Below are 57,671 nucleotides of genomic sequence, written 5' to 3'. Positions count from 1 at the left end.
CCGGATACCCGTTTCACTCCCAAGGTGCTCGATGCGCTGAAAGCAAGCCAAGTGAAAGCGACATTTTTTGTTCTGGGGTCCCAAGCCAACACTCATCCGGATGTCGTGAGACGCATAGCCCGGGAAGGCCATGTCATTGGCAATCACTCCTACAGCCATGCCAATTTGCCGACACTCTCCGTGGACAAGTTTCAAGGCCAAATTATGAATACCGAGAATGTACTGCAGGGCCTCATCGGCTATGCCCCCAAATTAATTCGTCCGCCCTACGGCGCTATCAATGAGGAGCAAGTCAGATGGGTGGCTGATCATCATTATTTGATCGTGAATTGGAATGTCGATTCACTCGATTGGAAGTCGCTGAATGCCGATCAGGTGCTGCAGAACATCATGCAGCAAACGAAGCCGGGTTCGATTATCCTGCAGCACTCCGGAGGAGCGGAGAGTCAGGATTTGTCGGGTACCGTGCAGGCCATCGCCCCAATGATCGCCAAGCTCAAAGCAGCCGGCTACACGTTCGTCACCGTGCCTGAGCTGCTGCATGTAGCCAAAAGCAAATAAGCCGGAAGCGTACCCTTGGTACGCCCCGGCTTATTTGCTTATTCTTGCAGCTCCGCGAGCTTGGACTTGATCACTCGGATTTGCTGCAATTGAGCGGCTGCCTGCTCAGCGCTCCATTCGCCCTCACTTATTAGCTGAGCGAGCGTCAGTTCCAGCTGCCGCCTTTCGTTCGCCCGCGCAAGCTGCTCCGGCGTGCGTTCACTTCGCTGACTCGCTTCCGCATACTCATCGTAAGTGCCGTCGAAGAACGTCGGGCTGCGCTCCGCATCTAGCCACAGGAGCTTCGCCGCCACCTTGCGAATGAAGTAGCGGTCGTGCGAGACAATGACCATGGCGCCGGTGTAGTTCAGCAGCGCCTGTTCAATTCGTTCCCGCGAATCGATATCCAAATAATTCGTCGGCTCATCCAGCACCAGCAAGTTGGCGCCGCTGAAGAGCAGCTTGAGGAAGGCGAGCCGGCAGCGCTCGCCCATGCTCAGATCGCCGATGCGCTTGCGTACCTCCTCACCGGAGAAGAGGAAGCAGCCCAGAATCGTGCGGGCCTCGGTTTGCGTCATGCCTGGCAGCGCCAACATGCTGTCCAGCAAGGTTACTCCGTCATCGAGATGCTCGAGCTCTTGCGAGAAGTAACCGATTGACGCTTGCGGATGCTGCCGCACCTGACCGGCAGCGGGCTGCAGCTCGCCGACGAGCAGCTTCAGCAGCGTCGTTTTGCCGGTACCGTTCGGGCCGAGCACGGCCAAACGGTCACCACGATCAACGCTGAGGTTCAGCTCAGCGAACAGCTCGCGGTCGCCGTAACCGAAAGCGACCCGCTCCAGGCGCACTAGGGAGTGCGCCGCGAATTCACTTGCCCCCAGCTTCACTTTCAGCTGGGCCGCTTCCCGCGGCTTCTCCACGCGGTCCGCTTCCAAGCGCTCGAGCTCCTTCATTTTCGCGTTCATTCGCGAAACATGCGTGCCCGCCCGGGCTTGGAAATAAACGCGCTGTATCGGCACTTCCGCCTTGCTGGCACTTTTCTCGCCTTTGTGAAACCACTGCCGATACGTGCGTATGCTCTCCTCCAGCTGCTCGCGCATGCGCTGCTGCTTCCTGTAAAGCTGCTCCTGCGTTCGCAGCTCCAGCTCTTTCTGGCGGGTATAATCCGTGTACCCGCCCCGGAACTTACGACTGCCGGTTGACGTCAGCTCAACAAGAGAGGTCGCCACGCGGTCCATGAAGTGGCGGTCATGCGAAACGAAGACGACCGTACCTGGATAGGCGCGCAGCCAGGCCTCGAGCCATTCCAGCGAGGCCGCGTCGAGATGATTCGTCGGCTCGTCGAGCAGTAGCAGCTGCGGCTCCAGCACCATCAGACGAGCCAGTTGAGCTCGCGTCTTCTGTCCGCCGCTCAACTGGCCAAGCGGCTGTTCCCACAGCTCACGGCCGAGTCCGAGCTCCAGCAGCTTGCGTTCCACCTGAACTTCCCAGCGGTAGCCGTCCAGCTGCATATACCGCTCTGCCGCCTCTTCATAGGCAGCGAACACGTCTTCCATTTCCGCAGCCGATACATCCTGCATGCATGTCTCCAGCTCCTTTAATCTGCGTTTCGCCGCGCTATGCTCCGGACTGCCCTCCTCCACATAAACAAGGGTGATCTTCTCCTCATCCTCCTCCGACAGTTGGCCCATCCATCCCCACTGCTCCAGTGGCAGCCTCCGTTCCACGTTTCCTTTCTCGGGTTCCAGCTTGCCGGCCAGTACGCGAAGCAGAGTCGTTTTGCCCACACCGTTGCGCCCATAAATCGTTATTCGTTCGCCGGCACTCACTTCAAAGCCCACATCTTCAAATAAGAGCCTCCCGGCAAACTCCTTCTTCACATTCATTGCTTTTATAAGTAAAGTCATAGACTCATCTCTCCTTTTTTTAAACAAATCAAAAAAACCGTAAGCCAGAGCCTACGGTCAGGAAGAACAAGTCATGAATAAAGTATGCGCAAAGAAGCCTCCGGATGGAGTCTTATCCTTTAGACATACGTATCCCACTCGCTCTACCCAAATGCACGTAGAGTCTGCTTGTAAACGAATATTTTCGTTAGAGCAGAAGAGTTAGGCTACATGATCCACATCGTCTAAGGATACCTCCGAATTCTTCAAGATGATGGTTCCATTATAACACCTCGGATCTTTATCGCAATGGAACGAATGATTATATTCATTTTATCGTTTTGCCAATTAAAAAAGCCGCGGAACCTAAAGTTCCACGACTTCTTAATGTTGTAGCGGCTCAGTTGACGCGGACTTCTTGCAGTCAGCACAATAGCCGAATATTTCGAAACGGTGGCTCTGAATCTCAAAGCTCTCCGGCAAATCCTTGACCATCTTCATCGGGCAAAATTCGAAAGTCACCGTCTTCTCGCAGCTCACACAGATCATATGATGATGATGATGGTTTAAACAGCTGGCTTTGAACTTCAAACCATCTGCCAAATGAAACTGTTCAAGAACGCCCATTTCACTCAACAAACGAAGGTTCCGATAAACCGTATCAAAACTCACACCCGGATATTTGACTTTCATGTATTCATAAACGTCTTTCGGCGATAAATAACTTCCGGATTCCGCGAATAATGTCGCCAAACTTCTGCGCTGCTCGGTAATTCTCCAGCCTTGCTGGGCCATGGCCTTTAGCATCTCGTCAATCGTGTGCGTATGAGTGCCCACTTGCATTACCCCTCTGTCATAAAATGTTCTACTCTCATAGTGCAGCAAATCGACCACCTGCGTCAAGTGGCGAGCCACGCTTCTCACTTGAATTTGAACTATTTATTATCTTTTTTTTACATAAATTGGTTCAGTCTAGCGGGAGCATAATCTCTTTCAGGCCCCCTTCTTAGCACTATCCCTTTAGCTCAGTCACTATCTACAGACTCCGCCATGCATCTTCCAAGCCTTCTCCACTCCACTCTGTCACAAAAAAACAGTTGCACAAGGAACACATGTTCGATATACTATAAACAAGAACAAACGTTCCTTCCAGGAGGTGTCTTCTTGGACAATCTATTCCAACTTTCTTCCATTTGTACCCTTGAGCAGCTTCAGCAGCAATTCCCCACCGAAGAATCTTGCATCGATTTCTTCTACCATATGAAATGGCCTTCAGGGTTCGTTTGTCCTCATTGCTCTCATACACAAGAGTATTTGATTCGTACGCGTCGGCTTCCTCTTTTCGAGTGTCTTCGTTGCCGCCATCAAACCTCTCTAACCGCCGGCACCATCATGGCAGGAAGTCGCACTTCTTTACATAAATGGCTAACGGCTATTTTCTTGGTATCTCGAACAGAACAAGGCATTAACGCCGTCGCACTCTCCCGGATCATTCGTGTGACGTACAAAACGGCCTGGCTCATCCTGCACAAAATTCGTCAAGCCATTCATATAGCGGACCAAAGCATTTTACTTTCCGGTACCACCCAAGTAAATACGGCAGTCTACGGAAGACCCTATAATCCTTATTTTCGCAACCATCCCAGCCAACACTTCCTCTTGGCAGGCTCCTCACTTAACGATCAAGGCGAAACCTCCTATCTCAAAATCAAACTCGTATCCACTTTGCATGTTCGTAACAAAATGCTTCAACGAGCCGCAGCCACAGCTTTCTCCAAACAACATATCGAGTCAACTGCAGCTAACGTAGAGTTTGTTACCGGGCGTTTTCACCCCAAGCGTTTCAGACATCTCCTTGCATATGCTGCTCAGGCAGGTAAGTTCATTAATGACACTTTTCATGGTATCGGCAGGAAACATCTCCAACTGTATTTGGATGAATTCTGCTTCAAAATCAATCTCTCCTTGCAGCATCTTCCCATCTTTCAGCACTTGACCCGCTTATGCGCGAATCCTGGACGCGTTGTAGCGCAAAACATGGTGGCGCTCAAACCCGCCCTCTCCAGCGGACTGCCCCAGCCTTTCCAGCCGTCACCGCCGCTTTCATGAGAAGTACGTCTCTTTGCCTCTTTGCCATTACCAGACTAAGTCTCCAACCTGTTTTGTGTACTTTACTTTGACCTGAAACATACCTTCCATGTCGGTATAGCATGCTACTTCGTAGCGACCAAGGCAGCTCGCAATTCACACAATATTTTTGTGCTAAGAAGATTCGGTCTGCATTTCACTTCTACGCCTCTAGTGCGTCAGCTCTCTGCTTCTGGTACGTCTGCTCTCAGCCTCTGGTGCGTCTGCTCTCATTCTGAGTCATCGGGATAGTGCCCAGAAGGCCGAAGAACCGGAGGTTACACGAGTCGTCAAGCAGAGACCTCCTTTGCAAACCAAAAAGAATCCACGGCTTCAAGCCGGGATTCATTTGAATATTTATTGGGCAGCCGTTTCTGTCATAGCTTCCAATTGAAGCAATGCTGAGCGTACGGCGTCCTTGGAGAAATTTTCTCCAATGAATACGGCGACGTCAGGTACCTCGCCCTTAGGTGTAATTTTAACGAAATCCATTTCCCTGTACGCATATTGGAATAGGAAGCGGCTTGACGTATCGGAAAAGCTGAGAATACCTTTTGCGCGGTATACTTCTTGAGGAAGCTTGCTGACAAACTCCTCGAAGGCATTGCTATCTACAGCCCGTTCAAAAAAGTGCGTATACGCCATTACATGACTGTGGGACTGGTGGTGGTGATGGTGATGATTATGGTCGTGGTCGTTATTATGGTTATGGTCATGGTCATGGTCATGACTATGGTCATCGTGGGTATGGTCGTGACCGTGGCCGTGATCGTGCGCATGCTCTGCATCGACTGTTGACTGTCGATCAGAAGGAGCAGGGATCGTCTCGTTCTCCAGTTCTTCAAGCAGGCTCATTTCGATTTGACTAAAGACTGTAAAGTTAACGGTCGCATACGGATTCCACTCACGCACAAGGGCATCCACTTCCTGAAGTGCTTGGCTGTCCAGCAAATCCGTTTTGTTCAGGAGCAGCAGGTTGGCTGTACGGATTTGGTCTTGCATGAGGCGGTAAGTCTTGCCTCGGCTAGTCCGGCTTAGCTCCAGCAGGTGAGGGGCATCGACTACGGTGATAAGCGCTCTGAGCTCTACAGGTATGATCAGGGAAGCGTCTGTCACTTCATCGATAATTTCCATCGGGTTCGCGATGCCCGTAGACTCGATGAAAATTATGTCGGGCCGCTCTTCGGTTACTAGCTCATTGAGAGCTGTCGCCAAATCGCCCCGGCTCGAGCAGCAAATGCAGCCACCCAGCAGCTCAGACATCGGTACTTCACCGGCCAGCAGCTGACCGTCCAAATTCACCTCGCCGATTTCATTCATGATGACGGCGGGCTTGCGTCCCGCTTCGGTGAAGTGGTCGATCGCTCTTGTTAATAAGGTCGTTTTACCGCTGCCGAGGAAGCCGGATAAAATATACACGGTAACTCTTTTAGTTGCAACCAAATGTCTCTACCTCCGCTCTGTCGTAACTTCGAAATTGGTGGATAGAATCGGCCATTTCCCGACGTGCTGAACGAGAAAAGGAAATAGCTTCACCCACAGCAAGCTGTTCGTCGGTTCCGCCGGTTTGAGCGGAAGCTCTAATCGGTCATACAAAATACTTGCCGCTTCTTGGGCCAGGGCTAAAGCGAGATCGGCAGGAGACGATAAGCTTACGGTTTCCAAGCGCGGAAGATAGTGTTGACTGACGGATTCCGATAAGCGATGCTCGGACAAGTTGCTTGAAGCCATAACCTCCCCCATCCCCAGGCTTACGAGGCGAGCGATGCCTTCGTCGAATGCATACGGGATGCAGTAAATTTCCAAGGCTAAAGCCGCTATGTAAATCTCTTTGATAAGCTCATCTTCTTTTTCCTGCGTAAGTACAGGGTCTTCCAAATAGGCGGCAGCGGCCGGCTTCATTGTATCCCAGCTATTTTCAATGCTTTTCATCGTAAACTGCAGCATGGCGGCTGCCAGTTCTGTTGGGGTAATTGTTTTTTTGTCTGCTTCTTGCATGTCGACTACTCCTCTTCTTTCTCGTTGCTTTTGAAATGAATGACTAACTCAATAATTTCCGAACGGCTGCCTAGCCGGATCGGTGGCCCCCACGTACCGAAGCCGGAGGAGACGATCGCATGCAGCCTCCCCTTGCGCATGTAACCCCAATCAAGCTCAAAAAGCCTTCCTGTTATAAAATGGTTCGGCGCGATTTGCCCTCGATGGGTGTGCCCTGACAGCATGACATCCGCTCCGGCTTGTTCCGCCTTATCCAAATGATAAGGTTGATGGTCCAGCACAATAATAGGCTGATCCGGGTCTGTTCCCGTCAGCAGTTCCTTCAGTTCTTTACGTCCTCCGGCCATTCGCTCGGACGCCTTGTCTTTTCGGCCGGCGATGTACATCCGATCCTGAATATGGACGACTTCGTCCATGAGCACGCGTATGCCGATTCGGTTCATTTGTTCCACAAAAGCAGGAATGTGGCCGCCTATGTATTCATGATTGCCGAGTACGGCATAAATGCCAAGCGGAGCTTGAAGCTCCCGCATGGTCGTACCCATATCATAACGGATAAACGGCCTAATATCATCATCAATGACATCCCCAGGCAGAAGAATTAAATCGGGCTTTAAGCTGTTCACATGCTTTACTAATTTGCGCAGATGGCGGTTGCCGACTATGGAACCCAAGTGGATGTCCGATGCGACGGCGACACGCAGTTGGTTCCAGTCTCCCGCTTGTTTGGGAACGGTAAGCTCATACTTCCTCAGGATAGGACTCCGTGCATTGTAAGAACCTCGCAGCATGAGAAGTACCATAATTGCTATGGCCAACCATCCCAGGAACGGAATGTAGGTCTGAGAAGACACGCCTGCCAGATGGAGCACTCCTGCCGCCAGGTCAGTCAATGGCAGCAGCAAAAAACCGAACTGCATAATGGCGAACCAATAGGAACCGATTATTTTCAATACTCTGGATGCGGCCGCCGGCAGCGCTTTGGAGCCTGCCCATGCCAGCAAATACGATAAGGCAACGACCCAGAAAACAGGCCAATACCATCCGGCATGAAAGAAATGACCGAGTTGATTCGACAGAAAAACTTGACCGTGCCAGCCAATGTAACCGTTGAGGCCGAGTACAATGGCCAGTATAAGTGTGATGCTAAGAAGCGCGCGTATGCTCATGTCAATCTCCTATTCTTTGTTACGATTCCGCCTACAGCAGCAGACTTAGCGGCTCGATGCACAATTCATCGTCGTTGCGCACATTGCCTACCCGGCTCGAAACGGGGTAGGCGAACATTTCATCGGAAGAATACGGCTTCAGCAGCGGAAGCAGCGTCTCCGGATTCGTTATGCTGCGGTCGAGCCAAACCGATTCCGCTTCCCTCGGCAAAATAACCGGCATCCGCTCATGAATATCCGCCATCATTTCATTGGCTGCCGTCGTAATCACCGTACATGTCGATATGCGCTTGCCCTCCGGAGAGGTCCATGTATCGTACAACCCCGCCATGCTAAAAACTTCCTTGCTGCGCAGCATGATGCGCATCGGCTGCTTATGCTTGCCTGTTCCTTTCCAATCGTAGAAGGAGTCTGCCGGAATGAGACAGCGCTTGCGCTCAAACGGCTTGCGGAAAGCCGGCTTGTCCGCAATTGTTTCGGCCCGCGCATTCAGCATCTGGTAGCCCAGCTTCTCGTCATTCGCCCATTCTGGAACAAGCCCCCAGCGCAGCTCGCCCAGCTTGTTCTTCTCTCCGTCATGGACGATAGCCATGACCTGCTGCCCAGGCGCCACGTTGTATTTGGGACTGTATCTCGCTGGATATTTGTAATAAGTATCATACCGCAGCATTAGCTCCTCTAACGTTACGGTTATGGTATAACGTCCGCACATGGCCGCACATCCTCTGCCTGATAGTTCTTTAAGTCCACTTGTAACTCTCTCCTCCATTATGAGAAAAAGTAATACTCCCGTCAATTCGCACAGCCCGATGGAGGTCTCCATCGGGCTGCCGGCTGCAACATCTGTTTGTTCCTGATCCTATTGCGGTCTACGTGACGGGATTGTCTGCCTTTTTGTACACGCTAGCGACTAGTTGATCGATATAGCGGGCCGTTCGCACGCTCATTTCGGCGCGCATGTAATCTTTGGCGATGATCAGCGCGTCTTCGTGTCCGCGACAAATGTACCGGTAGTGAATGGCGCGGTCATTCTTCTCCTCTTCGAATAATTGAATGCTTCTGTGCATCATTTTCGTTTTCGTTTCGCTGAAATCGGCTTGAATTTGGGCAGCGAGCAGGTAAGTGACACGCGAGTACAGCTGTCTGAGCGTTTCGGCGGATCGCCCGATCTCATCGGCTTTTCTTTTGATCATCCCGTGCATGAAGGGCAGCAGTACATAATCGCGCATAATGCCAATATCCTCCGCCGTAGGACGATTCGCCGGAGCATGACGGTCGCTGCGCTGGTTTTGCAGCGCTTCGCGGTGCTGGGGCAGCATCATCCTGCTTGATTCCCACAAGCCGTTCTTTTCCAGTTTCTTGCTCATTTATAGTGCCCCCCGATTTTGAGCGCTCTGTTCTGTGCCTGACCGGCTGCTGTGAGCGAGGAGGCGCGGACAATCGCCGAATTCCCGAATCGGTCCTTGATGCTGTCCGTTACCTTCTCAAGCGCCCGCGCCTTAATCTGATCCTCAAAAAGCGTAAGCTGATACGTATCGTCGTTGACGAACTGACTTAGCATCACACCGGCGCGGCGGACAGGCATCGTGTCCCAGAATTTGTAGAAAAGCTTCTTGACGGCTTGAAATACGGTGCCGGTATGATTCGTCGGATCCGGCATCTTCATCTGCCGCGAGAAGCCTGTCGGGGCGTCAAACGGGCTGCACATGCAGCTGACGGTAACGATCGACGCCATGTATCCCTTGCGCCGGCAGTCCCGGCAAACTTCCTCGGTTAGCTCGAGAAGGATCGTATCTACCTCGGAAGACTCCGCGTAGTCCCTCGGCAGCGTCATCATATGACCGATGGACTTCGGAGGCGTATCGAACGTGCCGGGCGTGACCGGACTATCGTCCAAGCCGTTCGCCGTACGCCACATCACCTCGGCATGTATATCCGACTGTTTGCCGAAGCGCGCGCGGAACTTATCCTTGAGCACCGGAAGCGGCGTTCTTGCCACATCGCCGATCGTGTACATGCCCAGTCTGGCGAAATGTGCGGTCATTCGCGAACCGACGCCGAACATTTTGCTTACCGGCTGCTCCCATAGGTTCGCTTCTACAGCCGGAGGGCGCAGCGTATATATGCCGGTAGCGTTTTTCTTGGCCCAGATGTCGGTGGCGATTTTGGCCAGTATTTTATTGGAGCTGATGCCGATGCGTACCTTCACGCCCGTTTGCTGCAGCACCTTGCGCTGAATGGTTTGGGCTATCGTATCCGGATCTCCGAATATAGGCAGGCTAGCCGTAACGTCAAGAAATTGCTCATCGATACTGAAAACTTCGACGAGATCGGTAAATTCTTCGTATATTTTGGTAATCATAAGTGAAACGTCAATATAATGCTGCATCCGCGGACGCATCACAACCAGATCCGGGCACTTCTTCAGCGCCTCACCCAGCCGTTCGGCCGTGGAAACTCCATACGACTTGGCAATGGGACAAGCAGCTAGAATGATGCCAGATCTCATGGCAGGGTCGCCTGCGACCGCCACCGGCTTATCCCTACAACCCGGATGATCGGCCTTCTCTACGCTTGCGTAGAAGCTCTGACAGTCCGCCAGGAGTATCGTTCGCTCCTTTCCTTTGCTCACCGTAATCCCCCCCGCATATTCATCAGCATAGTCATCAGTTCGGCCTTGACCAAGCTGCGCAGCATCGTGAAATGATGGATATAGCCTCGGACTTTATACTCAACGTTAATACCTAATGCATTCGTTTCGGTATGAATCACTTTAATATCCCTTTTCTTCATCATGCTCTTGATGTGTTGTAATTGAGGGTAAATGGCGTTCTCCACCTCTCTGAGGTAAAAAAGAATATGATTATACACAATTTTGTCCTTATAAACCTTGAGCTCCTCCATATCTCTTGCTAGCATATCGAGCAAAATGGGCAGCAGCGTGTATTCCTTGATGATTTGAACATCCTCTTCTGTCTCGACTCTTGCATGAGCACTCATATTTGTCACCACCATATGCGAACATATATTCGTGTTATTTATTATATACCGAACATGTATTCGTTATGCAAGCAATTTTTTCTGGAAATAAAAAACACCGCCTAACCGGGTTGTTCAACCCTGCTAGCGGTGCTTTGGGAGACTGGCTTATCGAAACATGGACCATAGTTTGATCAAATGAAAGGTATTGGAAGGATCGATTTTTTGGGATAGAATGAATTCCAAAATTTGATTCGTTTGACTTCCGGTCAGCTTCTCGCCGAAAATTCCGGCGGCCAGCCCGATAAGGCGCGTTACTTTGGCGCGATTTTGCAAATCAGCCTTCGTCACGCCCTGCAGCAGCATTTTGATGCGCTCCTTGACCTGCGGATTTTTCAATTTGAACTTAACTCGCTCAACGAGCGCAGGATCGATGCCATAGTACTGATAGTGCTGATAGCTCATGTTCGTACCTCCGATATCCCGTCATGCTTCTATCCTATGAGGGAACGAACACAATCTTGACTACATATAAATGGCGATGAGAATGACGCAAATGCAATTCAGCGCGACAAGCAGCGGCATGCCGATCACAAAGGACGTGTGCTTCGTCTTATGCCGCCATACCCGCATGCCGAGCCATCCGCCGATTCCGCCGCCCAGTGCGGCAAACAGAAACAAACGCTTCTCAGGCACTCTGCGGCCGCCTTTCTTGGCTTGCCCCTTGTCGTGCCCCATTTCGATGAAGGTGACGATGTTCATCAGCAATAAATAAATTAAAAAATATGTCAAATGAGACCACCTCGTTTCCAAGGATACACGCTGCTAATCCAACACTTCGCTATCAAAAATATGGGCGCTCTGCAAAAAGGTCCGCAGCGGCATGAAAGAAGCGCCGGTCCAGAACGAAGAGTCGCCCACGAGCTCGGCGGCATCGTCGCGGGCCTCCTCCATGACCTCGAAGTCCGCCATCATATCGGCGATGCGAAACTCCGGGAGCCCGCTCTGCTTCGTGCCGAAGAAGTCCCCCGGCCCGCGCAGCTCCAGATCGCGCCGGGCGATCTCGAAGCCGTCGACCGTGTCGGTCATCGCCTTCATGCGCTCCTTGCCGACCTCGGTCTTCGGGTCGGCGATCAGCACGCAGAAGGACTGATGCTCGCCGCGCCCGACGCGTCCGCGCAGCTGGTGCAGCTGCGACAGCCCGAAGCGGTCGGCGTCGTAGATGACCATCAGCGTGGCGTTCGGCACGTCCACGCCAACCTCGATGACCGTGGTCGATACGAGCGTATCCACGTTCCCTTCTTTGAAGGCGAGCATGACCGCTTCCTTCTCCTGCGCGCTCATCCTTCCGTGCAGCAGGCCGATCCGCATCTGCGGAAAATGCTGCTGCAGCTGAATGTGGACGTCGATGGCATTCTGCACGTCCAGCTTGTCCGACTCTTCGATGAGCGGACAGATGACGTACGCCTGCCGCCCTGCGGCAACCTCCCGCTGGATGAAGCCGAGCACACGCTCCAGCATGGCGTGCTGGACGGCGTACGTCTTGATCGGCTTCCGGCCTTTGGGCAGCTCGCGCAGCGTTGAAACATCCATGTCGCCGAAGGCTGTAATCGCCAGCGTTCGCGGGATCGGCGTCGCCGTCATCGTCAGCACATCGGGGTTCATGCCCTTGCGCCGCAATATGCTGCGCTGGTTCACCCCGAAGCGGTGCTGCTCATCCGTCACGACGAGCCCCAGCTGGCGGAAGAAGACGTCCTCCTGGATGAGGGCATGCGTGCCGACAAGCACGTCAATCAGCCCCATCTGCAAGGACGCGAGCAGGTCCCGCCGCTGGCGGTCCGTCGAGCTGCCGGTCAGCAGCGCAACCTGCAGCCCGTAGGGCTCAAAGAGCTTGTCGAGCGAGCGCTTGTGCTGCTCGGCCAAGATTTCCGTCGGCACCATCAGCGCGCCTTGGTAGCCGGCCTTGACCGTCGCATACAGGCCGATGGCCGCGACGACGGTCTTCCCTGCACCGACGTCTCCCTGCAGCAGCCGGTTCATGCTGTACGGCTCCTGCATATCGTGCAGGATCTCGCCTACGACCTTCTTCTGCGACTCCGTCAGCTGGAAGGGCAGAGCGCGCACGAAGGCGCGTACAGCAGGCAGGTCCACCTGCTGTTTCACCCCGTCCGCGCGGCTGCGCGTCACGGCGCGGTAAGCCTGCAGCTTGAGCTGGAACAAGAACAGCTCCTCGTAAACCATGCGCCTGCGCGCCTGCTTGCCTTCCTCCACGCCGCTCGGCGTGTGGATAATGGCTAGCGCCTTGCTGCGCGGCATAAACCCGTACTTGCCGGTCAGCGAAGCCGGCAGCACTTCACTGATCATGGCGCCGTACTGCGTCAGCGCCTGCTGGATAACCTTACGCATCCACTTCTGCGTAAGGGTGCCTGCAACCGAATAAACCGGCTGGATGGTGCCGGTATTGGAATCCCCTTGTCCGGGGAACTCCGAGTCGGACACGCTCATTTGCCTCCGCTTGGCGTCCCATTTGCCGGTCAATATGATCTCCTGCTGCGGCCGCAAGCGGTCCTTCAAAAAGTGGCGGTTAAACCACACCGCCGTCAGCAGAAAATCGTCGACCATCACCTTGCAGGATAGCCGCGATTTGCCGCTGTAGCGCTGCAGCACCGGCTCCCCGATGATGAAGCCCTTCACCGTAACGCGGTCGCCGTCCTTCACGCTGGCGATATCGCGAACGGTATAATCCTCATACCGGAACGGCACATATTCCAGCAAATCCATAACCGTAAAAATGCCCATGGCGTTAAGCTCAAGTGCCTTCTGAGCGCCAACTCCATGGACTTCGCGTACTAAAACTTGATTCAGATCCATCGCTTATACCGTACTGACGAACGCTGCGATGGTGCCAGGTCCGGCGTGTGCGCCGATAACGGGCCCCAGTATAATATAGTCCACCTGCTGCACATTAAATTGCTGCATAATGGCTTCTCGCAGCAGCTCCGCGCCTTCCAAATTGTTTGCATGTGCAATGTGTAGCTGCCGGATGGTCCGATCCGGCACATCCGCCGCCAGCAGCTCCAGAATGCGGGCGATCGCTTTCTTCTGCCCTCGAACCTTATCGACGGCGGCTACCTCCCCTTCTCCATCGATCGAGAGAATAGGCTTGATATTCAGCAGCGATCCGAAGAGTGCCGACGCTTTGCCGATTCTTCCGCCTTTTTGCAGAAATTCGAGTGTATCCACAAGGAAGTATATGTAAAAGTTCTCTCTCATCGTTCGTACGAGCTCGATGATCTCAGCTGCGCTGTGGCCGGCTTTGGCCGCTTTCGCAGCCGCAGCAACCAGCGCACCGATGCCGTAGGACGCCGATCGGGAGTCGTACACATGCACCTTGCCCGCATGCTCCTCCAGCATCGTGGAGGCCAGCAGGGCCGACTGATACGTTCCGCTGAGAGCGGAGGATAAATGAATCGAAATGATTTCGGTATCGGGCTCTTCGAGCAAGCCTTGATACAATTCCAGAAACTCAGCAGGAGACGGCTGCGAGGTTCGGGGGAAGTGCGGCGACGAGGTCAGCTTCCCATAGAAATCTTCGGACCGCATCGTCACCGCATCTAGAAATTGCTCATCGCCAAAATGAATCTTGAGCGGCACCATCTCAATATTCAATTCTTGGCGAAGTGCCGCCGGTATGTCGGCCGTGCTGTCCGTTACAATACGAATGTTTGTCAACAGGGCTCACTCCAATTCCCGTTTAGAATTCACTGCGGGATGATTTATTCGACGGAGAACAGGTACGCATATAATGGCTGTCCGCCCGGATGAAGCTCTACTTCAATCTGGGGATAGATCGCCTGGATGAATGCCTCCAGCTCCTCCGTTTCTTCCTCTTTGGCATCCTCGCCGGTCAGGATCGTGACGATTTCGCTGCTTTCGTCGATCATTTCTTCGAGCAGCTTCTTGCACGCATCCATCAGACTCGGCTGGGAAGACACGATCCGGCCATCCTGGATACCGATAAAATGCCCCTGCTTGATGTCGATGCCGTCCATGCTCGTATCCCGCACAGCGTAAGTCACTTGGCCGGATTTCACACGGCGGAGGGATTCGTTCATCGCTTCCGTGTTCGTCTTGGCATCCGCTTTCTCCTGGAAGGCCAGAATGGCGGCAAGCCCTTGCGGAATCGATTTCGACGGAATGACAATCAAGGTCTTGTCGACCAGATCAGCGGCCTGCTGCGCGGCCAAAATGATGTTAGAGTTATTCGGCAGCACATAGATCGTCTCAGCCTCGATACGATTCACCGCATTCACGATATCTTCCGTGCTCGGATTCATCGTCTGTCCGCCGGATAGGACGACATCAACGCCTACGCTCGACAAAATGTCTGTAATCCCGTCGCCCAGAGCGACCGCTACGAAGCCGTACGGCTTACTCGGAACCGGTGCAGCGGCAGCTGCATCGGGAGCAGCCGCTTCAAAACCTTCCACCGTCATATCTTCCAATATATGTGAATGCTGATCGCGCATATTTTCAATTTTGATCCGGCTCAGAGCGCCGTAATTCATCGCTTGGTTCATGACTTCCCCAGGGTATTCGGCATGAATATGCACTTTCACCAGTTCGTCATCGGCAACGACCAACAGGGAATCCCCCAACTTGCCGAGCTGCTCGCGGAACTTGCTCTCGTCGAACACCTGGCCCTTCACCTTGCCAGGCTGAATGGTCAGCATAAATTCCGTGCAATAGCCGAATTCGATATCTTCCGTCGCGATATGCGCCTGTGCCGGGAGATGGGCGTGCACTTCTTTGGCCAGATTCATGCCCGGAACGACGGAGACCGTATCCAGTCTTGTATCCATCGTGGCATAGTCGTCTTCCACTTGCACCAGACCTCCGCTTAGCGCCGCCACAAAGCCTTCGTACACACAGACAAGCCCTTGTCCGCCCGCATCGACCACGCCTACCTGCTTCAGCACAGCAAGCTGCTCAGGCGTTCTGGCGAGCGCTTCCTTCGCTTTACCCAGAACCTCCTGCATAAGATCAAGCAGGTCGCCTCCGCGTCTGTACTGCACCGCGTGTTTGGCCGCTTCTTTCGATACCGTCAGGATCGTGCCTTCGACCGGTTTCACGACAGCTTTGTACGCTGTCTCTACCCCTTGCTGCAGCGCAGCCGCGAATTGCTGCGCATTCACCTGCTCGAAATCGTGCACATGCTTCGCGAAACCGCGGAACAGCTGGGACAGAATAACCCCAGAGTTGCCCCTGGCGCCCATCAGTAGCCCTTTGGACAATGCATCAGCTGCTTTCCCAATATGAGAGGATGGCTTCTTTTTCAGTTCCTCACAACCTGCGGTGAGTGTTAAATTCATGTTGGTGCCAGTATCTCCGTCGGGTACAGGGAAAACGTTCAATCCATTAACCTTGTCTACATTTCTGCGAAGGTTATCCGCACCCGCCAAGACCATGGCAGTGAAGTCATTTCCATTTATTGAAATAAAGCGCTTACTCAAAGTGATTCCCCTTCCTGGATATCAGGCTCTTATTTGGCTACTCGAACGCCTTGAACAAAGATGTTCACATCGTCGACTTGAAGTCCTACGACTTCGTTTAACACATATTTGACTTTCGTTTGGACATTACCTGCAACCACGGATATTTTGGTTCCATAGCTGACAATAATATAAAGATCAATTTCGAGACGTCCGTTCTCGCGACGAACCTCGACACCGCGGCTCAAATTGTCCCGGCCCAACAGCTCGGCTATTCCGTCTTTCAATTGTTTTCTCGTTGCCATGCCAACAAGTCCATAACAATCTAATGCAGCGGATCCCGCCAGTGTTGAAATCACTTCATTCGTAATATACACTTTTCCATACTCGGTTGTGAGTTCAATTGGCATCATCTAACAACTCCTTCAAGTCGACTTCAGTCGTCACTTACTATGTATTTGGAATGTGGGCTAATCTTCATTGTACTATAACATAATAAATAAATAAACGGCAAAAAAGAAGGTAATTCGTTGACTCTGCTGCTTACGCTATGCTATTATATCTAAGTGTGTTTTTGCTGGTTAATACAAGAAACGCAAGAAGCAAAGTCTATATTATGTCAAGCTTAGGCTTGCCACCCAGGCTGCTTTGTATACTGCCGAAGGAGGTGTCAAACATGTCCCGCAAATGTTTCGTTACAGGTAAAAGTCCTAAATCAGGAAATCACGTGTCCCACGCTAACAATAAAAACAAGCGTACTTGGGGAGTTAACGTTCAAAAGGTTCGCATCCTCGTTGATGGCAAACCAAAACGGGTTTACGTAAGTGCTCGTGCGTTGAAATCCGGTAAAGTGGCTCGCGTTTAATTTCGGATACTTATTCTTTTCTATGTACACAGACAAAAAGCACCTTACCGGTGCTTTTTTTGCATTTCTGGGATATGGACTTCGTATGTTTGCTTTACTAGTTTTTACTGAACGTATTCAGTACAGCCTTCACGAATCCACCCAAAAATTTCGGTAGCTTGATTGTGTAGAACTTCATTCTCTACCCCTCCTTAGAGTTTGGTCAGTAGACGGACGTATCCCCGAAGACTGACTTCGACTTCGTGAGCACTAACATCATTACAACAGTATATGCCCCGCCCGTGAAAAAGTGCCTTCTATTTTACTTTCTCATCGATTGCTTCCAGAAAGCAAAAAAAGCTACAAGAGCGCAATGCTCTTGTAACTATATGTATGCACCTAGGGTGCGGTTATACCCATCTGTGTGTAGAGGGCGTAAATTAAGCTGAAAATGAAATATAAGACCACCGCAATCGCAATGAACCAAATGCGGAACCCGATTCCCTCAAACCTGCGGAAGAAACGCATCCCCAAGTACAGCGCCCCGAGTGAGAAAATATACTTCGTGAAATCATGAATATTGGAGAAAAACGTCAGCAGCAGGGCACACACGATACTGTACGTGAACAGCCAGAGAATTCTCATGTCCCGCTCCCCTTATCCGCGAATGCGGCGGATGGCGTCAGCGCGGTCGGCTTGCCCGAATACGGCATTGCCTGCAACCAGCACGTCGGCGCCGGCTTCCATCACTTGACGAGCCGTCACTTCGTTAATGCCGCCGTCCACTTCGATATGCAGCCCGGTTAATCCCTTCGCGTTCGCCTGCTCGCGCAAGGCGCGAATCTTGCTCAGCATGCCGGGAATGAAGGCTTGTCCCCCGAAGCCGGGATTGACGGTCATGATCAGTACCAAATCCAGATGCTCATCCAGCACATGCTCGATCAAAGAGATCGGAGTTGCCGGGTTAAGGACAACTCCTGCTTTGACGCCGCTCTGCTTGATGAGATCAAGAGTCCGATGCAGATGCGTGCAAGCCTCTACATGGACGGAGATCAGATCCGCCCCCGCTTTGGCGAATTCCGGGATATAGCGGTCAGGCTGTTCGATCATCAAATGAACGTCCAGCGGCAGTTTCGTCACCGGACGTATCGCTTCAACGACTAGCGGACCAATTGTGATATTCGGCACGAAATGGCCGTCCATGACATCGACATGGATCCAATCCGCTCCGCCCCGCTCGACATCTTTGATCTCTTCGCCGAGCTGTGCGAAGTTGGCTGATAAAATAGAAGGTGCTACGTATACCATTCGTTCCTAATACCTCCTCTTCCGATCCTTGATTTCCCCCAAAAATAACAAATAGTGATCATAACGCGACGCGGCGATGGTGCCTTCGGCAACCGCATCGCGCACCTTGCAATTCGGCTCATGCAGATGCAGACAGCCTCTGAACTTGCAGCCCTCGGCTACAGCGGCGAACTCCCTGAAGCAGGCGCTCAGCCCCTCCGCTTCAACTTCCATGAAGTCCAGCTGGCTGAAGCCCGGCGTATCGGCGACGAGACCGCCGTTATGGAGCGGCAGCAGCTCGACATGGCGCGTCGTATGCTTGCCGCGGCCCAGACGATGGGAAATCTCGTTCGTCTCCAGATTGCGGCCGCTGATCATTTCGTTGAGCAAGGAAGACTTGCCGACGCCGGACTGCCCGGCGAACACGCTGACCGTACCCTCAAGATGCTGCGCAATCACTTCCACGCCCTCCTGACGCCTAGAGCTCGTCTTCAGCACGGTATAGCCGATATTCTCGTACAGCGTCTGAATACGGTCCAGCTCCGAAACGGTCATCTCTTTGGCCCCCGGTGCATCACTGCTTTCCGTCAGCAGGTCGCTCTTGGTGAAGCACAGCAGCACGTCAATGCCTGTATGCTCGATATGAACAAGAAACTTATCCATGAGCTGCAAATTCAAGACGGGCTCTGTCACCGAGAATACGAGTACAACAACATTCACATTCGCAATAGGCGGACGAATCAGCTCCGAAGTACGGGGCATGATTTCGGTCACCGTCCCTTCGCCGTTCTCCGTCTCCTCATACATGACCCGGTCCCCGACGAGGGGAGTGATCTTCCTGTTCTTGAACACGCCCCTGCCGCGGCAAGTAACCATATTCGCCTCTTGAAGCTCCGCCCCTTCAGGCAGCACATAGTAATATCCGCTCAATGCTTTAACTATCGTTCCTTGCGGCATTAATTTGTGCCTCCACTTGGCGGCTTCGAGGCGGCCCCGCCGGCTTGCCCGTTGCCATTGCCTCCGACCGGAATCGCCGGTCCGGTGTTCTGTTGTTTAGGCGATGCAGAAGGCGATACGGAAGGACTTGGCGATACCTTCCCGTTCTTCTGATCCAAATAATCCTGATACGTGCGCGTAATGGAGTTAACCAAGTTATCCCCTTCTTTGATCAAGATAACTGCTTTCTTATCCGGAGAGACGATGACCTTCACATCCAGATTTTGCGGTTTCGTGACTTTCTCCGTTTTGTATTCGAAATTTTCGTACTGGGCATCGCTGACGATAATCTTGAACTCGGAATCCTTACCTTCTACCGTCGGCTTCACAGGAATGGTCACCGTCATTTGACCGGCATCTTCCGGCAAGCCGTCGCTGATGATCAAGGAAATCTCCGATCCGACGGATACATCGGTATTTTTGTCATAAGGAAACTGCTTGATGACCTTCCCTTTGGCCACCTTGTAGCTTCTCTCACGCGTAATCCCGTTCGCAGGAATCTTCAGATTCAGCTTCGTAATCTGCGTCTTCGCTTCCGCTTCCGTCAAGCCGACGAGATCCGGCATCTTGAACGTTTCTTTCGCCTTGCTCACGGTGAACGTAATCGCCGCCTTCTCGGCTTCGAATTCTTCGCCGACTAAAGGCGTCTGCTTCAGAATCGTATCCGGCGGATCATCCGTCGTCTCCTGCGTAATCGTAATCTGCGTTTCATTGATGCCGAGTGCCTGCAGCTTCAGCTTGGCGTCCTTCAGCTGTTGTCCGATATAGCTCTCCATCTTGATTTTGGGAGCGCCCTTGCTGACGTACAGCGTCACCTTCGTACCGACGTTCATTCGCATTCCGCTGGGATTCTGACGAATGACCTGATCCTTAGGCGCCTTGCTTTCGGCATCGATTTCTACCGTATAGCCCAGCTTGGCAGCCGTCAGCTTAGCCTGCGCATCCGTCAGCGTCATGTTCACGACATCGGGAACCTCCACCGTTTCGACGGCGAACATGCTTTTCACATAACCGACCAGGTACCACATGAAGCCCAGAACGATTAGCAAAATAACGATCCATACGACCGGCTTCACCCAGCCCTTCTTCTTGGGAGCAGGCTCCTCGCGCCACGCCGGCTTCTCGGGCTCATCCTCATCGTCGTCGAACTTCGCGCTCAATTGGTCCGCCCGAATGGCCGGCATCACCAAGGTGCGCTCTTCGTCCATCCCGTCGGCATCCCAGAAGGCTACCTTAGCCTCGTTCCTGCGGTCGGGATTCAGGCACGTATCGAGATCCGCCATCATTTGCTTCGCGGACTGGTAGCGTTCCTCGGGCTTTTTGCGCATTGCTTTCAGGATGATGTTCTCGACACTCTGCGGGATGAGCGGATTGACCTTGCGCGGCTCTTCCACGTCTTCCTGCAAATGCTTGAGCGCTACGGATATCGGGCTTTCGCCGAGGAAAGGCAAGCGGGCCGTCAGCATTTGGTACATGACGATGCCCAAGGAGTACAAGTCCGACTTCTCGCCCGTATTCGTTCCTTTGGCATGCTCCGGCGAGAAATAATGCACGGAACCGACAACGGAGCCCGTTTGCGTAATGGTCGAAGAGGTCGCGGCGCGGGCAATGCCGAAATCGGTCACTTTCACGCGCCCGTTTTTGCCGATCAGTATGTTGTGCGGCTTAATATCGCGGTGAATGATTTCATTGTGGTGCGCATGATCGAGCGCGTCCGCAATCTGACTGGCGTAATGAACCGCATCCTCCACCTGCAGAGGCGCCCTCTCCTTGATCAAATCATTCAACGTAGTGCCTTCTATGTATTCCATTACGATATAGTGCACGTCTTCTTCTTGTCCCACGTCATAAATACTGACGACATTAGGATGAGAAAGTGAAGCGGCTGATTGAGCTTCTCTGCGGAAACGACGAATGAACTCTTCGTCATGCACGTACTGCGAGCGCAGCACCTTCACAGCCACTTTACGATTCAATAAAAGATCATGCCCTTTATAAACTAAAGCCATGCCGCCTCCGCCTATGCGCTCCAAGATTTCATAGCGGCCTCCAAGCTTCCTACCGATCAATTCCCATCACCCCTTTTCTCGTCCGAATCCGAATCGTGCCCAAGTAAAACGACCGTAACGTTATCGTCTCCGCCCTTATCCAGCGCGCTTTGGATGAGCTTCTCCGCCGCGCTTTCCAGCTCATCATGCGATTTGATGATGCGAAGAATGTCGCCGGAGTCCACCAGTCCGCTTAAACCGTCGGTGCAAATAAGAATGGTGTCTCCGGGCCGCCAAGCATACTCATACAAGTCCACCTCGACGCCCGGTTCCGTTCCGAGTGCACGCGTAATCCAATTGCGCCGCGGGTGATGTTCGGCCTCTTCCAGCGTAATTTGCCCGGTCTTCACCAGCTCATAAACGAGCGAATGATCTTCCGTCAGCTGGGTGATCGACTCCCCGGCAATTTTATAAGCCCGGCTGTCGCCGATATGACCGATGATCAGAAGCTCTTGGGAGGCAATCACAGCAACAACGGTCGTTCCCATGCCGTGATAATTCTCCTTCTCGGAGGCAAACGCGTAAATTTGCTCGTTCGCCTTCTCGATCGCTTCCTTCAGCACCTGCTTGCAAGCCTCCACAGGCATTCCCCAATGGATGGATTGGAGCTCACTGCCGACGATATCGACAGCCATTTGGCTGGCAATATCGCCGGCTTGATGGCCTCCCATGCCGTCGGCCACAATAGCTAGAGAGAGGCCGTTCAGCTCGTGCCAAATGGCGGCGCGATCCTCGTTCACTTGGCGGACTTTACCGATATCGGTGCGGCTTACCATCTTCATCCTGATTCACCTCATGACTTGCTCTCCATATGCTTCGCGCGCAGTTGTCCGCAGGCGGCAGCAATGTCGCTGCCTTGTTCACGGCGTATGGTAGCATTGATTTTGGCCTTCTCAAGAATACGTTGGAAGGTGAAAATATCATCTCTTGGCGTACGTTTGAAATCCCGTTCGGCAACGAAATTCACAGGAATCAGGTTTACGTGGCTAAGAGGCATGTCTTTCAGCACTTTCGCCAACTCTTCCGCATGCTCGGCCTGATCGTTCACTTCCCCCATAAGGGCGTATTCGAACGTGATGCGTCTGCCGGTTTTGGCAATGTAATATTTGCAAGCTTCGATCAAATCGGCAAAAGGGAATCTGCGATTGACCGGCATCAGCTTCGAGCGCAGCGTATCGTTCGGCGCATGAATCGAAATAGCCAAATTCACCTGCAAATTCTCATCGGCAAACTTATAAATGTTCGGCACAATGCCGCTCGTCGATACGGTAATATGACGCTGGCCGATGTTAAGCCCCTTCGGATGAATCATGACGCGCAAGAAATTCATCGTCGCTTCATAATTCTCGAACGGCTCGCCGATGCCCATGATGACGATCGAAGAAATGCGCTCCTCCGTCTCATCCAGCAGCTTCTGGGCTTTGACGACCTGAGCGACAATTTCCCCGGGACGCAGATCCCGCTTCAACCCGCCGAGTGTGGAGGCGCAAAATGTGCAGCCCACACGGCAGCCGACCTGTGTTGTGACACAGATACTGTTGCCGTAGTTATGCTTCATGACAACCGTTTCGATCGCATTCTTGTCCTCGAGTTCGAACAGAAACTTGACCGTTCCGTCCTGCGACTGGTACTTGGCAATCTCGGACAGCGTGACGAACTCGAACTGGCTTTTGAGCTTGTCGCGAAGCGCCTTCGGCAGATTGGTCATCTCATCGAAGCTGAATACGCGCTTGATGTACAGCCAGTCAAAAATTTGGCCGGCCCGGAACGAGGACTCGCCGTTCTCTTTGACCCAAGTCTGCCACTCGTCCCAATTCAAATCATATACAAATGGTTTGTCTTTCAAGTAAGGCTTATTAGACACGTTTTATCACAACCTGTTGTTATTTAATCGATATTTTCAGCTAATCTTATCTATTTTAGCACAAAGCGGGGCCGAACACACATCCCCCTCGGTTAGAGCTTCGCCAAGAATACGCGCCGCTAACCGCGTTTGCGCAGCCGGGCGATGAAGAATCCGTCCGAGTGAAACTGCTGCGGCAGTATTTGCACCATGCCGGATAGCGCCGCAGCGGGATCCACGCTCGCGAAAGCATCCGCCGGCAGCGGCTCAAGCGCGAACTCGCTGTGCTCCGCGAGGAAGCGCTCGACCATGCCGGCGTTCTCGGCATGCTCAATCGTGCACGTGCTGTAAACCAGCACGCCCCCTGGCTTCAGCAGCCGGTGCACCCGGCTGAGAATCGCATACTGCAGCTCGCTGATCGCCTCGATCTCCGCTTCCTGCTTCGCCCACTTCAGATCGGGCTTGCGGCGAATAACCCCGAGGCCCGAGCACGGCGCATCCAGCAGAATGCGGTCGAACGACTCCGCCGCGAAGTGCTCGTCCAGCTTCGCAGCGTCCATCACCAGCGTCTGAATGGACGACAGTCCCAGCCGCTGCGCCTGATCTGCGATCAGCTGCTGCTTGTGCTCGTGCAGATCGCACGCCCAGATGCGGCCCGTATCGTCCATCTTCTCGGCGATGTGAGCCGTCTTGCCGCCGGGGGCGGCGCAGCAGTCCAGCACGCTCATGCCCGGACGCGGCTCCAAAGCTTCGGCGACGAGCATCGAGCTCTCGTCTTGAATCGAGAAGTCCCCCGCCATAAAGCCGGGGGACAACGCCATATTCCCGGCCCCCTGCACCACGATGCCGGCCGGGGCCAGCTTCGACGCTTCCGCGCTGAGACCGCTGCCCTGGAGCTGCTCCAGCAGCTCCAGACGGCTGCTCCGCCTCGCGTTCGCGCGAATGCTCACGTGCGGCGGCCTATTGTTCGCCGCACAGATCTGTTCCGTCAGCTCCGGGCCGAGCTGGCGGATCCACCTGCGCACGAGCCACTCCGGATGGGAGTGGCCCAGCGCGATGCGCTTCACGTCGCCGAGCGCAGCCGGAAGCTGCAGCTCCGCTTTGCTGCGTAGGATGGCGCGCAGCACGCCGTTAACCATGCCCGAGATCCCTTGATGGCCGCGGCGCTTCGCGATGTTCACCGCTTCGCTCACGACGGCGTGATCCGGGATACGGTCCAAATAATGCAGCTGGTAGAAGCTCAACCGCAGCAAGCATCGGACCCATGGCTCCAGCTTCGCAAGCCCCTTGCTGACGAAGCGCTCGAGAAAGAAATCGATCGTATTTAAGCGTCCGATCGTACCGTACACAAGCTCCGTAGCCAGGCCCGCATCGGCCCGTTCAAGCGCATGCTTCTGCAAGACCTGATTGAGCAGCAAATTGCTGTACGCTTGATTCTCTTCGACCCGAATCAGGACGTCCAGCGCCGCATCGCGGGCGGAAAGCTTAACGGCGCTGCTCTTCGCAGCGCCTCCGGATGGTTGGGATGAGGAGGGCTTACCGGCCCTCTGTACTTTAGCAGGTCCTTGCTTAGGACGTGTTGGTTTGTGCGTTGACAAATCGAATACCTCATTTATGTTAAGTAGTGGCTTCCTTCGCACTGCCGAATGCCGTGCCGGGCGCAATCTGCACCCCGCGAACAAACTCGGAGACAGGCATCGCTTTCTTGCCGGCAGGCTGAATTTCCGTCAGCCACAGCGTACCTTCACCAGTCATAACCTCAATACCTTGCTCGCTGCTGCCCAGCACCGTTCCCGGAGCGGGAGACCCGGCGAAGCTGCGGCTTCTCGGTTCGGCCGTATGCCGCGGATTGGCGCTGGCCCAAACCTTCATGACTTCGCCGTTCCACAGCGTATAAGCGCCAGGGAACGGATTCAAGCCGCGAACTTGGTTCCAAATCTCGACGGCCGAACGCGACCAATCGATCAGCTCGTCCTCCCGGCGAATATTCGGCGAATAGATCGCCTCGGCTTCATTTTGCGGAACCGCCTGAATACGCCCTGCCAGCAGATCCGGCAGCGTGCGCTTCAGCAGGTCGGCGCCCGCAATGCTCAGCTTCTCGAACAGCGTGCCTGTCGTATCGGTATCCTCAATCGGAAGCTCGACTTTGGAGATCATGTCGCCCGTATCCAAGCCTGTGGCCATGTACATAATGGTGACGCCCGTTACCGATTCACCGCGCAGCACGGCGTGATGAATCGGAGCGCCGCCGCGGTACTTGGGCAGCAGAGACGCATGGATGTTAATGCAGCCATGCGCCGGCAAATCCAGCACAGCCTTCGGTAGAATCTGGCCGTAAGCGGCCGTCACGATCAAGTCCGGCTGCAGTCCGCGCAGCACCTCGACGGAATCCGCCTGACGCAGCTTCTCCGGCTGCAGCACCGGAATGCCGTGCTTCTCGGCTTCCACCTTCACCGGCGGAGGCGTCAGCACGCGCTTGCGGCCTTTCGGCCGGTCCGGCTGCGTGACGACGGTCGTCACGTTATAGCCCTCCTCCAGCAGCGCTCGTAAGGAAGGTACGGCAAAATCCGGTGTGCCCATGAAAATGATGTTCACTCCGAATCTTCCTCTTCATCGCTAGTGTAGGTTTTGGTAGCCAAATCCGTAAACAGAATCCCGTTCAAATGGTCGATTTCATGGAAAATGCAGCGAGCCAGCAGCTCGGTGCCCGTCACCTCGATCGGATTGCCGTTACGGTCCTGCCCTTTGGCGGTCACATGCATCGGACGCGTCACATCGCCGCGAAGCCCCGGAATGCTCAGACAGCCTTCCGGTCCTGTTTGTTCGCCGCTCGAAGTGACGATTTCCGGATTGACCATTTCGATCAGACCGCCGTGTTCTTCGCCGCAGTCCATCACGATGACCCGCTTCAAAATACCGATTTGCGGAGCAGCCAGGCCAACGCCCTCAGCCTCATACATCGTGTCTGCCATATCGTCAAGCAATTTATGCAGATTGGAATTGAATTTGGTAACTGTGATCGCTTTCTCGCGCAGCACAGGGTCTGGATCTTTCACAATAATACGAATAGCCATAACGTGCACCTACCTTTTGAAGTCTTCTCTATTTGGGTACTTACATCAAATATTGCGGATCAACATCGACGCTGATCTGCAGTTTCTCTTTCGCCGAGCGCTCTTCGAACCACGCTACCGTTCGCCGGACAATGTCTGCCGCCTGATCTTCCCCCCGATATTTTACCACGCATTGGAATCGATATCTATCTTTGATTCGGGAAATAGGCGATGCCACAGGGCCCAGCACGTCCATCTGGAAGTCGTTGTTCATGGAAACCGCGTCCGCGAACAGGTCCATTTCCTTCATAGCATATTCTTGTGCAATTTCTTTGAGCCTGGTGACGAAGGCTTCCGCGAAACGAACCAGAAGCGGCACCTGCTCATGGGAGAAAGTAACCAAAATGAGCCGTTGGTACGGCGGATAGCCCAAATTGGCCCGCACATCAAGCTCATGATTGGCGAAGGCGATGTAGTCGTGGTGGCTCGCATACTGCACGCTGTAATGCTCGGGCGTATACGTCTGGACATACACTTCCCCCTGCTTCTCGTGCCGTCCGGCCCTTCCGGCCACTTGGGTCAGCAGCTGAAACGTCCGTTCCGCCGAGCGGAAATCCGGGATATTCAGCACCGTATCCGCTGCGATCACCCCGACCAATGTCACGTCGGGAAAATCAAGCCCTTTGGCCACCATTTGCGTGCCGAGCAGCACGTCCGCCTGCTTCTCGCGAAACATCGTCAGCCATTTCTCATGCGAGCCTTTCTCCGTCGTCGTATCCACATCCATCCGAATGACGCGGATGCCGGGGAAAATTTTGCCCAGCTCTTCCTCCACGCGCTGCGTGCCCGTTCCGAAATGACGAATATGCTTGGACTGGCAGCTGGGGCACTCGGTCACCTCGCGCTCCGCATAGCCGCAATAATGACAGCGCAGCATGCGCGAGCTTTGGTGATACGTGAGCGAGATGTCGCAATGCGGGCATGCCGCCACGTAGCCGCACGTACGGCACATGACGAACGTTGCGTACCCGCGTCGGTTCAGCAGCAAAACAATCTGTTCTTTCTTGTGTAACCGATCTTCAATCGCTTTATACAGCGCAGTGCTGAACATCGAGCGATTGCCGCTCTTCAGCTCCTCCCGCATGTCGACAATCGCAACCGGCGGCATCGGCCTGCTGGCCACGCGTTCCTTCATCGTAAGCAGTTTGTAAGGGGGGACAGGACGGTCGCGGCGTCTTCTCGTTCGTTCCAGACTCTCCAGCGACGGCGTTGCGGAACCGAGCACGACGACGGCCCCCTGCATGCTCGCACGCTTCACCGCTACGTCACGCGTATGATATTTGGGACTTTCTTCCTGTTTGTATGAGGATTCATGCTCTTCATCAATAATGATAAGTCCGATTTGTGTAAAAGGAGCAAAAATCGCCGAACGCGCGCCGATGACAACCTTCACTTGCTTGCGTGTAATTTTACGCCACTCGTCGTAACGCTCTCCGTTCGACAGCCGGCTGTGCAGAACGGCCACCTTATCGCCGAAACGCCCTTTGAACCGCTCCACCATTTGCGGCGTCAACGAAATCTCCGGAACGAGGACGATCGCTTCCTTCTCCATATCGAGACATTGTTGAATGGATTGCAAATAGACTTCGGTTTTCCCGCTCCCCGTCACACCGTGCAGCAGAAACACCTCGTGCCGGCTGTCTGCGACAGCACCCCGGATTTCCGCGAAAACCCCGCTCTGTTCCTCCGTCAGAGGCAGCGGCTGCGTCTTCACAAAAGCACGACCCGCATAGGGGTCGCGCATCACTTCGACTTCGCGCAGCTGGATCCACCCGCGGTCGGCCAAGCTTTTGACCGTCGAGGCACCGACTTCCACCGCTTCCATCAGCTCGGTCAGCCGGATGGCATGGGGATGCTCCAGCAAATACCGCAGCACTTCCTGCTGTTTATGAGCCCGCGCCGGCAGCTCGGACAACGCTTGCTCCAGCCCCTCGCCTCCCGGAGGAGGAAAGACCGTCAGCGCCTTCTTCGTGCTCATGCGGTCTTTGACGACTTGTACCTCCGTTAAAATGCCCGCGCTCAGCAGCTGCTTGATCAGCGCTCCATCGGCAGCGAAGCGCTCCATCAGGGCTTCCATGGGGACCGTCCCTTTGCTTCGGACAAAGGAGAGAATCGACTGGAGATCCGGCATATCCAGCAGCGACTGGTCCCCGGGTTCATCCGCAACCTCGATCGCCCGCTCGTACTTCGCTTTGAGCGCAGCCGGCAGCATCGCCTGAATCGCCGTGACTTCGTGACACAGGTACATGGCGCTTATCCATCTGCCCAGCTTCACAAGCTCCTCCGTCAGAGGCGGCACGAGATCCATGACATTCTGAATCGGCTTAACCCGTTTGGCATCGAGCTGCGTATTCTCATGCAATTCGACAACGAAGCCTTGCAGCACCCGCGGACCGAAAGGCACGCCGACACGGCTGCCAACCTCCACCCACTTCCTTAGAGCCGGAGGAACTTCATAGTCGAACGCCCGGTTCGTTTGTTTCGCAGGGACATCGACAATGACCTTGGCGTACATCAGGACTCCCTCGCTGCTGCCTGCATCCGGTCCGCCGCCAGCTCGAGCAGCCTGCGCGCCACATCTCTCTTGCTCTGAACAGGCAGCGCTTCTACCAAGCCATGGCGGTCAAAAATACGCACAGCGTTCGTATCGCCGCTAAAGCCCGCCCCTTCCTGGGACACGTCGTTGCCGACGATGAGATCGGCGTTTTTGCGGATCAGTTTCTCCAGCGCATACTCGTCCAGGCGCTCCGTTTCCGCAGCAAAGCCGATGACGAACTGATGTTTTTTGAGCGTGCCGAGTTCCTGTAAAATATCCGGATTTTTGATCAGCTCCAGCGTGAGCGAGTCGGACTTCTTCTTGATTTTCTGTTCAGACGGAGCGGCCGGACGGTAGTCGGCGACCGCTGCCGCTTTGATCACAAGCTCGCTTTGGTCGAAACGGGCCAGCACCGCCTCGCGCATATCCAGCGCGGACTGTACGGAAACGCGTTCTACGCCGCAAGGAACAGGCAGAGCGCTAGGTCCCGACACGAGCGTAACGGCGGCCCCCATACGGGCAGCCTCCTCGGCGATGGCATAGCCCATTTTGCCCGAAGAATCGTTCGTAATATAGCGGACCGGGTCGATGCGCTCGACAGTGCCTCCGGCGGTCACGAGCACCCGCTTGCCGGCGAGACGGCCTGGCTCTCCCTGGAAATGGCGCTCCACCGCAGCCAATATCTCCTCAGGCTCAGCCAGCCGGCCTTTCCCGACATAGCCGCAAGCCAATTGGCCTTCGCCAGGCTCAATGAAACGCACGCCTCGGTTAAGCAGCGTCTGCAAATTATGCTGCACGGCCGGATTCTCGTACATATGGACGTTCATCGCCGGGGCAACCCAGATCGGCGCCGTCGTTGCGAGCAGCGTCGTGCTGAGCATGTCGTCACCGAGTCCCAGCGCCAGCTTGCCGAGCGTGTTGGCCGTTGCCGGAGCGATCAGCACCAGGTCGGCGCTGTCCGCCAAGTTGATATGGGACACAACGGACGGATCTTTCTCATCGAACGTATCCACGAATACATGATGGCGCGACAGCGTTTGGAACGTTAACGGCGCTACGAATTGAACGGCGGAAGCCGTCATAATGACGCGCACGGTCGCGCCGGCCTGCGTCAGCTTGCTCGTCAGCGCAGCGGCCTTGTAAGCGGCGATCCCCCCGCATACGCCCAGTACAATCGTTTTACCCTTTAAAGCACTCATGAGCAATCCCCCTTTCCAGCACCTATGCCGAGAAAAAAATAACAACCACAAAGGGTTGTTGGGTAAGCATTTTATATCTCCGACTCTGTTTCTGTCTCTTTCTTTTTCTCAAGTTCGGCTGGCTCGATCTTCTCGTAGCCGATGTAGTGGCCATATAGCTCTTCCAGTGCCAAACCCACATGTTTATGAGCTTTCTGGCCTTTCAAATCCGACTTCGCGCCGTCGCGCAGCGATCTTGCTCTTTTGGAAGCAGCGACAACCAAAGAATACTTGCTGTCAACGATATCCAGAAGTTTATCGATTGAAGGATATAACATTTTATTTCACCTCATCTATCCATTGTACGATTTTGGGATACATGCGTTCTTTCTTGCAGTGCTCTGCCGTCAAAATCGCTTGAATCTTGGAGCATGCCGTTTCCACATGATCGTTCACAATAGCATAATCATAGTGTTCCATCAAGCGGATTTCGTCAATCGCCACCGACATGCGGCTGCGAATCACTTCATCCGTCTCCGTACCACGCGTGACAATCCGGTTCTCCAGCTCATCCAGCGAAGGCGGCAGCAAGAAAATAAACACACCTTCGGAAAACTTTTGTTTCACTTGCAAAGCACCCTGCACTTCAATCTCCAAGATCACGTCTTGGCCGGAGCGCAGCGTCTCCTCCACAAAACGTCTGGGCGTCCCGTAGAAATTCCCTACGTATTCCGCCCACTCCAGCACTTCATCCGTGTCAATCATCTGCTGGAATTGCTCGCGCGTTTTGAAGAAGTAGTTCACGCCCTCAACTTCCCCTTGACGAGGAGAGCGGGTTGTAGCCGAAACGGAATACACGATCTCCGGCGCGCACTTGCGCAGCGCAGCGCACACAGTCCCCTTGCCGACGCCGGAAGGACCGGATAAAACAATCAGAATACCTCTCTCGCGCTCAAGAGTGTTCGTATTACTCGTCATGATCATCGTCCTTGTTGGAAAGTCTATGTGCTACCGTCTCTGGCTGTACTGCCGATAAAATCACGTGATCGCTATCCGTAATAATAACGGCACGGGTTCTTCTGCCGTACGTAGCGTCAATCAGCATGTGACGGTCACGTGCCTCTTGAATGATCCTCTTGATCGGAGCCGACTCCGGACTCACAATCGAGATAATGCGGTTCGCCGATACGATGTTGCCGAACCCGATGTTAATTAATTTGATAGCCATTAAGGGCTTCCTCCTCGCGAAGCTCCATGCCGCTTCACTCGATATTCTGTATTTGTTCGCGCATCTTCTCAAGCTCTGCTTTCATCGTGATCACTCTAGCCGTCAGCTCCGAGTGATTCGATTTGGATCCGATCGTGTTCACTTCGCGGTTCATCTCTTGAATCAGGAAGTCCAGCTTTCGTCCAACAGGCTCTTTCTCTGCAAGCACTTGATGGCATTGCCCGAAATGACTCTTAAGACGAGTCAGTTCTTCATCCACATTGGAACGGTCTGCGAAAATCGCAATCTCTGAGGCAAGTCGCTGCTCATCCACAGGCGCTTGCTCCTGCAGAAGCGACTGAATCCGGGCCGTCAGCTTCGCGGCATACTCCAGAACGACACCGGGAGCCAAAGCTTCCAGTTCCGTATGGAGCCTCTTCAGCTCGGTCAAACGCTCGCGAATGTCTTGCTCCAGAAACGCGCCTTCGCGCAGCCGCATATCGGATAATTGGCCAACGGCCTCCTGCAAGCAGGCGCACAATTCCTGCTGAATCGCTTCATCAGGCTCCTTGCGTAATTCTTTCATTTGAACGAGATCAGGAAGCGTCAATAAATCTTTGAGCCCGATCTGCTCGGCGTACCCGTAGCGTTCCTTCAATTGCTCCGCAGCCTGCAAATACGCATCTGCCATAGCAAAATCCACCGTCACGCTCTTGGCGGAAGCCGCTTCACGTTCCGCTGTGACGAAGACGTCCACGCGTCCTCTTCTCACAGCTTGCAGCACCGTTTTCTTCAAAGCGTCTTCAAAGACCGCCCATTCCTTGGGCATTCGAATCGACACTTCACTATACCTATGATTGACCGATTTCACATCGATAAACACATTGTACCCGGCAAAAGAACGATTCGCTTGTCCGAATCCGGTCATACTGCAAATCATCCTTATCACATCCATTACCCTATTTTAATTCATTTTGAAAGTGGGTACAAGTGGAAATCATGGCGATTCGACTTTTCCCACACATACTTTGTCAGGTCTACGCACATTTCGTACGCCAAGAAAGGCGTCATGAGATAGATGCCGTTGAAGTAAGGCATCGCCGCATCCAGCAGCTCCTTGGCGATTTCCACGCCCATCGCCCGGCCTTCCGGCCCCTTCAAGCCGTTCATGCGCGCCCGCACTTCGTCGGACAGCCGGATTCCCGGAACTTCATTATGCAAATACTCCGCGTTCCCGCCGCTGGCCAAAGGCGCAATACCGATAAAGACCGGTATATCCAGATGCTTGGTCGCTTCATAAATTTGTTCGATCAGTTTAGCATCGTAAACCGGCTGAGTCATGATGTAATCGGCGCCGGCTTCGATTTTGCGTTCCAGCCGTTGAACCGCTTTATCCAAATGCTTGACATTCGGATTGAACGCAGCTCCGACCACGAAGTTCGCCTTCTGCTTCAGCGGCTTGCCGGAGAACGCGATGCCTTCGTTCAGCTGTTTGATCATCCGGATAATTTCGAATGAGGTCAAATCGTACACCGAGCTGGACCCCGGAAGATCGCCGAATTTGGCGGGATCGCCGGTCACGGCCAGCACATGGTCGATGCCCAGCGCGTGAAGCCCCATGAGATGGGACTGCGTCCCGATCATGTTGCGGTCGCGGCACGCGATGTGAATGAGCGGACGCGCGCCAAGCTTATCCTGAACCAGGTACCCGAGCGCCAGGTTGCTCATGCGCGTCACCGCGAGCGAATTGTCGGCCATCGTAATGGCGTCGACATGCGCGTCTTGCAGGGCCTTCGAGCCCTGCAGGAATTTCTCGATGTCGAGATCCCGTGGGGGATCCAGCTCGACGATGACGGTTTTGCGCTGCTTCACAATCTCCAGCAGCGAAGGTTTGCCCGCCGGCGGCGCAGGCTTGGCCGGAGCCGGCTCGAGCACGCGCGCACGCGCGGGTGCCGCTGTGCCGGGCTCTGCCGGCACGTAGCCCTGCAGCGCCTGCGCGACGGCGGCGATGTGCTCCGGCGTCGTGCCGCAGCAGCCGCCGATGATGCGCGCGCCCAGATCGGCGAAGCGCAGCGCGCTTTCGGCGAAATACTGCGGCGTCGCCGCATACGTATACTGCCCGTCGACGTAGTCGGGCAGCCCGGCGTTCGGGAACGCCGAGAACGGCACGCCGGCGAGCGGCGTCAGCTTCTCCATCGAGCGGAGAATCCCGTTCGGGCCGACGCGGCAGTTGAAGCCGATGACGTCGGCGCCGTCATCCTGCAGCCGCAGGAACGCTTCCTGCAGCGGCACGCCGTCCTGCGTGCTGCCTGTCCCTTCGTTCGCGAACTGGCAGATGACCGGCAGCCCGCTCATGCTGCGAATGATGCGCAGCGCCAGCTGCAGCTCCTCCAGATCGTAGAACGTCTCCAGCAACAATCCGTCCACGGGCGAATCCAGCAGGATGCCGATCTGCTCCCGCAGCGACGCTTCGACATCGGCGGTGCGCACGTTCTTGCGCTTGCCGGCACGAATCGAGCCGATCGCTCCAACGACATAAGCGCCGTCGCCGACAGCCTTGCGGGCAAGCTCTACGCCTGCGCGGTTAATCGCTTCGACATCGCCTTCGAGCCCGTATTTCGACAATTTCTCGCGATTGGCCGAAAACGTGTTCGTTTCAATAAGACGAGCACCGGCCTCATAATAACGGCGGTGCACGTCAGCAACCGTTTCCGGTCTGAGCAAATTCAGCTCTTCATATGAAATGCCGACCGGAAAGCCCATTTGATATAAATAAGTCCCCATCGCGCCGTCACCGGTTATAATTTCCCGCTGCAGCGCCGCTCGAAGATCCAGTTTCATCGTTATCTCCCCGTTTACTCCAAAATGTAGTTATACTGTATCACAAATGAAGGGAGATATTAAGAAACCGTTTATCAAAAATTTTGATAGACTCTATTAAAATGTCCCCTGATACACTTCTTCCGCCGGCCCCGTCATATAGACGTGGTTATCTTGTTCGTTCCATTCGATGAACAGATCCCCGCCCTTCAGCGAAACCGTCGCCTGACGGTCGGTAAGCCCGTTCAAGACGGAGGATACGAGCGTAGCGCAAGCGCCTGTTCCGCAAGCCAGCGTCGGACCCGCCCCCCGCTCCCACACGCGCATATCGGTATGCGTGCGGCCGTTCACCGTGGCGAACTCCACATTGATTTTGCGCGGAAACATCGGATGCACTTCCAGCTTCGGTCCCCATACCGCCAAATCGAAATTGACGGCATCGTCCACATAAATGACGCAGTGCGGGTTCCCCATGGAAACGGCCGTGAAGCGGAACTCTTGCCCATCCACTTCGATCGGATGGTTGATTACTTGATCTTCGTCTATCGTCGTAGGAACCTCGAGACCGCGTAAAATGGGCTGCCCCATATCGACACGCACCGTGGCGACTTTGCCGTCCTGCACGTTCAGCTGCACTTTCTGCACGCCGGCACCGAGCGTCTCGACGGTAATTTCGGTCTGATCGGTCAGCTTGTGATCGTAGACATATTTGGATACGCAGCGGATCGCATTGCCGCACTGCTCAGCCTCGGACCCGTCGGAGTTAATGATGCGCATTTTGAAATCGGCTTGCTCGGATGGAAGAATATATACTAAGCCGTCGGCGCCGATGCCGAAGAAGCGATTGCACAGCCGGATCGCAAGCTGATCCACACCGGCCGGCAGCTCTTGTTCGCCGGCAATCACAATAAAATCGTTGCCTAGACCATGCAATTTCGTAAATTTCATTGTTTTCAGCACTCCAAATGTGTGTTTTAGCCATTATCATAGCGTAAAAATGCGCGAATGCATAGCCCTTTCGCCTGTTCTTTGCGTCGATCACCGATTATCGCCTTATTTGGAGGCTGCCGCCGAGGCCCTTAACGAACCCACTCATTTGGCCTGCAGCATTTCCTGAACCAATGGGAGAGTGCTTATAGAAACAAGCCGCAAACAGCTGCTCCGGTCCATCGAGCAATTGCAAAACATGAAGCGGAAATGAGGTGCGCTATTTAAGCTAAATGAGTCCAATTCAGAACCCAAACGGAAATACAGTGCTTTATTCCTCCTACGCTGCTTTTATTCTGTCTAAATTCGGCAAAATAGCGTATCCTATTTCCCTCCAACCCCCAAAGTAACTGAATCAAGGCTAAATAGCATACTCCATTTCCCCAAACAGAACAAAAGGCCGTCCCCAGGTCGAACAGACCTGTAAGGACAGCCCTATGCTCCAAACTTATCTGAAACTGGCTTTCGATGAATAAGAAACAGGACGGGCCCCTGAACCTGAACCTTTCGTACGCTTCGGCGAGAGCACAGAGCCCAGCCCCATGAAGAAGGTCGGGATGCCCGCTGCGACGAGCACGAGAATCCAATCCTTCCAGCCGAGAGGAACTGTCTTGAAGATCGGCTGCAGAGCTTCCACGTACATAACGGCCAGCATCAGCACGAGCGAGGACAGCACCGCTAGAACAAGGTATTTGTTTTGCAGCGGATTGCGGTGGAAGATCGAACGCGAGCTGCGGCAGTCGAACACGTGGATGAGCTGTGCCATAACGAGTGTAGCGAACGCTACGCTCTGCGCCTTAAGCAAGGTAGCGGCATCCGACGGATCGTTGCGCAGGACGAGCCAGAACGCGGCCAACGTGCACACGCCGATGAGAATGCCCCGGGAGATGATTTTCCAGCCGAGCCGTCTTGCGAAAATGTTCTCTTTGGCCGAACGCGGCTTATGCTGCATCAAATCCTTCTCCGCCTGATCTACACCGAGCGCCATGGCAGGCAGACCGTCGGTGACCAGGTTGACCCACAGGATCTGGATCGGCACAAGCGGCAGCGGCAGTCCCGCCATCATCGCGATAAACATCGTCATAATCTCCCCGACATTGGAAGCTAGCAAATAACGGATGAATTTGCGGATGTTCTCATAAATTCCCCGGCCCTCTTCGATCGCCGCAACGATCGTGGAGAAATTGTCATCGCTAAGAATCAACGAGGAAGCCTCCTTGGAGACGTCGGTCCCCGTAATGCCCATGGCGATGCCGATATCCGCCGCTTTAATCGCAGGGGCATCGTTCACCCCGTCGCCCGTCATCGCAACGACATGTCCCTTGCGCTGAAGCGCCTTGACAATGCGCAGCTTATGTTCCGGTGACACACGGGCATAGACGTACGTATCGTTAACCTTGGCATCGAGCTCCTCGTCCGACATCGCGCCGAGCTGCTGCCCGCTGAGGCTCGCCCCCGTGCCGGGAATCATGCCAAGCTGCTTGGCGATCGCTTCCGCGGTCGTCTGATGGTCGCCCGTGATCATGACGGTTTTGATGCCTGCTTTGCGGCATTTCGTAATAGCTTCGCGCACTTCTTTGCGAGGCGGATCGATCATGCCGGTCAACCCGATGAAGATTAGCCCCGTTTCCACATCGTCATGGCCTTCGTACCGGTCGGTGCTTTTCAGCTCCTTATAAGCGATACCGAGCACCCGAAGCGCGGATCTGGCCATTCCTTCGTTGGCCGCCAGCACCTTCTGCTTCAACGTTGATGTGAACGGAATCACCTTGCCGTCCCAGAGAATATAGCTGCAGTGCTCCAGCAGCACGTCCGGGGCTCCCTTCGTGCAGGCCATGCGCCCGTTCTCCGTGGCCACGAGCACGGACATCCGCTTGCGATCGGAGTCGAATGGAAATTCCGCGATCCGCTTGTATTTATCACTCAGCGACTCATGCGTAATCCCGCTCTTCGCACTGAGCACGACCAGAGCTCCCTCGGTCGGATCCCCTTTAATGTTCCAGACGGAAGCGGCGCTGTCCTTGGCTTCTTTGCCCTTCTTCCGTTTCGTTTCCTGTATTTCCTCGTACAGCGTTGCGTTATTGCACAGCACCGACACTTGCAGCAGTCTCGTTAGTGAAGGGTTTTTGAGCGGATCCGTGCTTTGTCCGCCGATCTGGATATCCCCGACCGGGACATAGCCGTCCCCCGTCACTTCGAGCACGTCGCCGCCGACCCAGAGGTGGGTTACGGTCATTTTGTTTTGCGTGAGCGTGCCTGTCTTGTCCGAGCATATGACCGAGGCGCAGCCTAACGTCTCGACAGAAGGCAGCTTCCTGACGATTGCCTTGCGTTTGATCATTCGCTGCACGCCGAGCGCAAGCGCGATCGTCACGATGGCTGGCAGGCCTTCGGGAATCGCTGCGACGGCCAGGCTGACACCGGCGAGGAACATCGCATAAGGCGGTTGTCCATGCATAATGCCGGCGACGACGACGAGAACGGTCAAGGCGATAGCGACGATAATCAAAATCTTCCCGAGCTGCTCCAAACGGTGCTGCAGCGGCGTTTCCATCGATTCCGTATTTTGAATCAAATCGGCGATTTTGCCCATCTCGGTGTCCATCCCGATCCGTACGACGACGGCTTTGGCCGTCCCTTGCGAAACCATCGTGCCCATGAAGCCGATATTGCGCTGATCCCCGAGCGGCACCTCGTCATGCGGAATGACCGACGTTAGCTTGCCGACAGGTACGGACTCGCCCGTCAAGGCGGACTCTTCGACATAGAGACCGTTGGTTTCGAGGAAGCGGACATCGGCCGGCACGCGGTCGCCGCTCTCCAGTGCAATAATGTCGCCCGGCACCAAATCGCGGGCAGGTATTTGATGAATGGCCCCCTCTCTCCATACGTTCGCATTCGGGGCCGACAGCTCCTTCAGCGCGCGCAGAGAGCGCTCGGCGCGGAATTCCTGGGTAAAACCGAGGATGCCGTTCATCAAGATGATGATCACAATCGTAATCGCATCTAAATATTCGCCCAGCAAGCCGGAAATGAGGGTCGCCCCCAACAAGACCAGCACCATGAAATCCTTAAATTGATTTAATAGCAGTGTAATCGGAGAAACGCGATTCCCTTCCGTTAGTTCATTGCGACCTGCTTCTCCCTGCCGCTTCCAGGCTTCTTCCCAGGGCAATCCTTGCTGCATGTCCACCTGCTGTTGCTGCAAGACTTCTTCCGATGACAACTGGTACCACTTCTTCTGACTCATCCGCCCTTCTCCCTCCCGCTTCCACTTGATCTTACCTCCCACTCATACGTAAATGTATTCAGACAAGCCGGAAAATATCCCTGAAATCATCTTTCCCGCCGACTAACGCTTAAGTTTTTATGAAAAGTATGGCATCATAGAGATTAGCAAAGTTTTCAACCTAGAATGGAGTTGTCATAATCATGGCTTTAGACGGACTGGTCCTGCATGCTGTCGTTCATGAATTGCAAGCGTGCGTGGGAGGCCGCATTAATAAAATTCATCAACCAAGCGAGAATGACGTTATTTTTCAAATCCGCGCACAAGGGCAAAATGTTAAGCTGCTGCTCTCTGCGAATCCTACGTATCCCCGCGTGCAGCTCACCGAGCAAGCCTCGCTCAACCCGCTCGACGCCCCCATGTTCTGCATGCTGCTTCGCAAGCACTGTGAGAACGGGGTGATCGAAGCCGTAGAGCAAATCGGCATGGAGCGGATGATTCGCTTGCATATTCGCCATCGCGATGAATTGGGCGATATGAGCCTCAAGCAGATTATTGTGGAAATTATGGGTAGACACAGCAATATCATTCTGCTCGATCCGGCGACGGATACGATTCTGGACGGGATTCATCATGTAACCCCGGCGATTTCCTCGTACCGGATTGTAATGCCGGGAAGTAAATATGTCGCGCCGCCTGCGCAAGACAAGCAAAATCCGCTGGAAGCGGACGAAATGGCGTTCCGGGCGGCGATGGAGAACGAATCCGGCGATGTCCCGGCGGAGAAGCCCGAGCAGAAGCTTGTCGCAGCCTTCAGCGGACTAAGCCCCCTCATCGCCAAGGAAATCGTCCACCGGAGCCGCCTGGAAGCAGCCGGACACGATGCGGATCTGCAAGCTTTGTGGGGTGCTTTCGAAGGCGTCATGACGGCGATCCGCCTCCATCGGTACGAGCCCGTTATTATCGAGCAGGATGGGACGGGCAAATTATTTTTTGCCATGACGCCGCTCACCCACATGAAGGGTCAGACGACCTCGTACCCGACGCCGAGCGCCTGTCTGGAGATGTTCTATGGCGATAAGGCCGAGAGAGACACCGTCAAGCAGCGGGTGGCGGATTTGCTCCGTTTCCTGCAGAACGAGCTTAACAAAAATATCAAGAAACTGGAGAAGCTAGAAGAAACCGCCCGCGAATCCAAAGATGCCGATAAATACCGGATTCTCGGCGAACTGCTGACAGCCTCCCTCCATGCTATCAAAAAAGGCGACCGCGAAATCCAAACGATCAATTACTACGATGAAGAGCAGGCTCCGATCACCATCGCGCTGGACCCTCTCCTGAATCCTTCGGAGAATGCGCAGCGCTATTTCAAAAAGTATACGAAAATGAAAAACAGCACGGCCATCGTCGAAGAGCAGATCGCGCAGACGCATCAGGAAATCGCTTATTTGAACGCCCTCCTGCAGCAGCTGAGCGTCGCCTCGTTGCCCGATATCGAAGAGATCCGCGACGAGCTTATGGAACAGGGCTACATCCGCGACCGTAACAAGAAACAGCGCAAGAAGAAGAAAAAAGATAAGCCATTGCTAGCCTGTTATATGTCCAGCGAACAAATTCCGATCTATGTCGGCAAAAATAATACGCAAAACGAATACTTGACGAACCGGCTCGCCTCCGCCTCCGACACCTGGCTGCATACGAAAGATATTCCCGGCTCCCATGTCGTGATTCGGGGCGACGGCTACACCGAGACCACGCTGCTCGAAGCCGCCCAATTGGCCGCGTACTTCAGTCAGGCGAAGCATTCCAGTCAAGTGCCCGTCGATTACACCGCGATTAAGCACGTCCATAAACCGAACGGCTCCAAGCCCGGCTTCGTGATTTATGTCAATCAGAAGACGTTGTTCGTGACGCCGGACGAGCACGAAATCAAACAGTTGAAAGTAACGATCAAATAAACCAAAGAACCTGGCCCCCTCCATAGGGGGACCAGGTTCTTCTTTCATTCGCCCGCTTCCAGCTTGCGAACTAGCGCTAACAAGTACTCTTTCACTTTGTGCTGCAAATCGGGACGCTGCAAGGCGAGCTCGATCGTCGCTTCGATGTAGCCCAGCTTATCGCCGACATCGTAACGGTTCGCCTGCATCAGATAGGCGGCCATTTGCTGCTCCCGGTTCAGTACGCGAAGCGCGTCCGTCAACTGGATTTCGCCGCCGCGGCCGGGCTCCTGACGTTCCAAAATGCCGAAAATCTCCGGCATGATGATGTAGCGTCCGATAACGGCCAAGTTCGAAGGCGCTTGATCGCGGTCGGGCTTCTCCACCAGATCTTCAATCAAGCGGTAGCTGCCGCGGCTCGTAGCCGGTGAGACGATCCCGTACTTGCTGACGTCCTCCCACGGGACTTCCTGCACGGCGATAACGGACGATTCGGTCTGTTCGTAGATGTCCATCATCTGCCGCAGTCCCGGCGGGGACGATTGCAGAATGTCGTCCCCGAGCAGCACCGCGAACGGCTCATCGCCGATAAACTTGCGCGCGCACAGGATGGCGTGACCCAGCCCTAAGGGCTGCTTCTGCCGAATGTAATGCACGTCGGCCAAATTCGAGACCGACTGCACGATTTCGAGCAGCTGCGTGCTGCCTTTCTCCTCGAGCATCATCTCCAGCTCAACGGATTTGTCGAAATGATCTTCGATCGCCCGTTTGTTGCGGCCCGTGACAATGATGATATCCTCAATACCGGATTCGATGGCTTCTTCGACGATATATTGAATCGCAGGTTTATCGACGATGGGCAGCATTTCTTTGGGCTGCGCTTTCGTAGCCGGCAGGAACCGTGTACCTAGCCCGGCAGCCGGAATAATTGCTTTGCGAATGTGTCTCAAGGGCGCTGCTCCTCCTCTTTCTTCAGGGCAGCCAAGACATCGGTCCCGATTCGCCTTGCGCCAATCGGCGCGTGGAAGACAACTCCGCCCCGTTCGCCGTGGAAATCCGAGCCGGCCGTGATGAGAAGGCCGGAGCGCTCAGCTAGCAGCAGGTACCTGGCCTCATCGTCCGGCGTATGGTCGGAATGATACACCTCAATGCCGTCCAAGCCTTGTCCGGCGATCTCCTCTACGAGCGCATCGTTGTGATAAATGCCGGGATGGGCCAGAACCGCCTTGCCTCCTGCGTCATGAATCCACTGAATGGCCGTTTCCGGCTTAATCCGCGGCGGATTGGCATAAGCAGCCGCCCCCGTCGCCAAATACTTGTCGAATGCCTCACTGATCGAAGCTACGTACCCTTTGTTCAGGAGCACCGAAGCGATATGCGGTCGTCCTACGGTGTCGCCTTTGCTCTTGACATTGGCAACCTCCTTCAGCACTTCCTCCATCGTGATCTCTATCCCCAGCTGCCGCAGGCGCTCAATGATCATTTCGTTGCGCGTGTTTCTCGTAACCCGCAGCGATTCCAGCCGCTGAAGAAACAGCTCGTCATCGATGCGAATGTAGTACCCCAGCACATGGATGTCCTGACCGCCCCCAACCGTCGATATCTCAACCCCGGGCACGACTTCGATCCCGAGCTTCAAGCCTTCCGCCAGCGCCTCCGCTACCCCGGAGACCGTGTCGTGATCGGTTATCGCAATTGCTCCCAGACCCGCCTCGTAAGCCATCCGGACGTTAGCAGCAGGACGCTGCGTCCCGTCCGAAGCCGTCGTATGCGTATGTAAGTCCGCTTCCATTCTGACTGCCATGCTTGTTCCCCCTTCTTCACCTCATATTAAAGAAAACGGCCCAAATCCTCTTGCCGCAAAAAGGTCATAAAACTTACCGCCGAGATCGGTAGCAGCGTAGAATTCAAATAGATGGCATAGAAGCTGCGCTCGAATCTGATGTTCTCGATCGTCTTCACTTTAAACAGTCCTAAAGTCACTTCGTGTTTAACCGATGATTGCGACAGGATCGAGATGCCGAGCCCCGCTTCAACGGCCGATTTGATCGCCCCTGTGGAACCGAGCTCCATCACGATCTTCATCGAGGAGCAGTCCATATTGCAGCGGGCAAACTCTTCTTCCATGACTCGTCTTGTCCCCGAGCCCTGCTCGCGAAGCACGAAAGGATATTTCAACACTTCGTCCAACGAGACGACGTCCAGATCGGCTAACGGGTGATTCGCGGGAACGATCAGCTTCAGTTCATCGCTCAGAATCGCTTCCGTATGAACATCCGGATGGTGAATCGGCGCCTCGACAAGCCCGAAGTTCAGCTGATGGCCAAGAACCTCATCGAGAATTTGCGTCGTGTTCATCACCTTCATGGATACGGAGATATTCGGATAGTCCTTGCTGAAGGGCCCCAGAAGGCGGGGCAAAATGTATTCGCCCATCGTCAGACTGGCCCCAAGCTGCAGCCGGCCTTCGATCATTTTGGTAAACTTGGACATCGCGACATCCGTTTCCCGAATAAGCTCTATGCTGTTCTTGGCGAACGGCAAGAGTGCCCGTCCCGCTTCGGACAGCTCGATCTTCTTGGTGCTGCGGTGAAACAGCTTCACACCGAAATAATCCTCCAGGGACTGGACCTGCATCGTGACCGCAGGCTGCGTCATATGAAGGGCTCCTGCTGCGTGAGAGAAGCTGCCTTTCTCCGCAACGGTATAAAAAATGTGGAGTTGATGAAAATTAAGTGCCATGTATACCCGCCTCTCTTTGCTTCCATTATATGAAATTGGACGCAGACAGTCCATTCGACATTAAAAAAGAGCATGCCGTAGGTCGACACGCTCTTCCCATACCCTTATCCGGTTTAGCGACGCTTGCGGCTGTTCTTGATGAGCGTCATCCGCCGCGAATGTCTGAGCCAGGAATAATACGATTTCAGATCGCGAAGTTCCATCGTCTCTGACATTCTCCCGAGGAAAGTGACGATGATCATCTTATGCAGCGGATTGCCCACCAGATCCGTCTCATGTTCCAAGTGAGCAAACTCGGCTACGATGACCAAATCGTCATCAATTAGATAGACGTCTTCCTCGTTGCGATAATAGGGGACGATGCTACCGTTTTTAAGCTTTTCCCACAGAAAAGCACAGATTTCCTCGAGTGAATTGTTTTCGCTGGAAACACGATCGCTCCATCTCAGCTTCGCATGATTCGTGATCACGACATCCGCTACTTTCTTATCGCCCAGCTGTACGTAGAATGGTTCATAAGTACTCCATCTCCCCATTACCTTGTCTTTCATGATCACAACCCCTCTCCTACTAAAATGAGACCGTGTACCTATTCCCTACCTGTATGTAAGTTATAGTTTACTTGATTATAACTTTTTTTCCTTTGGAAGAATATATAAAATTATTAATAAATATTTGTGAGATCGTAAAAAGATGCTTATTTTCTAAAAATTCAAAAAATAAAAAAAGCTTCTTGCGAAGCTTTGTTTTGCACTACAGCCTCAAAGGGTGTAAAATCTAGTTTTGTCCGGTATATTGCTACTGTATTCCGTTTTGATTTCATTGCGGTACGACTTCTCCACTTTCTTCACGTAGGGAAGCTTCATCAAGCTGCGGGTCGTTTCTTCCACTTTGCTGGCATGTATATAAAGAACTGCATAATTCATTTTCTTGGATATGTAGTGAAGAGAACCGAACCGCTCCAAGTTTCTGGCGGCTTTCGTGTCGCTGACCCAAACGATTAACCCGCTACGCTCAATCATCATCATGCTTGCTACCTCTTTTCAATAATCCTAGTATGGAGTGATCTCTCTGCATGAAGCCTTCTGACACCATCGTCCGCGTATTCCGCGGAAACATTACCGAAAGCATTCACCGCGTTCATCTCGCGGTCGTAAATACCGGAGGCTCGCTGCTGCACGCAGCAGGCGACCCGAAGCTGCTAACCTTCGCCCGTTCGACGGCGAAGCCGATTCAAGCGCTGCCGGTCATCGAGTCCGGCGCGGCGGACCATTACGGCCTCGGGGATGCCGAAATTGCGTTATGCTGCGCTTCCCACAACGGGGAAGCCGAGCATGTGAGCGCTGCCCAAGGCATTCTGGGCAAGCTCGGGTTTCACCATGAGCACCTGCAGTGCGGTGCGCATGAACCTTATCACGCGCCTACCGCCCAGGCGATGCGCGAGCGGGGAGAAGCCCCGACGACGCTGCACAACAACTGCTCCGGCAAGCACTCCGGTATGCTGGCGCTGTGCGCCCATCTGGGCGCACAGCCGGAGACATACATGAGCATTCACCATCCCGTGCAGCAGCTCATGCTGGAGGCGGTCTGCGCCATGTCGGGCGTCCCGAAAGCGGACATGGAGCTCGGCGTCGACGGATGCGGCGTGCCGGTATTCGGCATGGAGATCGATCGTCTCGCGTTGGCTTACGCCCGGCTCGGAAGCCCGGAAGCGCTGCCCGAAGCGCGTGCAAACGCTTGCCGGAGAATCGTCGCCGCGGTGCGCCAATACCCTCAATTCCTCGCAGGAAGCGATCGCTTCGACACGCGATTAATCGAGGTCACGAATGGCCGGATCATCGGCAAAATGGGCGCCGAAGGCATATTCGCATTGACCGTTCCAGCGATGAACTTAGGCTTCGTGCTGAAGATCGAAGACGGCAACCAACGTGCGCTGTACCCCGCAGTCGTGGAAGCGCTGAAGCAGTTGGACCTGCTGTCAGCCGCCGAAACCGCCCTGCTGGCTTCCTTTCACACACCAACCGTGCATAACTGGCAAGGAACCGAGGTCGGAATCATCCGCCCCGATTTCCAGTTATAGCGGCGATTAACCGCAATTCCCGCTGCAGCTTCCGCCGGACGAGCAGCCTTTTCCGGTGGGAAGCGGGTTATTGCTCGGCACTTTGATCGTCTCGGATACGGCGTGCGCGATCGTCGTCGACACGGTGAACAGGAGATCGTCCAGCCGCTCCTCCGCTTCCTTGAATCTGCGTACGGCCTCAACCGCATGCAGCTTGTCCTGAATTTCGTTCACGGCAGCCAACGCCTCGTGATAGCTTGGGTGATAATGCCCGAAGCGCTCGCATTCCTCGAAAGCTTCTTTCTTTCTGGCAAAGACCGCCTTCAACTGTTTCACTTCCGCGCTGTTATCCACAACGTTCTTCCAATATAAATAATCTGCCACTTCAGCAGAGGAATTAATCATGTCTCCCATGTCATAGGCCTGCATAAGAACGGCCGACATATCGATTGTTTCTGCATCCATTGTCTGTAACATACCTATGTCCAACATCCTTTCTCTCTAAGAGTGCGTCTAACATCTCTACTATACCACAGTTCCTCGAGAGTTTCTTCCTTTTCTCTTTCCGCTACGCCTCATCGTTAATCCCGGGTAAAATCAGCTTCATTTCCTGCCAGTCTTCGCCGGATAAGGAGATCTCTTGGTAGTCCTCCAAGCCGTCCAGAACCCAGCCCGACCGTTCCTCCCGAAGGCCGCGCGGAATGATAAGGCGGCTCTCGCCTTCCTTGTTCAGCTGCAGACAGCTCTTCCATTCGATCGCCTTGCGGATCATTTCTTTGCGCGTAGAGCCGTGGTACGCTCTGAAATCATGAAGCCAGGCACCCGGGATCGATCCCATATCGGGATACACATCGCTGCGCTCCGGCAATTCCGTCTCCAGCTCATACAGCTGCAGCGTGTCTCGGGTATAGCATATTCCCGGCGTTTGCAAGGCCAAGGCAGGACCGGCCGCGGCGGACGACTCCTCCTCTTTGTTTCTGCGGCTTCCGTTCGGATGGTAGCCCATATGTTCCAAATGCTTGGAGAGCTGGGCAAGCCGATCTTTCGGGACGATGAATTCCGCTGCGCCGATGCGTTCACCTAAGAACGGCCGACACTTCTCGTTCCGGAGCAGCGCGTCTGCAATATCCGCAGACCTGCAGCGCAGCAGCGTCACATCTTCCATCCGCACTTTGCCCGCCTGTTCCCCCCATTGCCGCAGCGTAAGAATCACGGGTTCGGGGACATCGTAATACACATGCTCCTGCAGCAATCGGATGATCTCTTCCGTGTTTCGTCCGTTTTCCCAGGCGCGGTAAAAGCTTTCTTTGGAAATGCGGTACGTACGCATCTGCTCGGACATCTTCAAATCGGCGAACGCTGCGATCTCCCACTCCAAGCTTAACGGTACGTCCGGCGGAAGCAGCACTTCGTAATCCGGTTGTACATAAATCGACGAGGCTCCGGGCTTCTCTTGAGCAATCGAAGTCTTCCCGGCATTCCGCGGCGTAATGAGCCATCGGAACCACACCTTCTCCTCCCGGTCCTTTGCAAGCTCAAGAAACCGGAAAATGGATAAAGGCGCTAAGTATGCTATCATTACCGCTTGATAAATAGACGGATATGCGTTCGTCCCTTCTTTCCGGGAACAGCACTCCCCAACCGCGCGAACGATGCTGTCCGCTTCATACCAAGCGCCGCCCTCCGCTTTCTCCGCCCAAGCGATGGCATGCTGCAGCCAGACCGGCGCCGGAAGGAGCAGCTGGCACCAGATGGTGTAGAGATCGCTTTGCTGCGTAGCGTAATCTTGCCGAAGCCATGCCTTGACCGCCTTTTCATGGAGATAGAGCCGCTCTCCGCTCCCTGTTAAGAAGCCCATCCGGATCGCGAGCTCCAGCATAAGCGCCGTCCCGTCATCATACTGGTCTCTGAACGCATACGCGATTCCTGCGCTGCGCAGCAGGTCCCGCGGGAGGTTCAAATGCCCCGTCAGCTTCAGCAGCTGCTTCTTATGGAGCGTCCCCTTGTTCGTTAACGGCAAAGACGGCTGCTGCGAGCAGGCGACGAGGAAATGGAACAAGAGCTGCGCAAGCCCTCTCGGGTGAGCGCCGGCGCCGGCACCGGCTCTCTCCTGCTCATCATCGGCGGCAGGCGTTAGATGAACACCGCCAAGCAGCTCCTCCAGCTCGCCAGCGTCTCGTTCATCCCTGGAGCGAAGCTTCACGGAAGGAAATAACAGCCCCTGCCAGACGTCGAAAGCATCCTCCGGCAGCGCATACAGCTGTTCCCCCCACGATTTGCGAAATGCGGCAATGACGCCGGCTCTTCGCAAACCGACCAAGCCGACGGCCGCCTGTGCGCCGGCCATCTGAAGGCTCGCCTGCCTCTCGAGCGCATCGGCCGTGAACGATTCACAGCCGAAGACAGACAAGATCAGGCGGAGCGTATTTCTCTCATTCTGGGAGAGCTGGGCAAGCAGATGAATCAAATAGCTGCGGTCCGTCAACAAATCGTCCAGCTGAACACCATCTTTGGTGAAAGCGGCGCACCAAGGCTGGCTCGAAATTTGCTGCTTCATGCTTTCCGGCATCTTCGCCCATATTTGTTCATACCTCATTCAAGTCACCCTCCCGCTCCGCGTCGTTCGAACACCAATGTGTGATCCGGTATGCGTAGCCTTGTTCAACCAGAAACAACTGCCGCTTCATGGCAAAATCCTGCTCCTTCGTATCCTCCGTAATGATCGTATAAAAGACGGCGCTATTGGCACCGCTGCTTTTCGGACGCAGAATGCGCCCTAAGCGCTGTGCTTCTTCCTGGCGCGAGCCATAGCTGCCCGACACCTGTATGGCCACCGCGGCATCCGGTAAATCGACAGCGAAGTTGGCCACCTTCGAGACGATGAGAAGCGGCAGCTGCCCCTTCTTGAACTGTGCATACAGCTCTTCGCGCTGCTCGTACGGCATGCCGCCGCTGATCATCGGCGCCCCGGTATGCGCAGCAATCCGCTCCAATTGGTCGATATATTGGCCGATAATTAACGTCTGTTCCCCCGCATGCAGGCGCCGCAGGTGATCGATCACTTCCAGCTTGCCTTCGTTCTCTCCGGCAATGCGGAACTGCTGCCTCGCCCCGGAAGCTCCGTACAGGTCGCGATCGCTCTCCGACAGCGGAACCCGTATTTCCTGGCAAGTTACCTTGGCGATCCAACCCTGCGACTCGAGCTCCTTCCAAGCCATATCGAATTTCTTCGGTCCGACCAGTGAAAATACGTCGTCCTCCCGGCCGTCCTCGCGAATTAAGGTCGCAGTCAAGCCAAGCCTGCGGGTCGCTTGAATGTCGGCGGTAGCCCGGAAGACGGGAGCGGGGAGCAGATGCACCTCATCATAAATGATGAGGCCCCACTCTCTTTCACTGAACAGCCGCATATGCGCGAATTCGTCTTCTTTCTTCCCGCGGTGCGTCAAGATCTGATAAGTCGCTATCGTGATGGGCCGTACCTCCTTGGTCGTGCCGCTATATTCGCCGACTTGGTCTTCGCCAAGCCCTGTTTTACTCAAAATTTCCCGCTTCCACTGCTTTACCGATGTGACATTGGATGTCAGGATCAAGGTGGCGCAGCTGCACTTGGCCATCGCGGCGATGCCGATCACCGTCTTACCGGCTCCGCAAGGAAGCACCAGCACTCCGCTGCCTCCGTTCCCGATGCGGTGAAACGCATCCACAGCGCTCTTCTGGTAGTCCCGCAGCTGAAACGGTTCATCCACCGCTTCTTCATCCCGGAGGCGGATCGGCAGAAACTCGCCGCTCCGGTAAGCGGCCAAATCTTCAACGGGATAACCGAGCTTGGTCAACTCCTGCTTCAGCAATCCGCGCTTAGCCGGTGAAATGGCAATAGCCCGCTCGCCGCGGGTGTCCGTCAAATATTTTTTCAGGGAATCGTAGGCCCGAATCTCATTCAGCACAACCGTATCGTCGCTAACCAGATGCAGTTCGTCGCCGACGTTCCGCATACTCAACATCCCATACCGCCCGGCGTATTTGCGAATCCCGCCTAGTACGGATGGAGGAACACCGAATTTCGCATGGGTCTGCAGACATGCCGTCATTTGCTCGACCGGCATGCCGGCCGCAGCCGCATTCCATAGGGATAGCGGCGTGATCCGGTATGTATGCAGGTGTTCCGGACTTTTGACCAGGTCCGCGAACCGGGATAACATCCCGCGAACGGACTCAAATTCAGGATGATGCGTTTCAAGCAGTATCGACGAATCGCTCTGAACGATCAGCGGACGGGTTGGGTCCATATTCATTGGCGTGCCACCTCCTTTACACTAGTATGAAAGGAAAGGCCTGTATTTAAACCTGCATCAATCGGTTATGCCTTGGGCGAAATGCAAAACGGGCAGCCCGGCGATAACCGCCGGACTGCCCGAATATTATTCTACGCGCACTGCTTTTTCTTGAGCAAGCAGGCACAGCTCTGCCGCTTTGAACGCATGCTCTTGCGTCATGGCGTTCTCCGTCCGGTTGATGCAATCCAGAATCAATTGGCCGAAGAAAGGGAAGCCCACTTGCCCGTGAAGGCTGTAATGCTTCTCGCCCTGCTGATTCACCAGATACAGCTGGTCGCCTTGCGGGTCGCGCGCGATGTCGATGTACTTCCGAAGCTCGATATAGCCTTCGGTTCCAAGAATCAACGTGCGGCCGTCGCCCCAAGTTCCCAAGCCGTCCGGTGTCAACCAGTCCACACGGAAGTAGTTCGTCGCTCCGTTGTCGCCGACCAATGTAGCGTCACCGAAATCTTCCAGCTCCGGATAATCCTTCGCATGGTAATTCGCTACCTTGCTGCTCATAACGGTAGCGTCCTTGCAGCCCGTATAGAACAGAAACTGTTCAATCTGATGAGAACCGATATCGCAGAGAATACCGCCGTATTTCTCTTTCTTGAAGAACCAGTCCGGACGTCCTGCCGCCCCCAAGCGATGCGGCCCGAGTCCGATCACTTGAACGACGCGGCCGATCGCGCCTTCTTCGATCAGCTGCCCTGCGAACACGGCGCTCTCCACGTGCAGACGCTCACTGAAATAGACGGCGTATTTACGGCCTGTCTCCTTTACTTTCGCTTTGGCAGCGGCAAGCTGATCCAAGGAAGTGAAAGGCGTTTTATCGGTAAAGTAATCTTTCCCATGCTCCATGGCCCGGATGCCAAGCGCTGCGCGTTCGGAAGGAACAGCGGCTGCCGCGATAAGTTTGACTTCCGCATCATCGAAAATTTCTTGTTCCGAAGAGGCCGCCTTCGCTTGCGGGTATTTCGCAAGGAATGCCGCAACCTTCGCCGGATCCTGGTCGTATACCCACTTCAGCTCCGCGCCGGCTTCCAGCAATCCGTTGCACATCCCGTAGATGTGCCCGTGGTCCAGTGCAATCGCCGCGAAAACGAATTCCCCTTTTTGCACCACGATGTTCGGCTTCCCTTTTGGCGCATAATTCATACCATCGCTTTTTTGCATTTCCGAATTCCTCCATCATCCTGCCCATGCCAGTTACAAGGGTCCATTTAGTTATAGCGTCTTATCTTGAAGTCGAAACATCGAAGGTTTGGAAAGTATTTTCTTTATTCACTTTGGAATTTTTGATTTGATCCTGCAAATGCTGCTCGAACAGATCCTCGTCAATCGGCAGATCCACCCAATTGTCAGTCCATGTGGATAACAACATGGCATTGGACAGCATCAATCCTTTGATCCCTTCTTCACCTGGAGCAACAAGCGGCTTGCCGTGCAGAATCGCATCGACGAAGTTTTGCGTAATTCCCATGTGGCCGGTTTCCTTGCCCTCGACCGGGATTTCAATTTTCCAGCATTCCGGTTGCCCGAATCCGCCTTTGAACGTTTCGTTGAACTCCGTCTCGGAAACGCGCAGGCGCCAGAAAGTCAATTTGCCGTCCTCGATGACGACTTTACCGCGATCCCCCGAGATTTCGAAACGGTTCGTTCCCGGAGCTTCCGCTGTGGAAGTTACGAACAGGCCTGTGGCGCCATTCTCATACTCGACGAATGCCGTTACATCGTTCTCCACTTCGATATTGCGGTGTTTACCGAAATAACAGAAGGCGCGAACGCGCTTAGGCATCATATCGATCGTCCACTGCCACAAGTCAAGCTGATGCGGGTCCTGGTTGATCAAAACACCGCCGCCTTCGCCTGCCCATGTTGCGCGCCAGCCGCCGGAATCGTAGTAGCTTTGGGATCTGTACCAGTTCGTAATGATCCAGTTGGTTCTGCGGATTTCGCCGAGCTCTCCGGATTCCACAAGATCTTTCAACTTTTTATATAAAGGATTCGTACGCTGATTATACATCATACTGAATACTTTGCCGGATGCTTTGCCAGCCTCATTCATTTGACGAACTTGCTTCGTGTATACGCCTGCCGGTTTCTCGCACAATACGTGAAGCCCAGCCTTGAATGCTTTGATCGCTACTTCAGGGTGATCATAGTGAGGAGTCGCAATCAATACGGCGTCAATGACACCTGAATTCAAGAAGGCATCAAGATCGTCGAACAGCTGAATCCCTTCGCCCAGGTTTTCTTTCGCCCATTCCAAACGGTCTGCCCGAAATTCACAAATTGCCGTTAACTGGCCGCCTTTTACTTCGTTGTTCACCAAGTATTTGGCATGTCCGGTTCCCATATTGCCCAAGCCGATAATACCGATTCTAACTTTCTCCATATGTAACCTCACCTTTTTCTTGTCAGATTCACAATTATTGAACACGTTATCAATGTAGCATATTTCATGCTGCGCATCTTGTCGCAGATTGACCACCTTATTGCGAAGTTTGACAGTTGCCAAACTGTGAGCGAAGTAAAGGACCGGCTTCCCGGTCCCGTTCTACTCGCCCAAGGCTGGCCGTTCGATCAGCAGTATCGTGCTGCCCCCAACCTTACTCTGATATTCAATATGCCCTTGAGGAACGTCAATTATTGCAAAGCTGGGAAGGCTTTGACGGACCAACTTTACGCATACGATAAGCTTCGCCAAAATTCAACAAAAGGTTTTGAACTGCTCAAGATACAGGTGCGTCTAAAAAAGTGTTCAAATTCGAACAGACCAACCGGGGGAGCTAAGAAGTATGCAGGAAAGCAATAAGCAAAGGTATTATATGCATGGATTGGATGGAATAAGAGCACTGGCGGTTCTTGCCGTCATCGGCTACCATCTGAACTGGGAGTGGGCATCAGGAGGTTTCTTGGGGGTAAGCGTATTTTTTGTGCTATCTGGCTACCTGATCATGGATATGTTGTTGGAAGAGCGTAGAAAGCACAAAAGAATCCGTTTAGGCCGGTTTTGGATACGCCGAACCCGGCGATTGCTCCCAGCCATGTTGTCGATGATAGCCGCTGCCGCCATCTATCTTGGGATTACGGACTTTCATCGGTTACAGGCCCATCTAGGAGAATTCGGTGCAGCAATAACCTATACAAGCAATTGGTATAACATTTTTCATCAAGTTTCATATTTCGAAAGCTTTGGCCCCCCGTCCCCGTTAGGACATCTTTGGTCACTTGCGATTGAAGAGCAATTCTATCTCGTGTGGCCTCTATTACTCGTCATCTTGAGCAAGCTGATTAACCCAACCCGCGGAAAGCTTCTTTCCATAACGTTGGTTGGCGCTATTCTCTCTTTTATCGCGATGGTCCTGATTTACGAGCCGGGCACTGACCCCAGCCGGGTATATTTGGGGACAGACACAAGAGCATTCGGTCTCTTGATCGGTGTGTCTCTCGCCATCCTATTCCCAAGCGCTGGAATTGCTTCATTGAAGAAACGGAATCAAATATGGATAGACCTAACTGGCACAATTGGACTGATGGCCCTCATTTATATGTTTATTTGGGTAGAAGAATATGATCGATCGCTATACTACGGCGGCATGCTGCTGATTTCAATTATATCTGCCTTCGTCATTATGGCAGCAGCCCGGCCAACTGGCGTCGTGAGCAAAATATTGAGATTCAGACCTTTGCTCTGGATCGGCAGACGGTCTTATTCCATCTATCTTTGGCACTTTCCGGTGATTCTTTTAACGAATCCTGTTGATCCTAATACGCCTAGTAACTATACGCTCCAATTTCTACAATTGACGCTTAGTATTTTGCTTGCTGCGATGTCCTATTCGCTAATCGAAACTCCTTTCAGAAGCGGGAACTGGCGCATATGGACCCAATGGTTTCGACATCCCTTGGCTAGATTAGCGCTACTCGTTCTCATGCTTATCTGCGCCTCCATTACATACACGAGGTTTACAACGGAGGAAGCCGCTCTATCCAAAGAATCGGCAATTTCCGTCGAGACGACAACGCTCGCCTCTGCCAAAAAGCCAGAGAACATCAGCCCTACCGTTAGTTCGCCCGAAGCTACTATTTCACAAACGGCTCATTTCGCCAATAAAGTTACCACCCATAATCCTATAGCACAACCTGACTTGAATGCACCAAGTCCGACACCACCCCCTGAAGCTAAGCGTTCCGCCGCCTCGACAAGTCCCGTCCCAACGTCTACGCCGGGTGTTACGCTGCCGCCGGATTCGACAAGTGCTGTCCAGACAGCTGATCCAAAGGTAATACAACCGGCTGAGTCCGAGAATGAGAATGCTCCAGGTGGTGGTGCTTCAAAAGATGTCAATCTCACCAATAATGAGAAAACAATAGCCACATCGAAAACATCATCGGAGAGCAAATTAGGAACGCTAAATCCAACTGTGACAGCGATCGGCGATTCGGTTATGCTTGGTGCTGCAACCGTACTGGAAAAAAAGATTGCCGGGATATTCGTAGACGGGAAATTGGGCAGACAAATGTCTCAAGCTGCCGATTTGGTTGAAGAAATCAAAACCAATAAGAAACTGGGCGGCGTTGTCGTCATTCACCTCGGAACGAACGGAGCCTTTACGTCCAGTCAGTTGGAACAACTGATTGCGGCAATCGGAGAGAAGCGAAATATGATTCTGATCAATACGCGCGTTCCCCGCAAATGGCAAAGTGCAGTAAACAACATGTTGGTTGAAGCAAGCAAAACATATCCGAATGTCAAACTCGTTGATTGGTATTCTTACAGTGAGAAGCAATCGGAATGGTTTGCGAATGATGGCGTTCATTTAACAACCAAGGGGGCCGAGGCTTACTCCGAGCTTATTATGAATGCTGTCTCGTCCAAAAAGTAGAGAACGTCAAAACAGCCCGTTGATCATGTCAACGGGCTGTTTGCTATAAGGCTGGCTCAAGAGCTCCTTAGTACGGAACCCTAGCTGACGCCGACCGGCGTTCTGTCCGACGATATCTTACTCAAGGCTTCCCCGGCTTCGTCCTCAAAGCTGCCCCGCACCGCCAAGTCGCCGATTGCGACAATGCCGACGAGCTCGCCGTTCTCAACGACCGGCAATCGACGGATCTGTTCTTTCGCCATGATTTTGGCCGCTTCTTCAATCGAAGTGTTCGGATCAATGGTGGCAATGTCCTTCGTAATCACCTGATCCACTGCCGTTGAACCCGAGTGCTTCTCCGCATAGCCGCGGACGACGAGGTCACGGTCGGTTACAACCCCGATGAGCTTCTTGCCCTCAACCACAGCCACGAAGCCGATGTCGTGCTGTTTCATTTTGACCGCGATCTCGTAGACGTTATCCTGCAGCGTGACAGTCACACAATCTTTGCTCATGATGTCTCTAACCGTTTTGCCTGCCATGTCCATAATCCCTCCTTGAAGTTGTGTTACAGGGTTAGCATTCTCCATTGGAGGGACGGCATTCATTCCATATAATCCAAAGCCATACCGAGCAGCAATCTCGCGGCATTCAACATCGAACGTTCATCGATATCGAATTTGGGATGGTGATGAGGATAAATAATACCCGCTTCCTCATTGCCGGCGCCAACGAACATATAGCAGCCCGGACGATGATGCAAATAATAAGCGAAGTCCTCTCCGGCCATAATAAGCGGAGATTCATGGGTTGCTTCCGCGCCGAACAAGGCAGTGCCTACTTTGAAGAAGCGCTCGGCTTCATGGGCGTCGTTCACGACAGTGGGATAGCCCAGCTTATAATCCAATTGGTACGAAGCCCCGTACATCTCGCATGTAGCTTGTACAATGCGTTCGAACCGCTGCTTCACATCCTGCCGCAATTCGGCGTTGAACGTTCGGACCGTGCCGTTCAACACGCTCGTCTCTGCTATGACATTAAAGCTGGAGCCTGCGTGGAAGGAACCGACGCTTACGACGCACGGCTCAATCGGATCTACTTGCCTGCTCACGATGGACTGCAGATTGACAACCAATTGCGAAGCGACATAAATGCTGTCAACGGTTTGGTGGGGCAAGCCGCCGTGACCGCCTTTACCTTGGATCTGAATCGAGAACTCGTCCGGAGCGGCCATGAAAGGACCTGGTCTGCCATACACATGGCCAACCGGGAACGGCGTCCACAGGTGTACGCCAAACACAGCGTCGACACCTTCCAGAGCCCCGTTCTGAATCATGGCATCCGCGCCGCCCGGAGTGATTTCTTCGGCATGTTGGAAGAGAAACACCAAATTCCCTTTCAGCTTGGTCCGGTGCCGGCTTGCCACCTTGGCAATGCCCAGCAGTGTCGATGTGTGGGCGTCATGCCCGCAAGCATGCATAATGCCTGCGGTCTTGGACGCATAGGCGCAATTCTTCTCATCCTGGATCGGCAGAGCGTCCATGTCGGCCCGGAGCGCAACCGTAGGTCCGTCACCGCTGCCGCGCAGCAGCCCTACGACACCGTTGCCGCCTACGCCCGTGCGAACTTCAATATTCCAACTGCGCAAATGATTCGCGACGAATTCAGCCGTCCGGTATTCGTGAAAGGAGAGCTCGGGGTTCTGGTGCAAGTAGCGCCTCCAGGCGACCATCTCTTCATAAATGGCTTGCAAGTCCGTTTGAATTTCGTTCATATGGTAAATCCTCCGCCCGTTGTTGGTTCTTGCTTTGGTTATTGAACCTATTCTACCAAATTAATGCTGCCGTTTCATCTCCAAAGTGCCATCAAATATTAGAAATTAGAAGTCCTTCTCGACTTGCACAACTTTTGGAAACATACTATCATGAATAAAGAATGCATACGTACAATATGGAGGCGTTATAAGTGATTATTGAAGCAACTGGCTTAAAAGGCTTGAAAAGCGATCTGGCTCATCTGGATGAAGTAACGACGAAACTCGGTTTTGTTCGTTGGCAATGGGAATACACTCGTGCGACTTATGATTTCAAAATGGAAGATAAAGCAAGCAAATCCGTCTACTTCTTGCGTGTCAACACACGTGTCGAAAGCGGCAAACTGGAATCTCCTTATGCGATTTTGTTTGTAGAAGATGCTTACATAGGAAGAGAAACATTCCCGCACGGGTTGGATTACAATTCCCCTGTTCCGGATGCTGTCATGAAACTATCCAAACAAAAACTAGATCAATTGAAGCAAGCGTTAGCCGAATAGGCGAGGATACAGCATGAATCCACCTCGAAGAGGAACGCCGGATTTTCTGCTGCTTCTACTAACCTTTGCACTTGTTTGCTTCGGACTCGCTATGGTTTTCAGCGCAAGTTCAATGACAAGCGCCTATTACGGAGATCCGTGGGCCTTCACGAAAAAGCAGCTCATCGCGGTGTTCATTGGAACGGTCGGCATGTTCTTTTGCATGAACCTCCATTACACGAAGCTGAAGAAGCTCGTGATTCCTGCTTTCTTCCTTGTCGTGCTTGGTTTGATCTTCGTTATTTTTACGAGCGAAGCGAACGGAGCATCCAGCTGGTTCACACTTGGCAAATTCGGCATCCAGCCAACGGAATTTGCCAAGCTGATCGTGATTCTCTATCTGGCTTCACTCATCAGCAACAAAGATGAGAAGTTTCGCAATTTCAAAAAGGGACTGCTTCCCGCTTTGATCATTGTCGGCTTCGTATGCTTCTTGATCATGCTCCAGCCGGACTTAGGCTCCTGCATGATTCTATTCGTTTGCTCCGCCATCGTCATTATGGTCGGAGGCTCGAATCTGAAGCACATCTTCCTGCTGGGGACAAGCCTAATTACGCTGGCCGCCGTCGGACTGTCCCTTTATATGTTAAAGGGCGGATCGGACAGCACGAACTACCGGATTAACCGGCTGACCTCGTTCATGGATCCTTTCTCGGACCCGCAAGGCTCGGGGCACCAGGTGGTGCAATCGCTGTATGCGTTCGGGCACGGCGGCTTGACCGGCGCAGGCTTCGGACAAGGCATTCAGAAGCTGCATTACTTGCCTGAAGCGCACAACGACTTCATTTTCGCCATTATCGGCGAGGAGTTAGGCTTCATCGGAAGTTCCCTATTCATTCTGGTCTTTATTTTCTTCATCTGGCGGGGAATTCTGATCGCGGTGCGCTGCCCCGATATGTTCGGTATGCTCTCCGGCGTCGGCATCATGGTGATGTTCGCTTTCCAGGCGTTCATTAACATCGGTGGTGTTACAGGGACGATCCCGCTTACCGGGGTAACCCTGCCCTTCATATCGGCCGGCGGTTCCTCCATGATGGTATCGCTTATCAGCATGGGCGTCATCCTCAGCATATCGCGGGAGCAATCGCAGAAAGAAGCGCCTCCTGCCAAAAAAA

Annotated in this window: 54 protein-coding genes (2 of these 54 only partly in view); 8 read left to right on the top strand and 46 right to left on the bottom strand. The window is 53.8% G+C overall.

Annotated elements, in window-relative coordinates:
* Window positions 1–561, top strand: partial view of a polysaccharide deacetylase family protein gene (locus PUT07_RS24230; protein WP_274471220.1) — the 3' portion only. Its footprint begins 480 nt before the window's first position; the window shows 561 of its 1,041 coding nt (coding positions 481–1,041); the start codon falls outside the window, past its left edge; its stop codon occupies window positions 559–561.
* 38 nt (window positions 562–599) lie between these two features.
* Here PUT07_RS24230 and abc-f read toward each other — a convergent pair whose 3' ends face one another.
* Both abc-f and PUT07_RS24220 read right to left on the bottom strand, forming a co-directional pair.
* Window positions 600–2,447 (bottom strand): ribosomal protection-like ABC-F family protein, encoded by a 1,848-nt coding sequence (gene abc-f / locus PUT07_RS24225; RefSeq protein WP_274471219.1) that lies wholly within the window; start codon window positions 2,445–2,447, stop codon window positions 600–602.
* Window positions 2,448–2,810: 363 nt separating this feature from the next.
* Window positions 2,811–3,269 (bottom strand): Fur family transcriptional regulator, encoded by a 459-nt coding sequence (locus tag PUT07_RS24220; RefSeq protein WP_274471218.1) that lies wholly within the window; start codon window positions 3,267–3,269, stop codon window positions 2,811–2,813.
* Between the two features lie 321 nt (window positions 3,270–3,590).
* Here PUT07_RS24220 and PUT07_RS24215 point away from each other — a divergent pair, with 321 nt between their 5' ends.
* Window positions 3,591–4,535: a transposase gene (locus tag PUT07_RS24215; RefSeq protein ID WP_274471216.1), complete on the top strand. Its 945-nt coding sequence runs from the start codon at window positions 3,591–3,593 to the stop codon at window positions 4,533–4,535.
* Between the two features lie 375 nt (window positions 4,536–4,910).
* Here PUT07_RS24215 and PUT07_RS24210 read toward each other — a convergent pair whose 3' ends face one another.
* From PUT07_RS24210 to PUT07_RS24150, 13 genes are all read right to left on the bottom strand, one after another.
* Window positions 4,911–5,996: a CobW family GTP-binding protein gene (locus PUT07_RS24210; protein ID WP_274471215.1), complete on the bottom strand. Its 1,086-nt coding sequence runs from the start codon at window positions 5,994–5,996 to the stop codon at window positions 4,911–4,913.
* Between the two features lie 6 nt (window positions 5,997–6,002).
* Complete coding sequence (locus PUT07_RS24205; RefSeq protein ID WP_274471214.1) at window positions 6,003–6,551, bottom strand: hypothetical protein; 549 nt, start codon at window positions 6,549–6,551, stop codon at window positions 6,003–6,005.
* A 5-nt stretch (window positions 6,552–6,556) separates the two neighbouring features.
* Window positions 6,557–7,720 carry a metallophosphoesterase gene (locus PUT07_RS24200; RefSeq protein WP_274471213.1) on the bottom strand — a complete coding sequence of 388 codons (1,164 nt, stop codon included), beginning with the start codon at window positions 7,718–7,720 and terminating at the stop codon, window positions 6,557–6,559.
* A 31-nt stretch (window positions 7,721–7,751) separates the two neighbouring features.
* Window positions 7,752–8,432, bottom strand: coding sequence for an SOS response-associated peptidase (locus tag PUT07_RS24195; protein ID WP_274471212.1), 681 nt, complete (start codon window positions 8,430–8,432; stop codon window positions 7,752–7,754).
* 157 nt (window positions 8,433–8,589) lie between these two features.
* Window positions 8,590–9,087 carry a hypothetical protein gene (locus PUT07_RS24190; protein WP_274471210.1) on the bottom strand — a complete coding sequence of 166 codons (498 nt, stop codon included), beginning with the start codon at window positions 9,085–9,087 and terminating at the stop codon, window positions 8,590–8,592.
* Window positions 9,084–10,352 (bottom strand): DNA polymerase IV, encoded by a 1,269-nt coding sequence (locus PUT07_RS24185; protein WP_274471209.1) that lies wholly within the window; start codon window positions 10,350–10,352, stop codon window positions 9,084–9,086. The genes PUT07_RS24190 and PUT07_RS24185 overlap by 4 nt, the downstream gene beginning before the upstream one ends.
* Window positions 10,349–10,720: a hypothetical protein gene (locus PUT07_RS24180; protein ID WP_274471208.1), complete on the bottom strand. Its 372-nt coding sequence runs from the start codon at window positions 10,718–10,720 to the stop codon at window positions 10,349–10,351. The genes PUT07_RS24185 and PUT07_RS24180 overlap by 4 nt, the downstream gene beginning before the upstream one ends.
* A gap of 147 nt (window positions 10,721–10,867) precedes the next feature.
* Entirely contained in the window at window positions 10,868–11,164 is a 297-nt protein-coding gene (locus PUT07_RS24175) for a stage VI sporulation protein F (RefSeq protein ID WP_274471207.1), read from the bottom strand.
* Window positions 11,165–11,224: 60 nt separating this feature from the next.
* A complete protein-coding gene (locus PUT07_RS24170) occupies window positions 11,225–11,491 on the bottom strand; it encodes a DUF1294 domain-containing protein (protein ID WP_274471206.1) in 267 nt (88 codons plus the stop codon).
* A gap of 33 nt (window positions 11,492–11,524) precedes the next feature.
* Window positions 11,525–13,570 carry an ATP-dependent DNA helicase RecG gene (recG, locus tag PUT07_RS24165; RefSeq protein ID WP_274471204.1) on the bottom strand — a complete coding sequence of 682 codons (2,046 nt, stop codon included), beginning with the start codon at window positions 13,568–13,570 and terminating at the stop codon, window positions 11,525–11,527.
* A 3-nt stretch (window positions 13,571–13,573) separates the two neighbouring features.
* Window positions 13,574–14,431, bottom strand: coding sequence for a DegV family protein (locus tag PUT07_RS24160; RefSeq protein WP_274471202.1), 858 nt, complete (start codon window positions 14,429–14,431; stop codon window positions 13,574–13,576).
* Window positions 14,432–14,475: 44 nt separating this feature from the next.
* A complete protein-coding gene (locus PUT07_RS24155) occupies window positions 14,476–16,212 on the bottom strand; it encodes a DAK2 domain-containing protein (protein WP_379240488.1) in 1,737 nt (578 codons plus the stop codon).
* Window positions 16,213–16,241: 29 nt separating this feature from the next.
* A complete protein-coding gene (locus tag PUT07_RS24150) occupies window positions 16,242–16,601 on the bottom strand; it encodes an Asp23/Gls24 family envelope stress response protein (RefSeq protein ID WP_274471662.1) in 360 nt (119 codons plus the stop codon).
* Window positions 16,602–16,867: 266 nt separating this feature from the next.
* On the opposite strand from PUT07_RS24150, the gene rpmB reads away from it, so the two are divergent.
* A complete protein-coding gene (gene rpmB, locus PUT07_RS24145) occupies window positions 16,868–17,056 on the top strand; it encodes a 50S ribosomal protein L28 (protein ID WP_127452218.1) in 189 nt (62 codons plus the stop codon).
* 97 nt (window positions 17,057–17,153) lie between these two features.
* Here rpmB and spoVM read toward each other — a convergent pair whose 3' ends face one another.
* The 19 genes from spoVM to PUT07_RS24050 all read right to left on the bottom strand — a co-directional run bounded on the left by spoVM (window position 17,154) and on the right by PUT07_RS24050 (window position 38,300).
* The gene (gene spoVM, locus PUT07_RS24140) at window positions 17,154–17,234 is read right to left on the bottom strand and encodes a stage V sporulation protein SpoVM (protein ID WP_014652194.1); all 81 of its coding nucleotides are present in this window, start codon (window positions 17,232–17,234) and stop codon (window positions 17,154–17,156) included.
* Window positions 17,235–17,434: 200 nt separating this feature from the next.
* A complete protein-coding gene (locus PUT07_RS24135) occupies window positions 17,435–17,680 on the bottom strand; it encodes a hypothetical protein (protein ID WP_274471201.1) in 246 nt (81 codons plus the stop codon).
* A 12-nt stretch (window positions 17,681–17,692) separates the two neighbouring features.
* Window positions 17,693–18,343: a ribulose-phosphate 3-epimerase gene (gene rpe / locus PUT07_RS24130; RefSeq protein ID WP_274471200.1), complete on the bottom strand. Its 651-nt coding sequence runs from the start codon at window positions 18,341–18,343 to the stop codon at window positions 17,693–17,695.
* A 6-nt stretch (window positions 18,344–18,349) separates the two neighbouring features.
* Window positions 18,350–19,279: a ribosome small subunit-dependent GTPase A gene (gene rsgA, locus PUT07_RS24125; protein ID WP_274471199.1), complete on the bottom strand. Its 930-nt coding sequence runs from the start codon at window positions 19,277–19,279 to the stop codon at window positions 18,350–18,352.
* On the bottom strand, window positions 19,279–21,387 hold the full coding sequence (pknB, locus tag PUT07_RS24120) for a Stk1 family PASTA domain-containing Ser/Thr kinase (RefSeq protein WP_274471197.1): 2,109 nt from the start codon (window positions 21,385–21,387) through the stop codon (window positions 19,279–19,281). The genes rsgA and pknB overlap by 1 nt, the downstream gene beginning before the upstream one ends.
* Window positions 21,384–22,148: a Stp1/IreP family PP2C-type Ser/Thr phosphatase gene (locus PUT07_RS24115; protein WP_274471195.1), complete on the bottom strand. Its 765-nt coding sequence runs from the start codon at window positions 22,146–22,148 to the stop codon at window positions 21,384–21,386. The genes pknB and PUT07_RS24115 overlap by 4 nt, the downstream gene beginning before the upstream one ends.
* Before the next feature lie 11 nt (window positions 22,149–22,159).
* Window positions 22,160–23,230, bottom strand: coding sequence for a 23S rRNA (adenine(2503)-C(2))-methyltransferase RlmN (gene rlmN / locus PUT07_RS24110; RefSeq protein WP_274471194.1), 1,071 nt, complete (start codon window positions 23,228–23,230; stop codon window positions 22,160–22,162).
* Window positions 23,231–23,349: 119 nt separating this feature from the next.
* The gene (gene rsmB, locus PUT07_RS24105) at window positions 23,350–24,807 is read right to left on the bottom strand and encodes a 16S rRNA (cytosine(967)-C(5))-methyltransferase RsmB (protein ID WP_274471192.1); all 1,458 of its coding nucleotides are present in this window, start codon (window positions 24,805–24,807) and stop codon (window positions 23,350–23,352) included.
* A gap of 19 nt (window positions 24,808–24,826) precedes the next feature.
* Window positions 24,827–25,804 carry a methionyl-tRNA formyltransferase gene (gene fmt, locus PUT07_RS24100; protein ID WP_274471190.1) on the bottom strand — a complete coding sequence of 326 codons (978 nt, stop codon included), beginning with the start codon at window positions 25,802–25,804 and terminating at the stop codon, window positions 24,827–24,829.
* Window positions 25,801–26,283 (bottom strand): peptide deformylase, encoded by a 483-nt coding sequence (gene def / locus PUT07_RS24095; protein ID WP_274471189.1) that lies wholly within the window; start codon window positions 26,281–26,283, stop codon window positions 25,801–25,803. The genes fmt and def overlap by 4 nt, the downstream gene beginning before the upstream one ends.
* A gap of 40 nt (window positions 26,284–26,323) precedes the next feature.
* Complete coding sequence (priA, locus tag PUT07_RS24090) at window positions 26,324–28,837, bottom strand: primosomal protein N' (RefSeq protein ID WP_274471188.1); 2,514 nt, start codon at window positions 28,835–28,837, stop codon at window positions 26,324–26,326.
* Entirely contained in the window at window positions 28,837–30,057 is a 1,221-nt protein-coding gene (coaBC, locus tag PUT07_RS24085) for a bifunctional phosphopantothenoylcysteine decarboxylase/phosphopantothenate--cysteine ligase CoaBC (RefSeq protein ID WP_274471183.1), read from the bottom strand. The genes priA and coaBC overlap by 1 nt, the downstream gene beginning before the upstream one ends.
* Before the next feature lie 71 nt (window positions 30,058–30,128).
* The gene (rpoZ, locus tag PUT07_RS24080; protein ID WP_274471182.1) at window positions 30,129–30,374 is read right to left on the bottom strand and encodes a DNA-directed RNA polymerase subunit omega; all 246 of its coding nucleotides are present in this window, start codon (window positions 30,372–30,374) and stop codon (window positions 30,129–30,131) included.
* 1 nt (window position 30,375) lies between these two features.
* Complete coding sequence (gene gmk, locus PUT07_RS24075) at window positions 30,376–31,014, bottom strand: guanylate kinase (RefSeq protein WP_274471181.1); 639 nt, start codon at window positions 31,012–31,014, stop codon at window positions 30,376–30,378.
* A complete protein-coding gene (gene remA, locus PUT07_RS24070) occupies window positions 31,004–31,264 on the bottom strand; it encodes an extracellular matrix/biofilm regulator RemA (protein WP_009672664.1) in 261 nt (86 codons plus the stop codon). The genes gmk and remA overlap by 11 nt, the downstream gene beginning before the upstream one ends.
* Window positions 31,265–31,298: 34 nt before the next feature.
* The gene (locus PUT07_RS24065) at window positions 31,299–32,171 is read right to left on the bottom strand and encodes a YicC/YloC family endoribonuclease (RefSeq protein WP_310187624.1); all 873 of its coding nucleotides are present in this window, start codon (window positions 32,169–32,171) and stop codon (window positions 31,299–31,301) included.
* Between the two features lie 41 nt (window positions 32,172–32,212).
* Complete coding sequence (locus PUT07_RS24060) at window positions 32,213–34,084, bottom strand: bifunctional homocysteine S-methyltransferase/methylenetetrahydrofolate reductase (protein WP_274471177.1); 1,872 nt, start codon at window positions 34,082–34,084, stop codon at window positions 32,213–32,215.
* Between the two features lie 96 nt (window positions 34,085–34,180).
* Window positions 34,181–35,011: a diaminopimelate epimerase gene (dapF, locus tag PUT07_RS24055; protein ID WP_274471176.1), complete on the bottom strand. Its 831-nt coding sequence runs from the start codon at window positions 35,009–35,011 to the stop codon at window positions 34,181–34,183.
* 487 nt (window positions 35,012–35,498) lie between these two features.
* Window positions 35,499–38,300: a calcium-translocating P-type ATPase, SERCA-type gene (locus PUT07_RS24050; protein WP_274471174.1), complete on the bottom strand. Its 2,802-nt coding sequence runs from the start codon at window positions 38,298–38,300 to the stop codon at window positions 35,499–35,501.
* A 182-nt stretch (window positions 38,301–38,482) separates the two neighbouring features.
* Here PUT07_RS24050 and PUT07_RS24045 point away from each other — a divergent pair, with 182 nt between their 5' ends.
* A complete protein-coding gene (locus PUT07_RS24045; RefSeq protein ID WP_274471172.1) occupies window positions 38,483–40,237 on the top strand; it encodes an Rqc2 family fibronectin-binding protein in 1,755 nt (584 codons plus the stop codon).
* A gap of 44 nt (window positions 40,238–40,281) precedes the next feature.
* On the opposite strand, the gene galU is transcribed toward PUT07_RS24045, so the two are convergent.
* The 5 genes from galU to PUT07_RS24020 all read right to left on the bottom strand — a co-directional run bounded on the left by galU (window position 40,282) and on the right by PUT07_RS24020 (window position 43,983).
* Window positions 40,282–41,166, bottom strand: coding sequence for a UTP--glucose-1-phosphate uridylyltransferase GalU (galU, locus tag PUT07_RS24040; RefSeq protein WP_274471170.1), 885 nt, complete (start codon window positions 41,164–41,166; stop codon window positions 40,282–40,284).
* On the bottom strand, window positions 41,163–42,020 hold the full coding sequence (locus tag PUT07_RS24035; RefSeq protein WP_274471168.1) for a PHP domain-containing protein: 858 nt from the start codon (window positions 42,018–42,020) through the stop codon (window positions 41,163–41,165). Before PUT07_RS24035 ends, galU begins: the two co-directional genes overlap by 4 nt.
* A gap of 26 nt (window positions 42,021–42,046) precedes the next feature.
* A complete protein-coding gene (locus PUT07_RS24030; protein ID WP_274471167.1) occupies window positions 42,047–42,958 on the bottom strand; it encodes a selenium metabolism-associated LysR family transcriptional regulator in 912 nt (303 codons plus the stop codon).
* A gap of 113 nt (window positions 42,959–43,071) precedes the next feature.
* Window positions 43,072–43,509, bottom strand: a complete 438-nt coding sequence (locus PUT07_RS24025) for a hypothetical protein (protein WP_274471165.1) — start codon at window positions 43,507–43,509, stop codon at window positions 43,072–43,074.
* A gap of 210 nt (window positions 43,510–43,719) precedes the next feature.
* A complete protein-coding gene (locus PUT07_RS24020; protein ID WP_274471661.1) occupies window positions 43,720–43,983 on the bottom strand; it encodes a YlbG family protein in 264 nt (87 codons plus the stop codon).
* 50 nt (window positions 43,984–44,033) lie between these two features.
* Between PUT07_RS24020 and PUT07_RS24015 the strand changes: the two genes are divergently transcribed.
* A complete protein-coding gene (locus PUT07_RS24015) occupies window positions 44,034–45,038 on the top strand; it encodes an asparaginase (RefSeq protein ID WP_274471163.1) in 1,005 nt (334 codons plus the stop codon).
* Between the two features lie 6 nt (window positions 45,039–45,044).
* Here the strand turns inward: PUT07_RS24015 and PUT07_RS24010 are convergent, their stop codons facing one another.
* From PUT07_RS24010 to PUT07_RS23990, 5 genes are all read right to left on the bottom strand, one after another.
* Window positions 45,045–45,494 carry a YlbF family regulator gene (locus PUT07_RS24010; RefSeq protein ID WP_274471162.1) on the bottom strand — a complete coding sequence of 150 codons (450 nt, stop codon included), beginning with the start codon at window positions 45,492–45,494 and terminating at the stop codon, window positions 45,045–45,047.
* 91 nt (window positions 45,495–45,585) lie between these two features.
* Entirely contained in the window at window positions 45,586–47,613 is a 2,028-nt protein-coding gene (locus PUT07_RS24005) for a helicase-associated domain-containing protein (protein WP_274471161.1), read from the bottom strand.
* A complete protein-coding gene (locus PUT07_RS24000; protein WP_274471158.1) occupies window positions 47,603–49,309 on the bottom strand; it encodes a DNA repair helicase XPB in 1,707 nt (568 codons plus the stop codon). Before PUT07_RS24000 ends, PUT07_RS24005 begins: the two co-directional genes overlap by 11 nt.
* 126 nt (window positions 49,310–49,435) lie before the next feature.
* Window positions 49,436–50,509: a Gfo/Idh/MocA family protein gene (locus tag PUT07_RS23995; protein ID WP_274471156.1), complete on the bottom strand. Its 1,074-nt coding sequence runs from the start codon at window positions 50,507–50,509 to the stop codon at window positions 49,436–49,438.
* Between the two features lie 61 nt (window positions 50,510–50,570).
* A complete protein-coding gene (locus PUT07_RS23990) occupies window positions 50,571–51,731 on the bottom strand; it encodes a Gfo/Idh/MocA family protein (protein WP_274471154.1) in 1,161 nt (386 codons plus the stop codon).
* 403 nt (window positions 51,732–52,134) lie between these two features.
* Between PUT07_RS23990 and PUT07_RS23985 the strand changes: the two genes are divergently transcribed.
* A complete protein-coding gene (locus tag PUT07_RS23985) occupies window positions 52,135–54,225 on the top strand; it encodes an acyltransferase family protein (protein WP_274471152.1) in 2,091 nt (696 codons plus the stop codon).
* A gap of 80 nt (window positions 54,226–54,305) precedes the next feature.
* On the opposite strand, the gene PUT07_RS23980 is transcribed toward PUT07_RS23985, so the two are convergent.
* Together PUT07_RS23980 and PUT07_RS23975 are read right to left on the bottom strand one after the other, a co-directional pair.
* The gene (locus tag PUT07_RS23980) at window positions 54,306–54,746 is read right to left on the bottom strand and encodes a CBS domain-containing protein (RefSeq protein ID WP_274471150.1); all 441 of its coding nucleotides are present in this window, start codon (window positions 54,744–54,746) and stop codon (window positions 54,306–54,308) included.
* A 62-nt stretch (window positions 54,747–54,808) separates the two neighbouring features.
* Complete coding sequence (locus tag PUT07_RS23975; RefSeq protein WP_274471149.1) at window positions 54,809–55,978, bottom strand: M20 family metallopeptidase; 1,170 nt, start codon at window positions 55,976–55,978, stop codon at window positions 54,809–54,811.
* A 191-nt stretch (window positions 55,979–56,169) separates the two neighbouring features.
* Between PUT07_RS23975 and PUT07_RS23970 the strand changes: the two genes are divergently transcribed.
* Together PUT07_RS23970 and ftsW are read left to right on the top strand one after the other, a co-directional pair.
* Window positions 56,170–56,517, top strand: coding sequence for a YugN family protein (locus tag PUT07_RS23970; RefSeq protein WP_274471148.1), 348 nt, complete (start codon window positions 56,170–56,172; stop codon window positions 56,515–56,517).
* 13 nt (window positions 56,518–56,530) lie between these two features.
* A protein-coding gene (ftsW, locus tag PUT07_RS23965) for a putative lipid II flippase FtsW (protein ID WP_274471146.1) crosses the window boundary here: on the top strand, window positions 56,531–57,671 show its 5' portion. It continues 8 nt past the right edge of the window; only the first 1,141 of its 1,149 coding nucleotides appear in the window; it begins with the start codon at window positions 56,531–56,533; its stop codon lies off the right edge, out of view.

It is taken from the genome of Paenibacillus sp. MAHUQ-63, from assembly GCF_028765165.1.
In the GTDB taxonomy this organism is placed as follows: Bacteria; Bacillota; Bacilli; order Paenibacillales; family NBRC-103111; genus Paenibacillus_E.
Note: the sequence above shows the minus strand (reverse complement) of the source record. Positions and strands in the feature narration are given on the sequence as shown.

Bases quoted from the DNA above. Each gene is read 5' to 3' on its own strand.
- abc-f (WP_274471219.1), bottom strand. From the start codon at position 2,447: ATGACTTTACTTATAAAAGCAATGAATGTGAAGAAGGAGTTTGCCGGG.
- PUT07_RS24220 (WP_274471218.1), bottom strand. From the start codon at position 3,269: ATGCAAGTGGGCACTCATACGCACACGATTGACGAGATGCTAAAGGCC.
- PUT07_RS24205 (WP_274471214.1), bottom strand. From the start codon at position 6,551: ATGCAAGAAGCAGACAAAAAAACAATTACCCCAACAGAACTGGCAGCC.
- PUT07_RS24200 (WP_274471213.1), bottom strand. From the start codon at position 7,720: ATGAGCATACGCGCGCTTCTTAGCATCACACTTATACTGGCCATTGTA.
- PUT07_RS24195 (WP_274471212.1), bottom strand. From the start codon at position 8,432: ATGTGCGGACGTTATACCATAACCGTAACGTTAGAGGAGCTAATGCTG.
- PUT07_RS24190 (WP_274471210.1), bottom strand. From the start codon at position 9,087: ATGAGCAAGAAACTGGAAAAGAACGGCTTGTGGGAATCAAGCAGGATG.
- PUT07_RS24180 (WP_274471208.1), bottom strand. From the start codon at position 10,720: ATGAGTGCTCATGCAAGAGTCGAGACAGAAGAGGATGTTCAAATCATC.
- PUT07_RS24175 (WP_274471207.1), bottom strand. From the start codon at position 11,164: ATGAGCTATCAGCACTATCAGTACTATGGCATCGATCCTGCGCTCGTT.
- recG (WP_274471204.1), bottom strand. From the start codon at position 13,570: ATGGATCTGAATCAAGTTTTAGTACGCGAAGTCCATGGAGTTGGCGCT.
- PUT07_RS24150 (WP_274471662.1), bottom strand. From the start codon at position 16,601: ATGCCAATTGAACTCACAACCGAGTATGGAAAAGTGTATATTACGAAT.
- rpmB (WP_127452218.1), top strand. From the start codon at position 16,868: ATGTCCCGCAAATGTTTCGTTACAGGTAAAAGTCCTAAATCAGGAAAT.
- spoVM (WP_014652194.1), bottom strand. From the start codon at position 17,234: ATGAAGTTCTACACAATCAAGCTACCGAAATTTTTGGGTGGATTCGTG.
- PUT07_RS24135 (WP_274471201.1), bottom strand. From the start codon at position 17,680: ATGAGAATTCTCTGGCTGTTCACGTACAGTATCGTGTGTGCCCTGCTG.
- rpe (WP_274471200.1), bottom strand. From the start codon at position 18,343: ATGGTATACGTAGCACCTTCTATTTTATCAGCCAACTTCGCACAGCTC.
- rsgA (WP_274471199.1), bottom strand. From the start codon at position 19,279: ATGCCGCAAGGAACGATAGTTAAAGCATTGAGCGGATATTACTATGTG.
- PUT07_RS24115 (WP_274471195.1), bottom strand. From the start codon at position 22,148: ATGAAGATGGTAAGCCGCACCGATATCGGTAAAGTCCGCCAAGTGAAC.
- def (WP_274471189.1), bottom strand. From the start codon at position 26,283: ATGGCTATTCGTATTATTGTGAAAGATCCAGACCCTGTGCTGCGCGAG.
- priA (WP_274471188.1), bottom strand. From the start codon at position 28,837: ATGTACGCCAAGGTCATTGTCGATGTCCCTGCGAAACAAACGAACCGG.
- coaBC (WP_274471183.1), bottom strand. From the start codon at position 30,057: ATGAGTGCTTTAAAGGGTAAAACGATTGTACTGGGCGTATGCGGGGGG.
- rpoZ (WP_274471182.1), bottom strand. From the start codon at position 30,374: ATGTTATATCCTTCAATCGATAAACTTCTGGATATCGTTGACAGCAAG.
- gmk (WP_274471181.1), bottom strand. From the start codon at position 31,014: ATGACGAGTAATACGAACACTCTTGAGCGCGAGAGAGGTATTCTGATT.
- remA (WP_009672664.1), bottom strand. From the start codon at position 31,264: ATGGCTATCAAATTAATTAACATCGGGTTCGGCAACATCGTATCGGCG.
- PUT07_RS24065 (WP_310187624.1), bottom strand. From the start codon at position 32,171: ATGACCGGATTCGGACAAGCGAATCGTTCTTTTGCCGGGTACAATGTG.
- PUT07_RS24060 (WP_274471177.1), bottom strand. From the start codon at position 34,084: ATGAAACTGGATCTTCGAGCGGCGCTGCAGCGGGAAATTATAACCGGT.
- dapF (WP_274471176.1), bottom strand. From the start codon at position 35,011: ATGAAATTTACGAAATTGCATGGTCTAGGCAACGATTTTATTGTGATT.
- PUT07_RS24050 (WP_274471174.1), bottom strand. From the start codon at position 38,300: ATGAGTCAGAAGAAGTGGTACCAGTTGTCATCGGAAGAAGTCTTGCAG.
- PUT07_RS24045 (WP_274471172.1), top strand. From the start codon at position 38,483: ATGGCTTTAGACGGACTGGTCCTGCATGCTGTCGTTCATGAATTGCAA.
- PUT07_RS24035 (WP_274471168.1), bottom strand. From the start codon at position 42,020: ATGGCAGTCAGAATGGAAGCGGACTTACATACGCATACGACGGCTTCG.
- PUT07_RS24030 (WP_274471167.1), bottom strand. From the start codon at position 42,958: ATGGCACTTAATTTTCATCAACTCCACATTTTTTATACCGTTGCGGAG.
- PUT07_RS24025 (WP_274471165.1), bottom strand. From the start codon at position 43,509: ATGAAAGACAAGGTAATGGGGAGATGGAGTACTTATGAACCATTCTAC.
- PUT07_RS24020 (WP_274471661.1), bottom strand. From the start codon at position 43,983: ATGATGATTGAGCGTAGCGGGTTAATCGTTTGGGTCAGCGACACGAAA.
- PUT07_RS24015 (WP_274471163.1), top strand. From the start codon at position 44,034: ATGAAGCCTTCTGACACCATCGTCCGCGTATTCCGCGGAAACATTACC.
- PUT07_RS24010 (WP_274471162.1), bottom strand. From the start codon at position 45,494: ATGTTACAGACAATGGATGCAGAAACAATCGATATGTCGGCCGTTCTT.
- PUT07_RS24005 (WP_274471161.1), bottom strand. From the start codon at position 47,613: ATGAGGTATGAACAAATATGGGCGAAGATGCCGGAAAGCATGAAGCAG.
- PUT07_RS24000 (WP_274471158.1), bottom strand. From the start codon at position 49,309: ATGAATATGGACCCAACCCGTCCGCTGATCGTTCAGAGCGATTCGTCG.
- PUT07_RS23995 (WP_274471156.1), bottom strand. From the start codon at position 50,509: ATGCAAAAAAGCGATGGTATGAATTATGCGCCAAAAGGGAAGCCGAAC.
- PUT07_RS23990 (WP_274471154.1), bottom strand. From the start codon at position 51,731: ATGGAGAAAGTTAGAATCGGTATTATCGGCTTGGGCAATATGGGAACC.
- PUT07_RS23985 (WP_274471152.1), top strand. From the start codon at position 52,135: ATGCAGGAAAGCAATAAGCAAAGGTATTATATGCATGGATTGGATGGA.
- PUT07_RS23980 (WP_274471150.1), bottom strand. From the start codon at position 54,746: ATGGCAGGCAAAACGGTTAGAGACATCATGAGCAAAGATTGTGTGACT.
- PUT07_RS23975 (WP_274471149.1), bottom strand. From the start codon at position 55,978: ATGAACGAAATTCAAACGGACTTGCAAGCCATTTATGAAGAGATGGTC.